The 45,234-nt window shown below is 43.0% G+C and carries 37 protein-coding genes and 1 tRNA gene; 17 read left to right on the top strand and 21 right to left on the bottom strand.

Translation table 11 applies throughout. The annotated features are described in order from the left end of the window. Nucleotides 1-240: 240 nt before the first annotated feature. Complete coding sequence (locus tag V7K62_RS05975; RefSeq protein WP_334862721.1) at nucleotides 241-1,782, top strand: ArnT family glycosyltransferase; 1,542 nt, start codon at nucleotides 241-243, stop codon at nucleotides 1,780-1,782. A 445-nt stretch (nucleotides 1,783-2,227) separates the two neighbouring features. Here V7K62_RS05975 and V7K62_RS05980 read toward each other — a convergent pair whose 3' ends face one another. Further along, nucleotides 2,228-4,159, bottom strand: coding sequence for a DMT family transporter (locus V7K62_RS05980; RefSeq protein ID WP_334862658.1), 1,932 nt, complete (start codon nucleotides 4,157-4,159; stop codon nucleotides 2,228-2,230). A gap of 44 nt (nucleotides 4,160-4,203) precedes the next feature. Then, nucleotides 4,204-5,511 carry a mannosyltransferase family protein gene (locus V7K62_RS05985; RefSeq protein ID WP_334862660.1) on the bottom strand — a complete coding sequence of 436 codons (1,308 nt, stop codon included), beginning with the start codon at nucleotides 5,509-5,511 and terminating at the stop codon, nucleotides 4,204-4,206. 665 nt (nucleotides 5,512-6,176) lie between these two features. Between V7K62_RS05985 and V7K62_RS05990 the strand changes: the two genes are divergently transcribed. Together V7K62_RS05990 and V7K62_RS05995 are read left to right on the top strand one after the other, a co-directional pair. After that, complete coding sequence (locus V7K62_RS05990; protein ID WP_334862662.1) at nucleotides 6,177-7,373, top strand: 1-deoxy-D-xylulose-5-phosphate reductoisomerase; 1,197 nt, start codon at nucleotides 6,177-6,179, stop codon at nucleotides 7,371-7,373. 352 nt (nucleotides 7,374-7,725) lie between these two features. Then, nucleotides 7,726-7,923, top strand: a complete 198-nt coding sequence (locus V7K62_RS05995; RefSeq protein WP_334862664.1) for a hypothetical protein — start codon at nucleotides 7,726-7,728, stop codon at nucleotides 7,921-7,923. Between the two features lie 117 nt (nucleotides 7,924-8,040). Here V7K62_RS05995 and V7K62_RS06000 read toward each other — a convergent pair whose 3' ends face one another. Next, on the bottom strand, nucleotides 8,041-8,541 hold the full coding sequence (locus V7K62_RS06000; protein WP_334862666.1) for an acyl-CoA thioesterase: 501 nt from the start codon (nucleotides 8,539-8,541) through the stop codon (nucleotides 8,041-8,043). A 117-nt stretch (nucleotides 8,542-8,658) separates the two neighbouring features. Between V7K62_RS06000 and V7K62_RS06005 the strand changes: the two genes are divergently transcribed. Continuing rightward, nucleotides 8,659-10,728 carry a CHAT domain-containing protein gene (locus V7K62_RS06005; RefSeq protein ID WP_334862668.1) on the top strand — a complete coding sequence of 690 codons (2,070 nt, stop codon included), beginning with the start codon at nucleotides 8,659-8,661 and terminating at the stop codon, nucleotides 10,726-10,728. A gap of 461 nt (nucleotides 10,729-11,189) precedes the next feature. Here the strand turns inward: V7K62_RS06005 and V7K62_RS06010 are convergent, their stop codons facing one another. The 5 genes from V7K62_RS06010 to V7K62_RS06030 form a co-directional block, all read right to left on the bottom strand. Next, entirely contained in the window at nucleotides 11,190-11,534 is a 345-nt protein-coding gene (locus V7K62_RS06010; RefSeq protein WP_334862670.1) for a DUF1815 family protein, read from the bottom strand. Between the two features lie 1,029 nt (nucleotides 11,535-12,563). Next, nucleotides 12,564-12,791 carry a DUF2839 domain-containing protein gene (locus tag V7K62_RS06015; protein ID WP_334862672.1) on the bottom strand — a complete coding sequence of 76 codons (228 nt, stop codon included), beginning with the start codon at nucleotides 12,789-12,791 and terminating at the stop codon, nucleotides 12,564-12,566. A 62-nt stretch (nucleotides 12,792-12,853) separates the two neighbouring features. Further along, a complete protein-coding gene (locus V7K62_RS06020; protein WP_334862674.1) occupies nucleotides 12,854-14,422 on the bottom strand; it encodes a group II intron reverse transcriptase/maturase in 1,569 nt (522 codons plus the stop codon). Between the two features lie 586 nt (nucleotides 14,423-15,008). Next, nucleotides 15,009-15,152: a hypothetical protein gene (locus V7K62_RS06025; RefSeq protein ID WP_334862676.1), complete on the bottom strand. Its 144-nt coding sequence runs from the start codon at nucleotides 15,150-15,152 to the stop codon at nucleotides 15,009-15,011. Between the two features lie 12 nt (nucleotides 15,153-15,164). Beyond that, on the bottom strand, nucleotides 15,165-16,724 hold the full coding sequence (locus V7K62_RS06030) for an ATP-dependent DNA helicase (RefSeq protein ID WP_334862679.1): 1,560 nt from the start codon (nucleotides 16,722-16,724) through the stop codon (nucleotides 15,165-15,167). Nucleotides 16,725-16,870: 146 nt separating this feature from the next. Here V7K62_RS06030 and V7K62_RS06035 point away from each other — a divergent pair, with 146 nt between their 5' ends. Then, on the top strand, nucleotides 16,871-17,833 hold the full coding sequence (locus V7K62_RS06035) for a M48 family metallopeptidase (protein ID WP_334862682.1): 963 nt from the start codon (nucleotides 16,871-16,873) through the stop codon (nucleotides 17,831-17,833). Nucleotides 17,834-17,921: 88 nt separating this feature from the next. Here the strand turns inward: V7K62_RS06035 and V7K62_RS06040 are convergent, their stop codons facing one another. After that, nucleotides 17,922-18,782, bottom strand: coding sequence for a CPBP family intramembrane glutamic endopeptidase (locus tag V7K62_RS06040; RefSeq protein ID WP_334862684.1), 861 nt, complete (start codon nucleotides 18,780-18,782; stop codon nucleotides 17,922-17,924). Between the two features lie 164 nt (nucleotides 18,783-18,946). Next, on the bottom strand, nucleotides 18,947-19,384 hold the full coding sequence (locus tag V7K62_RS06045) for an AbrB family transcriptional regulator (RefSeq protein WP_273766880.1): 438 nt from the start codon (nucleotides 19,382-19,384) through the stop codon (nucleotides 18,947-18,949). Nucleotides 19,385-20,856: 1,472 nt separating this feature from the next. On the opposite strand from V7K62_RS06045, the gene V7K62_RS06050 reads away from it, so the two are divergent. After that, entirely contained in the window at nucleotides 20,857-21,870 is a 1,014-nt protein-coding gene (locus V7K62_RS06050) for a succinate dehydrogenase/fumarate reductase iron-sulfur subunit (protein WP_334862723.1), read from the top strand. A gap of 74 nt (nucleotides 21,871-21,944) precedes the next feature. Here V7K62_RS06050 and V7K62_RS06055 read toward each other — a convergent pair whose 3' ends face one another. From V7K62_RS06055 to psbX, 4 genes are all read right to left on the bottom strand, one after another. After that, nucleotides 21,945-22,469 carry a TolB family protein gene (locus V7K62_RS06055; RefSeq protein WP_292719125.1) on the bottom strand — a complete coding sequence of 175 codons (525 nt, stop codon included), beginning with the start codon at nucleotides 22,467-22,469 and terminating at the stop codon, nucleotides 21,945-21,947. Between the two features lie 145 nt (nucleotides 22,470-22,614). Then, nucleotides 22,615-23,175: a TolB family protein gene (locus V7K62_RS06060; protein WP_334862686.1), complete on the bottom strand. Its 561-nt coding sequence runs from the start codon at nucleotides 23,173-23,175 to the stop codon at nucleotides 22,615-22,617. Between the two features lie 47 nt (nucleotides 23,176-23,222). Then, on the bottom strand, nucleotides 23,223-24,143 hold the full coding sequence (locus V7K62_RS06065; RefSeq protein ID WP_334862688.1) for a Ycf66 family protein: 921 nt from the start codon (nucleotides 24,141-24,143) through the stop codon (nucleotides 23,223-23,225). A 245-nt stretch (nucleotides 24,144-24,388) separates the two neighbouring features. Next, the gene (psbX, locus tag V7K62_RS06070; protein ID WP_012412183.1) at nucleotides 24,389-24,508 is read right to left on the bottom strand and encodes a photosystem II reaction center X protein; all 120 of its coding nucleotides are present in this window, start codon (nucleotides 24,506-24,508) and stop codon (nucleotides 24,389-24,391) included. A gap of 385 nt (nucleotides 24,509-24,893) precedes the next feature. Here psbX and V7K62_RS06075 point away from each other — a divergent pair, with 385 nt between their 5' ends. Further along, entirely contained in the window at nucleotides 24,894-25,187 is a 294-nt protein-coding gene (locus tag V7K62_RS06075) for a YggT family protein (protein ID WP_069074044.1), read from the top strand. A 106-nt stretch (nucleotides 25,188-25,293) separates the two neighbouring features. Here the strand turns inward: V7K62_RS06075 and accC are convergent, their stop codons facing one another. Further along, entirely contained in the window at nucleotides 25,294-26,637 is a 1,344-nt protein-coding gene (accC, locus tag V7K62_RS06080; protein ID WP_334862691.1) for an acetyl-CoA carboxylase biotin carboxylase subunit, read from the bottom strand. A 434-nt stretch (nucleotides 26,638-27,071) separates the two neighbouring features. On the opposite strand from accC, the gene V7K62_RS06085 reads away from it, so the two are divergent. The 6 genes from V7K62_RS06085 to V7K62_RS06110 all read left to right on the top strand — a co-directional run bounded on the left by V7K62_RS06085 (nucleotide 27,072) and on the right by V7K62_RS06110 (nucleotide 32,520). Then, nucleotides 27,072-27,152: transfer RNA gene (locus V7K62_RS06085), tRNA-Leu, on the top strand. A gap of 241 nt (nucleotides 27,153-27,393) precedes the next feature. Continuing rightward, nucleotides 27,394-28,023, top strand: coding sequence for a chorismate lyase (locus tag V7K62_RS06090; RefSeq protein ID WP_334862693.1), 630 nt, complete (start codon nucleotides 27,394-27,396; stop codon nucleotides 28,021-28,023). A 645-nt stretch (nucleotides 28,024-28,668) separates the two neighbouring features. Continuing rightward, on the top strand, nucleotides 28,669-30,417 hold the full coding sequence (locus V7K62_RS06095; protein WP_334862695.1) for a DUF3352 domain-containing protein: 1,749 nt from the start codon (nucleotides 28,669-28,671) through the stop codon (nucleotides 30,415-30,417). Between the two features lie 217 nt (nucleotides 30,418-30,634). Then, on the top strand, nucleotides 30,635-31,696 hold the full coding sequence (ccsB, locus tag V7K62_RS06100) for a c-type cytochrome biogenesis protein CcsB (RefSeq protein ID WP_334862697.1): 1,062 nt from the start codon (nucleotides 30,635-30,637) through the stop codon (nucleotides 31,694-31,696). A gap of 222 nt (nucleotides 31,697-31,918) precedes the next feature. Beyond that, the gene (locus tag V7K62_RS06105; protein ID WP_094343439.1) at nucleotides 31,919-32,227 is read left to right on the top strand and encodes a KGK domain-containing protein; all 309 of its coding nucleotides are present in this window, start codon (nucleotides 31,919-31,921) and stop codon (nucleotides 32,225-32,227) included. Between the two features lie 149 nt (nucleotides 32,228-32,376). After that, nucleotides 32,377-32,520: a hypothetical protein gene (locus V7K62_RS06110; protein WP_334862725.1), complete on the top strand. Its 144-nt coding sequence runs from the start codon at nucleotides 32,377-32,379 to the stop codon at nucleotides 32,518-32,520. Nucleotides 32,521-32,865: 345 nt separating this feature from the next. On the opposite strand, the gene V7K62_RS06115 is transcribed toward V7K62_RS06110, so the two are convergent. From V7K62_RS06115 to V7K62_RS06125, 3 genes are all read right to left on the bottom strand, one after another. Continuing rightward, the gene (locus tag V7K62_RS06115) at nucleotides 32,866-33,177 is read right to left on the bottom strand and encodes a hypothetical protein (RefSeq protein ID WP_334862699.1); all 312 of its coding nucleotides are present in this window, start codon (nucleotides 33,175-33,177) and stop codon (nucleotides 32,866-32,868) included. A 136-nt stretch (nucleotides 33,178-33,313) separates the two neighbouring features. Further along, entirely contained in the window at nucleotides 33,314-37,270 is a 3,957-nt protein-coding gene (locus V7K62_RS06120; protein WP_334862701.1) for a tetratricopeptide repeat protein, read from the bottom strand. Then, nucleotides 37,271-37,597, bottom strand: a complete 327-nt coding sequence (locus V7K62_RS06125; RefSeq protein ID WP_334862703.1) for a hypothetical protein — start codon at nucleotides 37,595-37,597, stop codon at nucleotides 37,271-37,273. It abuts the gene before it with no gap. A gap of 179 nt (nucleotides 37,598-37,776) precedes the next feature. Here V7K62_RS06125 and V7K62_RS06130 point away from each other — a divergent pair, with 179 nt between their 5' ends. Beyond that, nucleotides 37,777-38,361, top strand: coding sequence for an Npun_F5749 family FMN-dependent PPOX-type flavoprotein (locus V7K62_RS06130; RefSeq protein ID WP_334862705.1), 585 nt, complete (start codon nucleotides 37,777-37,779; stop codon nucleotides 38,359-38,361). A gap of 45 nt (nucleotides 38,362-38,406) precedes the next feature. Here V7K62_RS06130 and cysE read toward each other — a convergent pair whose 3' ends face one another. The 3 genes from cysE to V7K62_RS06145 form a co-directional block, all read right to left on the bottom strand. Next, a complete protein-coding gene (gene cysE, locus V7K62_RS06135) occupies nucleotides 38,407-39,171 on the bottom strand; it encodes a serine O-acetyltransferase (protein WP_334862707.1) in 765 nt (254 codons plus the stop codon). 146 nt (nucleotides 39,172-39,317) lie between these two features. Continuing rightward, a complete protein-coding gene (locus tag V7K62_RS06140) occupies nucleotides 39,318-39,809 on the bottom strand; it encodes a hypothetical protein (protein WP_334862710.1) in 492 nt (163 codons plus the stop codon). 318 nt (nucleotides 39,810-40,127) lie between these two features. Continuing rightward, nucleotides 40,128-41,789 carry a DUF3352 domain-containing protein gene (locus tag V7K62_RS06145; RefSeq protein ID WP_334862712.1) on the bottom strand — a complete coding sequence of 554 codons (1,662 nt, stop codon included), beginning with the start codon at nucleotides 41,787-41,789 and terminating at the stop codon, nucleotides 40,128-40,130. A 159-nt stretch (nucleotides 41,790-41,948) separates the two neighbouring features. Here V7K62_RS06145 and V7K62_RS06150 point away from each other — a divergent pair, with 159 nt between their 5' ends. The 3 genes from V7K62_RS06150 (at nucleotide 41,949) to V7K62_RS06160 (ending at nucleotide 44,719) form a co-directional block, all read left to right on the top strand. Further along, on the top strand, nucleotides 41,949-42,281 hold the full coding sequence (locus V7K62_RS06150; protein ID WP_334862715.1) for a rhodanese-like domain-containing protein: 333 nt from the start codon (nucleotides 41,949-41,951) through the stop codon (nucleotides 42,279-42,281). 466 nt (nucleotides 42,282-42,747) lie between these two features. After that, entirely contained in the window at nucleotides 42,748-43,920 is a 1,173-nt protein-coding gene (locus V7K62_RS06155) for an HrcA family transcriptional regulator (RefSeq protein WP_334862717.1), read from the top strand. Between the two features lie 121 nt (nucleotides 43,921-44,041). After that, a complete protein-coding gene (locus tag V7K62_RS06160) occupies nucleotides 44,042-44,719 on the top strand; it encodes a DUF2834 domain-containing protein (protein ID WP_334862719.1) in 678 nt (225 codons plus the stop codon). Nucleotides 44,720-45,234 lie beyond the last annotated feature (515 nt).

A 45,234-nucleotide genomic window follows, 5' to 3' on the forward strand; every position in this document is an offset into this window, starting at 1 on the left:
GGGGCAACCTCTCTCAAAGTCCCCCAATTTATCGGGGGATTTAGGGGGATCTAAAATGTTTTGATACCGACAAGAGGACTTTTCAAACAACCTCTCAGCCCGATGTCGCGTATTTCAGCAAAGGCTGCTCAACACTTCACTGTAGTATAAGACTGGTTTAACAAGCTGCTATGATGCCATATAAAACAAGCTTTAGTGGGGATATCCTGGAGGTTTGAGATGATTATCCCGATTTTAGATATGCGTCTATTCCGAGAAAAAGAATGGTTATTTAGCTTACTGATAATATCTCTATTTATATGGCTGATATTTTTGGGAAACTCCCCTTTACGCGATTGGGATGAAGGTACTGTGGCACAGGTTGCCCGTGAAATTTGGCGTGCCCCACTTGGTTCAATGCATTGGCTTTACCCCACCTTGGGAGGAGAACCTTATTATAATAAGCCACCTCTGATGCACTTGTTAATTGCTTGGACTTATTCGATCGGAGGCGTAAATGAGTGGACAACGCGTCTACCGGGTGCAGTCTTAACTGCCTTGGGAGTGCCTTTGCTTTACTTGGTGGGATGTTTGCTTTTTAACCAAAGTTTACCATCTCTGTTTGGGGCTTTAGTTTACCTGACAATGTTGCCTGTGGTGCGTCACGGAAGGCTAGCAATGCTAGATGGTACAACTATTACCTTTTTCTTGCTGCTCTTGTTTTGTTTGCTAAAAGCACGTCAGAATCGTCTGTATGCTCTCGGTGTGGGATTTTGTCTAGGGTTAATCACTCTCACGAAAGGGATGATAGTTTTGCTGCTAGGAGCGATCGCTTGTTTATTCCTGATTGCAGATCGGCAGTTTGCTTTGTTAACAAGCCCCTATTTATTAGTGGGAATATTTTTAGGAAATGCACCAGCGATCGCTTGGTTTGTTGCTCAATGGCAACATTATGGCGAAAGGTTTTTCCAAGTTCATTTTCAAGCACAAACCTTTGATCGCCTTGCACAATCTGTTGAAGGTCATAGTGGGCCTCCCTGGTACTATTTAATTGAGTTAATTAAGTATAGTTTTCCTTGGCTATTATTTTTGCCGGAAGGTCTTTATCTAGCTTGGAAAAAACGTCAGACTTCCTGGGGTCATCTAATTATGATCGGCATAATTGTTTACTTAGGAACTATCTCTTTAATGAGAACTAAACTCCCGTGGTATGTTATGCCTATATATCCATTTTTAGCTTTGGCAATTGGTGCTAAACTTAGTGATATTTGGCAGTACGGTCATTTTAAGGTGCGAAGTTTTACAATATTTCTGGCTATTATTGCTATTGCTGGTTTAGGAGGTTGTGTTTACTTTATTCTTGCAAAGAAAGAGCCTATTTTAATAGTCATGAGCATTGCTTTGGCAATAAGTATGAGCATCGCAGCATGGCTAATTAAACAGCGCGATCGCAACTTTATTCCAGTGTTGTTTTCTGGAATGTACTTAGTTTTAGGACTGTTGATGAGTTCGCAATCATGGATTTGGGAATTAAATGAAGCTTTTCCAGTTAAACCAGTAGCAGAATTAATTCGGGCAAATGTTTCACCAGGAACACAAATTTATACTTCTTTTGCTTATGAGCGTCCCAGTTTAGACTTTTACTGCGATTGCAAGGTAACTGCTGCAACTTTACCAACTTTACAACAAATGTTATTTAATAAATCTTATTTGCTGTTAGACAATGCGGCTTTACAGCAAATCAATTTAACTGGTAGTAAAATTATCGGATCAGCTAAAGGATTGACGCTGATTTCACCATAAATTAAATATGTATAATATCTTACTTTTTTCATTTTAATTAATTCATCATGTCTGGTCGGAAGTTTTCGTCATAAATTGTATCAGTCAAGTTGGCCGTGTCCAAATTACTAAATCAAGAGTAATGGAAGCAAGTACATCTAAGAGGTTGTTTGAAAAGTGGTGACTGAGGTATCCAAAACTTTAGATCCTCCTAAATCCTCCGATAAATTGGAGGACTTTGAGAACGTTATTCCCCCCTTTTTAAGGGGGGCTAGGGGGGATCTAGATACAAGCGTAGACTTTTCAAACATCCTCTAAGGGATTGACTCAAGAAGCTGCTACTGTGTCGATGCTGGTAAATCCTATCGATAATTCCGTGCATCCACCGATACCTACGGTGGCTTGCCCGCAGGGGTACGCCAACGCAATTTCTGGTGCTTGATTCTTGTAGCTACCGATCATGGTGCTACGATGCTTCGTTCGTTACCTGAACAGTGGATTGACTAGATTGGGCTAGATAGATACCTGCTAAAACTACGGCAAAAGTCAGCCAGTCAAACAAACCTACCTGTTCTGAAAAAATGAACCAAGCGAAAATAGAAGCCAGGACTGGTTCGAGGAGAAGCGTGACGGCGACGACGCTTGAAGAGATTCTGCTGAGGCTATAAGCCAAAAGTCCCTGACCTAACACTTGGCAAAAAAGAGCTTGGAAAATTATGAAAAACCAACCCGTCCAAGAATATGGAAACAGCCTATCTTCGAGGAATGGAAGGACGGGTAGTAGAAACATTGTTGTCACTCCACAGCGCCACAGCATGATAGTTGCGGTGCTAAATCTAGTTCGGAGTCGTTCAATCAGCAGCATACACGTAGCCATGAAAACCGCAGTTAGCAATGCTAATGCATCACCCAGTATTTGGTCAGTTGCAAATTGCACCTTATTGAGTTCAAATGCGATCGCACCTCCCAAGGCTATGACCAGACCAATCACGAATCTGTTGTCGAAACGCCGACCGAATAACAAATACCCAGCTAAAGCAACAAATAAGGAGTTCAAATTAGACAGTAAAGCCACATTAGCAACACTAGTTTGACTCAGCGCCCAAGCCCACAAGAGAAGGTAGGTTCCAGCAGAGGTTCCCATTGCCAACAATAGCCACACTTCTTGACTTGTAAAAGGCTTTTGTTCTATCGATTGGTTATCGGACTGTTGATAACGCAAAGCCTCAAGTCCATTCCACAGACCAAAGACAACTGTAGCAATCCAACTGCGATGAAATACTACAGCATTTGCACCAATTTCTTGTTGACACAATTTGGTCAGAGATGGTGCTAAAGATATGGGAATTAGGGCAAATAATAATGAGATAGTTCCTAATAAAGCTGGTGTTTCGGAGAATTGTTGCTTTAGTAACGACAGTTTGGTCGTCATATTTTTAACGAAAGTGTTAACTATACTTTTGACTGATTCCTGGAACGGGTAATTAACAGCAGCTTGGCTAGATACGGCTAAGTATAAACCGATTAAAACTACAGCGAAACCTACCCAATTTGATAAAGTTAATTTTTCCGAAAATATTACCAGAGCGAAAATGCCGCTAAATACTGGCTCTAACAGATGCACCAAGGAGACAACCACAGAGGAAAACTTGGCAAGGCTATAGGTTAAAAGCCCATGACCAAATACTTGGCAGATCAGGGCTAAGGAAATGACCCAAAGCCACCCATTGACTGTAGAGGGGAAAAGCTGATCTTGAGTGAACAAAAGTATGGGGAAGATCGCTAGAGGAGCGATCGCACAGATCCACAACTGGATTGTAGCCGGAGAAAATTTGGTTCGTAATTTTTCTACAATCAGCAGGTATGCACTCAAAAAAATCGCCGAAACGATCGCAGCAAAGCTTCCTTGAACTTCGTCTGTGGCGATTTGCAATTCCTCAAATTCAATGGCGATCGCTCCTCCAAGTGCGATCACCATCCCAATCAGGAATTGGTTCTCAAAACCCTTACGAAATAACAGCCACACTCCTAAGCTAGTAAATATGGGGGCAAGATTATGCAACACACTAGAGATCGCAACGCTAGTTTGAGTCAGCGACCAAGCCAATAAGACTAAAGTTGCAGCCCAAAAAATACCAGCACCAAGCAATAGCCACAGATCCTGACTGGTGTAAGGCTGCTGTTCTACAGGTTTGTCTGAGGAAAGTCGCTGCCGTATCGCCTTGTGTCCATGCCAGACCAAGAAGACCACATTAGCAAGCCAAAAGCGATTAAATACAGTGGCACTGGGGCTGAGTTCAATTTCGCTCAATTTCATAAAAATAGAGCCAAAAGATATGGCACCTACACCTAGAAATAATGAAGCGATCGCTATCTTCGTTTGATTAAATACACTCATTAGGAAATTTAAATGCAACTTCTCATATATATGGATCAAACCCTCTAGCCAACCCAGCGCTCTTGGGCAAATCCTACAGCTATTTTGGCTAGTAGTGTCACAAAAGCACCCAATATTAAATATCCTTGACGAGGATGGCGAGATAGCAGCACACCAATGGCTATATTCAAGGGCACAATACCGTAGGCAAGACGGCTCAAGGAGATAGTACCTCCAGAGGCTAGTAGTAAACCAATACCACAAAAGCCATAGATAACTGTAACTGGGGTCAGTTGCCTGTGTAAGCGCCACAACACATAGCCACCACCCAAAACCATGAACAAGTTGAGCAAGTTATTGATCCACTGTTCGCTTGCCAGAATTAACAAAAATAAGACTAAAGCATAAAAGCCATAAAATAATTTTACAGAATTAAAACGTTGACGGAAACACCATAAAAGATAGCTAATGGCAACAATCACGCCAAAAAATAAGAGATACCAGGGGTCTTCAATCCCACCAGAGGGGTTTTGAACCCAACCATATTGCCAATTTTTTCTACCAACTGCAATTTGCATGAACATATTTAACCAACCCTGCCAATCAAATCCTAGAGTTGGTCGCCATCCCCGTTGTGCTTCGATAAAAGCTAAAGGGTCACCAAAATAAATCGCACAATACAAACTGAATAGAAGTATGCCAATAGCAGTAGTAAAACCAGCGATATAGGCAATGGGTGGTCGGCGTTCTTTCCACGCTGCGATCGCCAATGCTGGAATTAATGCCATACCTGTAGGACGTGTTGCTGTCGCCATCGCGCCCCAAAGGGCAGTCCAGCCATACTGCTTTTGATCAAACGCCCGCAAAGTCGCCGTACTCAAAAACAAATACAGTCCCTCTGTGTAAATCACCCCCGTAAACATCGAAGATGGATACAAAGAAAGCACAGCAGTCACCCAGTGTGCTGCATTGATGCCATAATGCTCTTTGATCCAAAAGTACAAACAGTAAAGCGCTGCAAAAAATGCCAAGTTGTTGACTAACGTGCCTGCTAATTCAAACGGTAAGCCCAACTTCATCAAAACCCAGATGCTTAGGGGAAACAGGGGAAAGAAGGCCAGATTATGTTGTTTGCCGTCATTCACAAATTCATAGCCAGAAGTTGCGATCGCACGGTAATGCATACTATCCCATGCATCAAAAACCCCCCAGCCAAAAGGGGGCAAAAATTCTTCTGTTGCTAACGGTAGCTTTGGCGCAACCAGCAACATAGCAGTCCAGATTAATATTCGGCTGGCAAGCCATATTGCTGCTGGAAACAGGAAATCATTTTTCCATAAAACTTTTTTTATAACTATCTGAACTTTGACCATAAGGTTGAGTGCTTCAACAAACTCCTTTATGCATCCTTTTACATATAGCTACAACACAGCAATTTATGAGTAACATTTTCCATATTAAATCCTCCACCAACATAATTAACAAACTGGACAGAATAGGAAATAATTGAAATTATTTCCTATTTGGTTACTTTTGACAATTCTCTCGGAATTTATCTTTTAAAATATAATATTTATAAATACAATTTTTGTCTAGTTACAGCAGTTACCAGATGTGTAAGGTACAGAAAGAAAAAATTATCCACTCAGGAGCGCACAGCTAGCTGTAGTCCCATATCCGTGTACATCATTCAAATGAAAATCGCTATATATGAATAATGAACAACTTTAGTACTTTAAGTAGAAGGGCTTGATTAAATTAAAGCTTGTAGTAAGCGGCTTTAGTGCTTGAGAATCTTACATAGAGCGATAAATCGCTCACTACGAACAAAAGTTTTATCTTACATTTAATTACGTCTACGTACTTGTAGCTAACAGTCTATCGAGTTGAAATTAACGGATTGGAACTGGTGCAGAGACGCGGGCACGGGGAAACTTCTTTGCTTTCTTAGGATCAATGTATCGATTATAGTGATTGCTGTGATTAAAGAGTCCCAAGCAATTTATAGTGAGAGTTGTCTGTAAATCCTTAAGCAATTGTGAAAGCGATTACTCTCGTTGGTTCTACTGGTTCTATTGGTACTCAAACTTTAGATATTGTCACTCAGTACCCAGATCAGTTTCGGATTGTGGGATTGGCAGCTGGGAGCAATGTTGAAATGTTGGCTGCTCAAATTCGGCAGTTTCGACCGAAAATAGCAGCCATTTCCTCAGAAGAGAAATTACCAGCCCTCAAAGAAGCTATCAGTGACCTCGATCCCCAACCGATTCTACTGGCAGGTGACGCCGGAGTGATAGAAGTCGCCCGTTACGGCGATGCCCAAACCGTTGTTACTGGTATCGTTGGTTGTGCTGGTTTGCTACCCACGATCGCAGCTATTGAAGCTGGTAAAGATATTGCCTTAGCAAACAAAGAAACTCTGATTGCTGGGGCGCCTGTGGTTCTACCCCTAGTCGAAAAACACGGTGTAAAATTACTCCCAGCCGATTCCGAACATTCCGCAATCTTTCAATGCCTCCAAGGTGTGCCAAAAGAAGGCTTGCGGAAAATCTTGCTTACTGCATCTGGTGGGGCTTTCCGGGACTGGGATGTAGAAAAGTTAGCAGATGTAACCGTTGCTGACGCCCTGAAGCATCCGAATTGGTCGATGGGGCGGAAAATCACAGTAGACTCTGCTACTTTGATGAATAAAGGACTGGAAGTAATTGAGGCTCACTTTCTGTTTGGGTTGGATTATGACAATATCGAAATTGTCATTCATCCCCAAAGCATTATTCACTCGCTGATTGAACTGCAAGATACTTCAGTTTTAGCCCAACTCGGTTGGCCGGATATGCGCTTACCCTTACTGTATGCTCTATCTTGGCCCGATCGCATCTACACCAACTGGGAACGACTAGATTTAGTCAAGGCTGGAAATTTAACCTTCCGTGAACCAGATCACCAGAAGTATCCTTGTATGCAGTTGGCTTATGCTGTAGGGAAAGCTGGTGGTTCGATGCCAGCGGTGTTGAATGCCGCCAATGAGCAAGCTGTGGCTTTATTTTTAGATGAAAAAATTCGGTTTTTAGATATTCCCCGGTGTATCGAATCGGTGTGCGATCGCCATCAAAATGATAACCGGGCTAATCCCTCTTTAGATGACATTTTGGCAGCAGATAAATGGGCAAGACAAGAAGTTTTAACAGCGACTGAAAAGTTAGAAACTCACTCGCGGATAATTTCTCTGCGATAAAAACCTTCAGTTCCGATTGGACTGGGGATTAGAAATTGATGCCTAGTCCCCAATCTTTAATCACCGGCTTCCGGATCAGCTATCATTTTTATGTATATCTATAATTTATCTCCAAATAAAAATTAAAAACCTTTACAAATACTTTGCAAAAAAAACGGCATATCACATCAATAGTTATCTCATTTTTAGGTAAAATATCCCCAGGCTAATTATCACAAAAATCTCCATTCTAGCGGATATTAAAAATTGGGTTCAGCATCTTTTATACCAGTGATTATTACCAAAATAAAAGCTTACCCTTTCTGAATAAACCCACTCTCAGACAAGGGCGATTATTAAGGAATTAATATATATGATTGTGACGTTGATTGTAGCTTGGATAGTCTTCATCATATTATGGAAATTGCTGAAAGCAACCCTGAGCAGTGCATTAACTCTTGCGGCAATCCTTGTTTTATTAAATATTAGTTTTGGCATTACTCCCCAAGATATTTGGCATTACGTAACGCAGTTTGCTCAAAATCTGTCGCAAATCCAAAGTGGCAAGTAAAAATCTATACTTCACTTTTAATTAGTAAAAGTGAAGTATATAAAGATGAAATGACAAAATTTTTAACTTTGACATAACTGGCATCAAAGTTTCTCTGGTGTTGACAATTTTTCTTGGTCATTTATTATTGAATGCTGAAATTTTAGCCAGTGCATCCTTAACACTCGCCGGCAACTGACGCATAATCTTGCCTCTTTCGCGATCTAAAGCGACTAAAGTCACCTTGGCAGTGACGTATAATTGTTGTCCATCAGTTGAGACAATGGCATAATCCCAATTGATTCGCACACCAGTCACCTCAGCCATGCGCGTTTTTACCACCACTGCCATACCCAATTGAATTGAACGGTGATAGCGCACTGACAGTTCCACAACTGGTAAATCGCAGCCTATAGCGACTAAATCAGCAAATTCAATTCCTATAGATCGCAAGCATTCAATCCGCGCTTCTTCCATCCAAGCTAGATAAGAACCGTGCCAGACAAGACCAGCATAGTCAGTGTGGTGGGGTTGCACTCTCACAGGATATTCAAACCAATTCCCAAATTCATGACTTGATGGATTGTCAAGGGCGCTGGTTGGTGGTAATTTTGGTTGGCTGGGTTTTTCTTCTGACATCTTCAATTTTCTCAGTACCTATAAATTTTTCAAATTATTGAATAGCATAAAAATTAATTGCGTTACCGGAATTCTTGATTTAATATTTACACTTCCGAGTATAGGGAGTGTTTTGTTATGCAGCCTCATCTCCGGTATGTTAGTGTTGTTACTTTGACTTTACTTAGTTTACTAGGTTTTGGGATGGCATACCCAGACAATAACCAGGTAAGGACAAATGCAAAGTTGAGGTATGACTCTGGAGAAAAAGCTCAAGCTTTACCCAAGAATAATCAGATATTAGAAATTGAAAACCTCAACGAAGAAGCTATCAAAGAATCTCAGCAAGGTCAATTGACAGAAGCGTTGCAGAGATTACAAAAAGCACTAACTATCAGCAGAGAACTTGGAGAGCGCTCTTGGGAAGCGGTAACATTTAACAACATCGGCAGAATCTACCAAAGTCAAAAAAAGTATCCTGAAGCACTTCAATTTTATCAGCAAGCCCTATTAATTAACAAAGAACTTGGGGATCTCGTTCGACTTGGCAAAACCTACAGTAATATAGGTTACTTATTCGATATTCAGAACCAACCAGAGCTAGCAATTTTTTTCTACAAGCATTGCTTGATTAATCGTGAGAAAGCTCGCTTGAATCCATTAGCACTGAGTGCGTCACAACCAGATGCTTACAGCATAACTGTTAGCCAGACATATCGCCTGTTGGGTGAACGATTGCTCAAACAGGAACGTGTTGCTGAAGCACAAAGGACGATAGATTTACTCAAAGTTGAAGAACTAGAGGAATATCTCCAGAGTGTGCCAGGTAATCAACATACTGTCAAAGGTATTAATATAGCGGCAACAGAAAAACCAATTAAACAAAAGTTAGAGCAAACCCTGGATAATGGTGTTGTACTAGGTAAAGAACTAACAACACTACGGAAAATTTCCCCCGAACAGCGATCGCTCGAACAGAAACAACGTATCGAGCAATTAGTCCTAGAGCAACAGCAACTCCTGGATAAATTTAACGAATTTATCAATAGTCCTTCAGTGAAAACACAGATAGAGCAAATTAGCCGTACAGCTAGGCGGCAAAATTTGGATTTGGAGAGTCTCAACGAACTTCGGCATAATCTGGCGCGATTACCTCAAAAATCGGCACTACTCTACCCACTAATTTTAAAAGATAGTTTGGAATTGGTATTGGTAACTCCTGAATCCCCACCAATTCATCGCACTGTTGTTGTCAAACGTGAAAACCTCTATCAGACAATTGGTGCTTTCCGCCAAGCTTTAATCAATCCCAGTCGAAATATCAAAGCACCTGCACGCCAATTGTATGACTGGCTAATTAAACCCATAGAAAAAAACCTGAAGCTTTCAGGTACACAAACTCTGATTTACGCTCCAGATGACCAGTTACGCTATATTCCTTTAACTGCTTTATATGATGGCAAACAATGGCTAGTGCAGCGCTTCAATGTGAATCACATTACATCTGCCAGCCTGATTAACTTAAACACCCCACAAAAATCTACTTTGCGGGTTTTAGCAGGTGCTTTTACTAAAGGTAATTATCAAATCAAAGTTGGTAATCGCCAAGTTGCTTTTGCTGGCTTACCCTTTGCAATGCTGGAGGTGGACAGTTTAGCAGCTGCGGTTCCTGAAACTACGAAGCTTTTAGACGATGCTTTTACTCCCAGAGTCGCTGTACCCCAAATGGATGATTATACAATTGTCCATTTAGCGACTCATGCAGCCTTTGTGGTGGGTAAACCAGAAGATTCGTTTATTTTATTCGGGAATGGCGATCGCGTTAATTTTAGAAATGTCGCCACTTGGTCACTCCCACATGTAGATTTGGTAGTGTTGAGCGCCTGTGAAACCGGCTTGGGAGGCAAGTTAGGTAACGGTGAGGAAATTTTGGGTTTTGGCTATCAGATACAACAAACCGGCGCTAGAGCCGCGATCGCCTCTTTGTGGTCTGTAGATGATGGTGGTACACAAGCACTCATGAGTGCTTTTTATGGTCTCCTCTCTACCGAGAAGTTGACCAAAACTGAAGCTTTACGCCAAGCTCAAGTCTCATTAATTACTGGAGATTGGAAGTCGCTAAGTCACAATGCACCTGTAGCAGCAGTTAGTGACTTTAGTCATCCGTATTATTGGGCACCCTTTATTTTAATTGGTAATGGACTTTAGGTGTATCGTATTTGACATGATAATTGCTGCTACTGTCCAGATTCACCATCTGACTTTAGTAACGCGCAACAACGGTGATTTTAACCCCTGCGGTATTCCATTACTGAATCCTTTTACATAGCCCTAACGAAAACTGCGTTAGCGGAGCTTAACGTACCCCTACTCTTAAGCAAGCTACGCGCAGCGTCTCGTAGAGAAGTTATCGCATTTTGATGAAATTGTGGCAAAAGAGGAGCGCTCAACTACCCAACTTCTGACCTTGGTGTGTTTTAACACCTTCCAGCTAAAGGCTGAAAATCCGGCTAGGTTTTGGCAGATACAAAAAAATATGCGATAGCCCAGTCGAGGCCAATCACTTAATGGTAATGGAGAAATAGGTAAGAGCGATCGCTAACGAAGCCACTATTACCGATTACCAGTTACCGATAATCAATTTCTAACTTGCCATTGACCCTGAAACCTTAATACTTCTTGGCAAGAGTTTTAGAGCCTGTATCACTTTGCATAGATTGCTTGACAAGATTAGCAAGTTCGTCTAACTGGCTAATTGCCTCTGCACCTTCTAGCTTCATTAATTCACGGTCATCCCGCATTTCTGTCCAAGTAATCCCGTAATCGGACACTAAAAATCGAATTAGATGGTTATCACCTAAACTAACCATAAACGACGCACTATTCATTTGGTCGCCACAGGTGTAGCAGGACGCAGGATACCCACGCCGCTCTAATACAATCGCCAAGGCTTGCAGGTTCATTACCAAGTCTTGGACGAATTGCCGATGTTGATGTGCTAGTCTCAGAAACACTTTTGTCCTCCAGACACCACAGTAATTTGAGTTTCTTTTATATTTTCTTTAGATTTTCTCATCCATTGGTATTGTAAACTATTCACTACAATTACCAGACGGAATGATATTGAGTCGTTAATTGACTACCTTGTTTAGGGTAGTGGATCAGAGTTTTGAGGGCCGTATCAAACTATTCAGTTTGCAAATACAAAATCTCGGACAGAATTGCTAAATTTAACTATATCTTTATACACTTCTGTCAGGGTAGATTCTTGCAAGAAGCGATCCGCTTTAAGAGTAACTTAAATCTAGCACTAGTCAACTACAGAAAAGCTACATCTTTGGTTTTTATTGGCTATGTGCAGCCAAATACACTGTTATTAGAGGCCATAACGTAGTTTTGCATCGTTATAGTGTGTCTTGCTTAGATGTTTGCTCTGTTCTCTTTCTAACGTAGATTTTGGTATAGACAAATGATTAGTTATACCAAATTCGTTCCTCCTACTATATATAGTTGAGCAGATGACAGTGCAAATTTAAGATCCAGTACTAAAATCAGGTTAATTATAGTCCTTTATACAAACTTCACGTAATTACTATAAAAATCGGAGTGTAGACTTGAGAATGGATCAACTCAACACTGACAATACCTAAACTCGGTAGAACAATGTTGCCATTTAGGCAATATTTTCAGCTATTTTAGGATTATCCTGAAAAAGTTATACCAAGCAAAGCCCGATAATTTGGTAAAGATTATTATCATAGTTTAGTTTTGCCAAATTTAATACATATATAATATATTTCAATTATCTATTCAAAGTAAGTAATTATTTTTTATTACTCACTCAGTTAACTAATTCATAATTCGTAATAAGGCTCTCTACAAAACGCTACGCGTAGCTTGTTTCCCCGTAAGAGTACGAATACTCGCCAATGTCATTCGTAATTATTGGCGAAACACTCGCGCGTAATCATCTTTTTTGGTGGTCTTGAATTAGTTGGAGATTTAGACTCCAACTAATTCAATTACGAATTACGAATTACAAATTAAGAGACTACTTGCCACCAACCGAAAGCTGGACCGATAAAACGGATTGTTGCCCATCCTACAACCATAAGACCAATGCCTATCCAAGCACCACGAGTAGTCCAAGTGACAAATTGTTCGCCTTGAGTTTTTGTGATTGGAACCCAAGGCAAGATGCGAGTATCTTGACCATAAGTTTCCCCTAGTGTGGTTTTGGTAGAGTCGATGGGAGATATTATCCTCCGCACCTCTCTGTTAGAACCGTGCGTAAAACTTTCGCTTTACACGGCTCCCGATATTCTTAGGGTTTTTACCCTTTGCTCATGTGGGTATAATCATCGCAGGATTCGTGAATAGCAACTAGATTTTTAACTTTCCAGTTGTTCTGGTTCCCGTCGATGTGGTGGAGGTGTACTCGTTCATCACTTATACACTTCATACCGCAATGACCACATGTATGGTTTTGGCGTTTTAATGCCTTAGAGGTTTCTCCGTCATACAACTTACTATTGCGTTCGCTCCAGTAAGCCATATCTCCATCGTAGGGTGATTTATTTCCCTTAACGTTGGTGTGTTTGTTTTCGGAGTAAGGAACCGATGGGAACGCTTTGTCTATCAATTTCTTAGTAGAGTAACGGTCTTGTTTGGTTTCCTTGTTAAATACCTTATAAGCTCTGTAACTGGTGTGCCAAAGTGAGAACTTTGACCCGTTCATCTTGCAGAACTTGTGGTAGTTTCTCCATCCTCTAACTATTGGTGCTAGCTTAAGGGCTTTTACCTTAGAACCATAATTCGAGTTGTTAACAATGGTTTTTACCTTCTGACGGAAATTTTTTAAATTCTCCACTGAGGGAGTGCATCTAAATTTACCGTTACTTTGCACGCTTATGTGCCAGCCAAGGAAGTCAAAACCATCTGTCGCGGCGGTGAGCTTTGTCTTTTTGTCACTGAGCTTCATTCCTCTCTCAGCTAAAAATTGGGATATCTTTTCAAGTATTTCCTTTGCATCGTCTTCAGGTCGAAGTATGATTACTATATCGTCCGCGTATCGGATTGATGGTTCTGTAATATCCTTCTCTGAGGTGTTAACTGTGACTCTTTGACCACTGTTAACATGGTATTTATGGATACTTTCGATCCCATTTAGAGCGATGTTAGCTAAAAGTGGACTCACCACTCCACCTTGGGGTGTACCTTGTTCTGGAAATTCTGGGTTTATTCCTGCTTTGAGGCAACGGAATATTCCTGATTTGATGCCCTTGGGGGCTATAAGGCTTTCCATGATTGTGGTATGGCTTATCCTATCGAAGCACTTTTCAATATCGAGTTCTATCACTCTTTTATTGATTCCATCGGCATTGGAACTTAGGTTTAAGAACAAGTTTTTCTGGGCATCATGTGCCGAACGTCCCGGTCTAAACCCATAGCTCAAGGCATGAAATGTTGCTTCGTGTGCAGGTTCTAAAGCATATTTGGCTAGCTTCTGCCATGCTCTATCTGCGATAGTGGGAATTTTAAGCATCCTGGTACTTCCATCCTTTTTAGGAATGGGAATACTCCTTAATTTCTGGTGAACCCAGTTATTACTGGACACTTTCAGCTGGTCACTTAACTCAAATCGCTCTTCAAAATTGAGGGACTTTTTGCCGTCGATTCCGGCTGTTTTCTTACCTGCGTTTAGCTGCGTTACTTGACGAATCGCCAAAAATCTAGCTGCTTTGGATTTCAAAATAAGCTTCTGAAGTGACAAAGCTCTGGGCTTGTCTCCGACTCGAATAGCTTTGAACACTCGACATTGTAGGCGAAATAAATCTTTCCGAAATTTCTTCCAGGGTAGATTTTTCCAAGATTCACTAGTCTGGTGACTGTGCCTAATCATGCTCTAACTCCGTTGAGTGTTTTCTGAATACCTTGCAGTAATTACACCGCATCCTACCCGAATCCAAGGAATTCCGTATCTCATCTTACCTACCTGGGATTCGACTGTCCCAAGACCTTTGATTCGTTTTTATTCGTTCCCTCAGAAGATTGATTGTTCCGTTAGGTGTAGCCAATTTAACCATCAGAAACCCTAGATTCATGCTGTTATTCGACGTATTTCAGCGGGTTTTAGCTCTGATAAAGTCGAGGTTTTTGGGTTATGCCTCGCTTGCAAATAGGTTACTTTTCTAGGCTCAGTTTCACCATAGGAACCCCCTGTTAGCACCAGTGTCAATCCATAACGATTGTCTGATTGTGCCCTGTTCCCAGCTTCACTCTACAAGAATTGAGCTTGTTCGGTGTGGGCAGATAAGGAGTCACGCTTGAATCTAGCGGGTAGGGCTGACACCTACATCAGTCTGAGAGTTCAGTGTCTAGTTATCTAGATTTCACTGGCAAGTATATGTACGTGCTGGATACCGTGATTCTACTTGCAACGAATCGCACACGACGCTTTGCTTCACCCATAATCAGCAACTCAAATTCTATTTAGGTTCTAAATTTATTTTGCCAGAAATCATGGCTACAGAGAGGCAATGAATCGAATCATCTTCTATAAGCTGATAATAGTGCTTGCTTTGAGGCGATCGCACTTTGGTTGACAAAATAAATAAATGTAAATTGGGCATTGGGAAATGACCTTAAGCTGAATTTTCCTCATCGGTATTAGAAAACAGACTGGGATCGAGATAGTTAATGCGTGCCAGAGGACTTAAGGCAGCGAGAATTTGAGCGCCGTAGCTGCGATTAACTACACGACTATCAAGTAAAGCTACGATCCCTTGACTTTCTCGTACTGGAGCGATCGCGCGTTGTAATTCATTCAAGGCAGCTGGCAACAAGTATAAACGGAACCAATCTTGATGCGATCGCTTATAAAGAGCTACCCTACCAGCTACCAGGGGATTTTCCAAAGATGGTAGGGGCAAAGTAGCAATAATTAACAGATGGGGTGCTGGCAAGACTCGTTGATGTTCTCGCCAAAATTCCCAACCGCTAATCAAAATACCATTTTCATCTAAACAAGTTTTTTCTACTTGCACCCGCGAACCAAACTCTGAGGCTAGAATTGTCGCAACTTGAGCCTTGAGTGGGACATCGCCCACCAAGACAACCGTTAATCCTGGCGCTGTCGCACTTAGACAAACCAGTGTACGGACTTTGTGAATAAATGCCGCTTGAAATTCTGGCGTGTTAGGTAGGGGCAACTTATAGGGTACATAAAGTTGAATTGCTTCCGCTTGACTCTCCGCAGAGAACTTCAGGCAAGTTAAATCGTCCAAACCCAGGCGCTGGCGAAAAAGGGGAGCCTCAGTTTCCGGTTCGATAGCGCTGCCAATTAAAACTACTGGTTGTCGCTGCCAAATTGGTGAGAGTATTTCCCCTAATTCCATTGGGGCGTAGTGCAAAGAAAATAAACCTTGTCGATGAGCAATAGTCGCCCAGAAGAGAGTCGGGGAAGCAGGGGGGGAAAGATTTTCATCGAGGGTTTGAAATTGTTGCCAGAATTGTTTCCAAGGTTCTGGCAGTGCTTGTACTGACTCTAAAGCCAAATACAGACGGCTTAAAATTTCTATTTCTGGCTGGGAAATTAGATAGCACTGATATGGATTCGCCGGGTGCTGAAAAAGTTCGTGTGTTAGTTGTATCCGTGCTTCGCGAATTGCCTCAGCTTGGTTTGGGCAAGCTAGCATGAGTTGATCCCAATCATCGGGTTGAATATCTTGGGTAAGTTGATGACGCACCCAATCTTCGAGATCGTCTACCCCATCAATAATTGTGGGGATGCCTTGGGGAAACCTTGAGCCACCAGCCAATTGTCCTTTTAACCAAGCTTCTGGGGAAGTCAAGAGTAGCCCTTGGAACTGGGCATCAGGCCAAGCATCACCTGTTCTAATCGATTTATTGGTTGGTAGCCACTGCTGTAGACGGGGAATTTCCACCCGCAGCAGAAGTTGCTGCACTGCTTCTTGAGCAACAATAATTACAGGGCCATGCCACATCAGGGCTGATGCTACAAAACTAGTACGATACCGCCCTTGATAGCCACAAACCGCCCCGACTTGAATTAGGGCGCTACGTCCCAGGCGCAAGGCGCGTGCTACCAACCGTGCCATCGTCAAATGATGGGGCCAGGAAGGGAACCCGGCTTGCGATCGCAAAAAGTTATGTAGTGACAAATGAACTTCTGCCTCAATCACACGCTTTTAATTCCATACAAAGTTACTTTTACTTCCAATTGCCCCATTTCTATTATCTTGTCATTCGTCATTTGTCCTTTGTCCTTTGCCATTGATCCAAAACTAATGACCAATGACTAATGACCAATCACCCAATACCCTAAATTATGCCAACTTACACAGGAATTTCCAGCGAAGCCTTCAGGCATCCACTAGATCGCCAAGCCGAGCAAGCTTTACGAAATTTACCAGGATTTGATTTAATCGCTCGTAAATTTGTGGAATTTATCTACGAACGCCCTCAATTAGTCTATCTAATGGGTAACACCATCCAAGTCGGGCCGCGTCAATATTCCACTATTTACCAGATGTTTCGGGAATGCGTCCGAGATTTGGACATTTACCCAGAACCGACACTCTTTGTCTCGCAAAATCCCCAAGCAAATAGCTATGCGCTGGGGCAAGAGAATCCTTACATAGTCATAAATACAGGGATACTAGACTTACTAGACGAAGCCGAGATTCGGGCGGTGCTAGCCCATGAACTGGGGCATATTAAATGTGGTCATACTATTTTAATTCAAATGGCGATGTGGGCGATGAGTGCTGCTTCTGCCTTGGGAGAATTGACCTTCGGCATCGGTAATATTGTCACACAAGGGTTGATTTACGCCTTTTTTGAGTGGCGGCGCAAAGCCGAGTTATCGTCAGATCGCGCTGCCCTACTAGTGATGGATGACTTGAATCCGGTGATGTCAACGATGATGAAACTCTCTGGCGGTAGTAACAAATATGCCAATGAATGTAGTTTACAAGAATTTATCAAGCAGTCAGAAAATTATCAGGCACTGGATGAAGATGGACTGAATCAGATATATAAGTTCTTGCTCTACAATGGCGGTCAGGGTATGATGTTGAGCCATCCTTTCCCTGTTGAACGCTTACATTACTTACGGGCGTGGGCAGTATCCGAAGAATACCAGCAAATTCGCCGGGGAAATTATCAGCGATCGCCTGCTTCTGGATCGGTAAATGTTTCAGCAGAATCTTCCGAAAATCAAACAGAAACTTTACGCCGTCAAATTGAAGAATTACAACGAGAAATTGACAGAATCAGAAGGAATGAGTAGTTTTTAGTACTAAGGGTGGATTTAGATCCCCGACTTCTCAAAGAAGTCGGGGATCTGGGTAGCAACTTTTTACAGGAAATTAAAATACTTAAGAGTTGAACCAGATAATTACTCCAGTTCCCAGTACACAAATAATTCCCGCCAAGCCAGCTAGCGGTTTTTTATTTTTACCTGTGAACCAGTCAGATACTTTACCTGTGTAAGTAATTAGTTCTGCTGTATCTATGGTAGCGATCGCCCATACCCATCCCGCGTGCAATCCCCAAGCTAAACCCAAATTACCACTTGCGGCAAAGCGTGCTAACACCAGCACCATTCCCATCAGCCATAATCCCGGAAGTTGGGGTGCCGTTTCGCTTTGCTCCCAAACCAGGTGTAACAAGGCAAAAATCAAGCTAGAAATTGCTGCTGCTACCCAAACTGGGTAATCCTCTGCTAATTCTGTGAACAAGAAACCGCGAAAAACTAACTCTTCTATCCCACCGACTAACAACGCTATCAAGAAAATCGGTAGCAAGATGGGTAATAATAACTTGAAATTTGTCTTTTCAAAAGAACACCAACCTAACCGGAATTGCCCACTAAACACAATAGCTAGACTCAGCACTCCCAAACCAAAACCTAGTGCTAAAGAACCAATAGTTGAAAGATTGCCAACAAAGCCGTAATCTGAAAAAGATTTATTAGTCAACCAAACAACTCCCCAGAGAATCAGAGGAGCTAATAGGTAAAGTGACACCAATAACGGCATTTTTTGCTCTGGCTGCAAAGGTTTAAAGGGTTGCCAATTAAGCAATATTGCTGATACTGTTGCTACTGGCAACCAGCAAACTATCCAGCAAACAAAAAATGCCATCACTATAACTAGTGCTGGTGCATTTTCTATAAACGCCAGTAAGACGTTGACCGAAGGCTCAAAGAAAGTTATCAAAATAAACAAAAAAAACACGATAGACTTCTTGCATTATAGATTTCTTGCTGATTAATCAAGACTCTACTAAATTTGGTGACTTCTGCAAGGGGTCTAATCGTATTTTTTACCTGACTACCAGTTTGCAATCGTGGTAAGGACAAGTTATCATCACCTGAAACTTATCCCTACCATCAGCAAATTTACTCTTCGTCTTCCAAATCTTCGTCTGATTCGTCAGAATCTACATCTTGTGAGGTTAGTTTTTTATCGGTTTCACCTAGTTGAATCAGGTGAATATGTTTGTATCCCAGCCTAATTTCAAACTCATCTCCAGGCTTTAAGCCCATTGCTTTGGTATATGTAGCACCAATCACAATCTGACCATTTTGATGGACACTAACCCGATATGTCGGTTCGCGACCACGGCCATCTTTAGGTGCTTCTGGACTTAGAGGAATTCCCCTCGCAGATAGCAAAGCGTCATAAAAATCGGTGAGATTGACACGAACCTGGTTATTTTTAGTAACAGTGTAATAGCCGCACTGTTTAGCTCTTTCTCGGCGTGGTAATGTGGAAAGTTCTTTTACTTTAGCAAGTAGTGCTTTTCCGGTTAATGGCGCGGTTGCAGTTTCAGTCATTATGCTCAAATTTTCCTTACTCTCTCCAAACTGATAAACGATGTACTCTCATGCCAGCATTTGATTTTTTAGCATTTGCATAGAGCTACTGAAGACCCTAGTGTAACGGGTGAATTCCTGCCGATAGGAGCCAAAAGCACTTCTATATATGGTTGTCCACAACCAACTAGAGGCCATAGTTGCCACAGACATTAATTTTGGTGATGTTACGGCACTTTTAAGCATTATTCACCATCAGAAAGAAAACTATTTTCTCCTTTGGCGCTACTGTAGCGGTGTAACTTTCAGCCACCTTTACAAATGGGGTAGGTTCTACTGCAAATAAGTCGTAGACCCAAAAAATTGCAGGTTTTTCACTTTCAGTGCTTGCCTTTCTTGCCAATGAGCAAGTAGAGTTTTCTCCACTCCTCCTCTCAAGCTTAGGACAGCATAGTATTTCAATAGAGTCCTACGGGCATACACCCTTTTGTCCTGCGAGTAGAGACGCGAATTTTCTTGTCTCTACATTACGAATCAACAAAGCAGTAGTAACCGCGCTGATACGGCTATTGATTCTGGTTTTGCTACTTCGTAATTTTATATTAAATACTAGCATGGACTAATAATAGCAAAATAGTTGTTTAATTTTGAATTAAAGTTGCTGGTAAATTTTTATTTAAATTCCTGGACTTGAAAGTTGAAAAAAGCAGTGACGATTTTCCTAACCCTTTATTGCAAGCGCGAACATTGCCATCTAGCTTTTATAAAAATTTATATAATTGAGACGAGCAGTTTTGACCAATGAGTTCAATCCAATATTTTCTTGATTGAGAGCAAGCCAAAAAGCGAAAAGTCTCGCACCTCCGGGTTTCGCGGTGCTATAACTTTTGTTTAAAAGTGGTGAGGATTTTTCCTCGATTTATTATCTTAAGGTCAAAAACGGTCAAAGGATTTTGCACGTCTGTCTATGGGAAGAACAAATCTCTTAACATCTCCCTAGTGCTTGATTGCCACTACTATATATTAAACATAGGCTTTCACACTTCTATATAATCAAAAAATTTCGTCAAGTGGTAGCAAAGGCGGAATTTTATAGTCAGGACTGCTTGACTCAAGTTGACATCAAGACGTGTTGCTAACCTGACATGCATTTCATTTGGATATGATCGCTAGGTCAAAGATCAACCTAAGTTCCTTTTTAAGCAAAGCCTCTTTCCTTTACATTCCCAAACAGGTAAATTCAATGCAAAGCTGCGATTACATTTTTGGCGTTTTAACTCAGAATTTGACAAAAATCTTACCTACAGCGCTAGTACAAGTAAAATTTTAATGGTTATCCTTAAACTAGAATCAGTTGCCCTTTAATCGTCAGCCTATTAACACCAGGATTTTAATTAAGGGGAAAAAAAGTATAGCTCACTTTTCGCAACTACCTGCCTTGACTCATGATTGTTGAGGCTGGTAAAGCAATTTTAAAATTTTGGTTAGTGGTTATGGAAGTTATTTTTAAGGTCATTCGACAGCAACAAAATTCCTCCCCTGTTGTGCAAACCTACCTTGTGGAGGCAGAACCAGGTAATACAATCTTGGATTGCCTCAATCATATTAAGTGGGAGCAAGATGGAACTTTGGCGTTTCGCAAAAATTGCCGCAATACCATTTGTGGTAGTTGTGCTATGCGAATTAATGGGCGTTCGGCTTTAGCTTGTAAGGAAAATGTTGGCAGTGAACTTGCCAGATTACAACAAATAGCATCATCCCAAAGTAAAGTAAATGCTATTCCTGAAATCACGATCGCTCCTCTTGGCAATATGCCCGTGATTAAAGATTTGGTTGTAGATATGAGCAGCTTCTGGAATAATCTAGAAGCAGTTGCCCCTTATGTGAGTACGGCAGCACGACAAGTACCAGAAAGAGAGTTTTTGCAAACACCACAAGAGCGATCGCGCCTCGATCAAACTGGTAACTGTATTATGTGCGGTGCTTGTTACTCTGAATGCAACGCCCGTGAAGTTAATCCAGACTTTGTAGGCCCCCATGCCCTTGCCAAAGCTTATCGGATGATAGCAGACTCCCGCGATAGTGATACCGAAAATCGTTTAGAAAGCTACAACGAAGGTACTAAAGGCGTGTGGGGTTGCACCCGTTGTTTGTACTGCGATTCAGTTTGTCCAATGGAAGTTGCACCATTAGAACAAATCACCAAAGTTAAACAAGAAATTCTCACCCAGAAACAAGCCAGCGATAGTCGCTCGATTCGTCACCGGAAAGTATTGGTAGATTTAGTTAAAGAAGGTGGTTGGATTGATGAACGTCAATTTGGTTTACAAGTAGTCGGTAATTATTTTCGGGATTTAAAAGGATTACTCAGTCTTGCACCCCTCGGTTTGCGGATGATCCTCCGAGGTAAGTTTCCCCTATCATTTGAAGCTTCAGAGGGGACGGAACAAGTGCGATCGCTCATTGAATCTGTGCAACAAGAAGAGGAACTGGGGACTAGGTATTAGGGATTGGGTATTAGGGATTGGGTATTAGGGATTGAGATTAAAAGAATTCTTTCCCAGTCCCCAGTCCCCATTTTTCAACGCGGCTCTTGAGGTATATTCAACGGCTGCCCATAACGGTCATATACTAAAACATCCCACTGCCCGTTGTTACTAGATTCAAAAGCAATCCTACTACCATCAGCGCTAATTGTCGGGTTGCGGACTTCCGCTTGCAGGTTATTAGTCAAATTCCGTGATTGGCGTGTTTCCCGATCGTAGAGAAAAATAGCCGATCGCCCCTGACGGCTAGCAGCAAACACAACATAACGACCATCTTGTGAAACGCTAGGATGATTTGCGATCGCATCAAAGGAGTTTAAACCTGGCAAATCAACCAAATCACGAGTTACCGTATCAAACATATAAACATCTTGGCTACCACGTCGGTCAGTAATAAAAACAATGTATCTCCCAGAAATTTGGGGGTTTAATTCCGACGCTAAACTATTAAGACTCCGACCCCCCGGATCAAAGGGATAACTCAAAAGGCGAGGGTAGCCAAAACATCCAGTCAATAAACTTAAACAGAAAAATACAGGTATAAAAAAAACACGTTTCATATAATTAGTCATTAGTCAATAGTCTCACAACTCTTAACTCTGCCAATTTTAGATTTTAGATTTCTCCTTTAATCCAAAATCCCAGTTCTGCTGGAAGCACACCAAAGGTGCGACCCAAAATCTAAAATTGAATGACTCCTAACTCCTACGGAGGTGAACCTACGGTTGCACCGTTGGGAATATCTAACTCAATATTTGGCCCCCGGTCTAGGACTTCAATATCCCACTGACCACGAGTGGCGGTTTCAAAGACAACATAACGTCCATCTGGGCTAATATTTGGTTTTCTGACCCAGCCGCGATAGATTGGTGTGACGATTTGTGACTGTTGCGTAGCGCGATCGTAAAGCGCCACCACTGGTCTACCTTGGTCACTAGTAAGATAAGAAATATAACGCCCGGTATAGCTCAAACTAGGACTTTCGGCAATTGTCTCTTGTCGATTTATCCCCGGTGTGCTAACAAACAGTTGCCTCTCCAAATCGTACACTAGTAGCTGCTGATTACCATTCCGATTAGATACAAACGCTAAAAAGCGCCCATTTCCACTCAAAGCAGGTTGCTCCTCGGTGTAGCGACTGTTAAGGGAAGTAGGCCCTATGGGAATATCGTTAGAACCACAAGATACAAGCAAACTTGTTAAACCAAAAACCAGGCTCCAATGAATTGGTCTTTGGAGCCAAAATGTAGGCGTAAATTTTTCCACCTCAACTGTTTTCCGTCGCCTCTAAACCTACTTGCACGCCAACTATTTTAAACATCGTCATCAAAATCGGTCGAATTATCTGGCCCCTCATTTGATTTTTCAATTGGGTTGTATGGCACATAATCTGTTGGGATCGCATCATCATCTTCGCGCGGTCTTCGAGGAGTTGAGTCAGTGGGTGGACGACGCCTTCTCGGTCTGGGAGCGACATCATCTTCACGACTTTCGGGAGGCTGAGACCCGTTATTACTGCGGCGAGAAGGTTTTCTGACTTCCCCACCCGAACTTTCCCAATCATCAACTTGCCTAGATGAAGAACCCCAATTCTCTTCTTCAAAGCTTTCAGAAGGGCGATTTACAGGACGCCCAGAAGTACGCCGACGCGTTTTATCAACTGGAGTCTGTCTTTCGCTACTGCTGCTGTTACGGCGTTCTGTACGACGGGGAGGTTGCTCCTGGTAGTAGTCATCACGAGTAGAAATCTCATCCCTACTACCGCGAATCCGGGGACGCGAGGGGCGTTCTTCCTCGTCTTCATAAGGCAGTGGATCTAAGTCTGCCTCCATCTGAGCTCCATATTTATTGCGATTGCGGTTCATAGAATAATTTCCGCTTACCTCTCGCTCATCATCGACAATCGGAGTGTTGCGCTTTGCTTGCTGGGTAGCTATACTCCGCAGACGAATACTTTCAACTGCAAAAAATACAGTTGTGCCAACTAAAAGTAGTTGACCAAATTGTAAAATCGGGTCTAGCCGCCATCCTTGAAAGACAAGAATGAAGCCGCAAAGCAAGCCGACTGCTGCAAAAAAGATATCTTGATCCCGTGACAATTCTGGGCGCACAGTGCGGAGAAAATACAGTGCTGCCCCAGCCACAGCCAGGAAAATTCCTAGAATACTGGCTGAGTTTGCCCCAAAATTTACCTGAGCCAGAAAACTGGCTGAGTTCAGCCCAAAATTTATCATTGCTGTTTTCCCAATATCAAATCTATGTTAGCGAGTCACAATTAAAATCACTACTCTAATTAGTCACGATATATTGAAGCTCCAAAGCCTCTGGCAAAGAAGCTCTGAAGCTATTCACCGAAAAGTAAAAACACCTATGTGTGTCAGCGAAAACTGCTTCTAGCGGCAAACACTGCTGCTTTTGGTGCAATTATAAATAGCTGACAGACAATCGGTTGTGAGAGTCAAACTGACTCTCATAAGCATTATGAACGCTGAATTTTATCTTTCTGGCTAATGAAAATTAGACCAACTGTAACGGGTATCACAACAATTGCAGTACCCCATAGCAGACTCCAAAGAAAATTTGCTAAAGAAGGCGTCATACTTCTCAACCTTTTTTTACACAGTTCATCCTAATTTTAATAGTGTATTACTTTCTTGAGAAGCCTCTAAGTCTGAACTGCCAAACTCAACAACTGATTTCACCATCTGTTGAGTTAACCGCGTGAGCGAGTTCGCTTTTCTATTTCAGAAAGAAGTGACAGCATTTGGTTAAAATGATGGTGAGAGTGCTTTACAAAGCTTAAAATTTTCTAGCGATCGCGCAGCGTTAGCGAGTCCGCGTTCGCGCAGCGTCTCGGAGAGAGCGTCTGGGGTTTCCCCCATGAGCGATTGCCATTAGCGTATAGCGTCTCCGACAAGAGAAGGGCTTGCCGTTGCCTAAGTTTTTTCTTCCTTCACAGATCAGATAGATAGTAGCTGAAATAGATGACTGGTGTTGACCTGACTGCTTGGATTCTTGGCCCTGTATTAGGGGTGATGACATTCTTATTTATATTTCGCATCATTCTCACTTGGTATCCGCAAGTGGATCTGAATCGTTTGCCCTTTAACTTAATAGCTTGGCCCACTGAACCATTTTTAATCCCGTTGCGAAAGCTAGTGCAACCTATAGGCGGGGTAGACATTACACCTATTATTTGGGTTGGCATCTTCAGCCTGCTGCGAGAAATCCTACTAGGTCAACAAGGATTGCTAACTATGCTATCTCGTGTGAATTAGGGATGGGGCATGGAGGATTGGGCATTGGTTAGATTCCATCTGCCTCATCTTCCCCCAATCCCCATTACCCCTTATCCCCAGAGGGGGCCCCACCTGACCCAATCCCCTAACCGTTCATTTCCTGCACAAAATTTGTATAGACATTACCCTGCAAAAACTGTGGAGTTTCCATAATTTTTTGATGAAACCCGATAGTGGTAGGTAGTCCAGTGATGGCACATTCCCGCAGTGCGCGTTTCATTCGGTTAATAGCAGTAGGTCGGTCTGGTGCCCAAACAATTAACTTGCCGATCAAGGAATCGTAGTAGGGTGGGATTTGGTAATCTGTGTAAACGTGGGAATCTATCCGAACACCAGGCCCTCCGGGGGGAAGATAGCCACTGATCCGTCCAGGAGAAGGGCGAAAGTCATGATCCGGGTCTTCAGCGTTGATCCGGCATTCAATCGAATGACCCCGCAATACTACTTGCTCTTGGGTAAGCTTAAGTCTTTCCCCTTGGGCAATGCGGATTTGTTCGGCAACTAAGTCTATCCCAGTAATCATCTCTGTTACAGGATGTTCTACTTGAATCCGGGTGTTCATTTCCATAAAGTAGAATTTACCCGATCTATCCAAGAGAAACTCAATAGTACCCGCCCCACTGTAATTAATGAATTGGGCAGCTTTGACAGCAGCTTGTCCCATTTTCTCACGTAGGTCTTGGTCGAGAGCCGGACTTGGTGCTTCTTCCAGTAGCTTTTGATTCCGGCGCTGAATTGAGCAATCGCGTTCACCCAAGTGGATGACATTACCATAGTTATCCGCCAAAATTTGAAATTCGATGTGGCGGGGACGTTCAATAAATTTTTCTATGTAAACGCCAGAATTCCCAAAAGCTGCTCCTGCTTCCCCTTGGGCAGCCAGGAAAAGTTTGACAAATTCATCTTCAGAACGAACTAGGCGCATACCCCGTCCACCGCCACCTGCTGTGGCTTTGATCATCACTGGATAGCCGATATCCTTGGCAAATCCTAATCCTTCTTGCTCGGATTCTACCAATCCCTCACTACCTGGTACTGTTGGTACTCCAGCTTTTTGCATGGTTTCTTTGGCAGTGGATTTATCCCCCATCTGCCTGATAGCTTCTGGAGTTGGGCCGATAAAAGCAATATGATGGTCGGCACAGATTTCCGCAAACCGGGCATTTTCTGCCAAAAAACCATAGCCTGGATGAATCGCAGTAGCATTGCGCGTCAGTGCAGCAGCAATAATATTGGGAATATTCAAATAACTTTTACTGCTAGCAGGTTCGCCAATGCAAACCGCTTCATCAGCAAGTTGGACGTGGAGAGCATTACGGTCAACGGTGGAGTGAACCGCAACTGTGGCAATCCCCATTTCTTCACAGGCGCGGAGAATGCGAAGGGCGATTTCTCCCCGATTGGCAATTAATATTTTGTCAAACTTCATTTTTTAGTTTCGATATCATTACCAGTAGATTGACATTTTCTCTGATCCAACTTGAAACAACGCTTCCGCATTATTTCAAATTATCACAGGAGATTCGCCACCCTGATTCTAAGCAAACTTGCATATTGCAAGCTTGCTGCCTCTACGGGTCTTACTACACTAACAACATTGCTGCTGTAAGTCTTGACTAGACTACCAAGCTGGGCTTTTGCGTAAGCGTAGCCCGTGGTAGACATCGCCTACGGGGGGCGGGTACGCCATCGCACCTCGCCGAACACAGTAGCTCTACCCTTTTCAATATCACTTGTACATCTGCTAAATTTCTGTCAGTCTGATACCGCCTTGAGAAAATTTATATTTTTGAGCAACTGAATTTAGATATCACCTTACTATAATTATTCTCTTATGCTATAGTCTATATTTAGAGAAACCATGCGGATGTGGCGGAATTGGTATACGCGCACGCTTGAGGTGCGTGTGGCTTTGCCTTGCGAGTTCGAGTCTCGCCATCCGCATTTTTGCTTGTCTAATCATAGGGTCAATAGTCACGGGTGAAAAAACCTTAGACTGTTGACCCTTAAATATTAAGTTTGTAGTGTACTCCTTTGGGGATCTTGCTACGCCTTGGTCTCGTAGAGAGGACTTTAGTCCTTTTCTGAAGCACTGAAGTGCCTACTACATACTAGGCAAAGTTGCCTTATCAAAGTACTAGTTTTTTATGCTTTTATAGAGATACGTGAAGTTTTGTAAAAAGCATTGACTATTACTTTTACGCCGACAAACAACCTAACATTGCCACCAGCTTGGCATCGCCTCACTCCGATTTGGCAAGGAGGGGAGGAAATAATTCAACAAAGTTTACCTCACACTCAGCTGGCACCAGCTTGGCAGCTAATGCTCTTAGGTGACGGCTCTCCAACACGTCACTTAGAATTGCTCACAGGTGAGCCGATAGAAGTAGATGTTATTGATATGTCATTGATTGGCATCGACTTGGATAGTGCTCCTGAGTTAATTCAAGCTGTTCCAGAACCGCGACTACGGCGACAAGTGTGGCTGCGGACTGCTTCTGGTCAACGATTAGCCTATGCTACCTCGTGGTGGGAAGCCAGTCATGTAGATGAGTATTTGCAAAACCGCTCATTACCAATTTGGGCGAGTTTAGCTCGTCTTCGCACAGAGTTGTATCGGGATGTCCGGGGAATTTACTATGGTGACTCATCGGCACTAGAGTCAGGTTTTGATGTAACTGGGTCTTTTTGGGGTCGCCACTACTTGTTTTGGCATCATGGACAGCCATTGACATTAATTTATGAAGTTTTTTCGCCTTATTTAACTAAATATTTGGGGCCTATGCAGTTGAGTACTGTTAATGCTGAGGCATAGGATTGTTTAAAAGTTTTTCATCCTTTGCAGTGCGCCCAGAGGATGAGAATTTTGCACCAATCTCAATAACACTATTGTTGTCGGGTAGGCAATGTCTACATTATTTAATTAATTTTTGATTTTTCAAAAAATTACCAGTTGCTCCTCAGCAGAAATAATATCTATTCTGTATCATTTTGATGAAAATTCCCAAAAATGATAATTCAACAATATATCTGACTTGGAAGATTGGTAATCCATACAAAATCTCGGATACTGAATTTATCTTGGTTAGATAAAGTAAATACTACAGATGGAAGCTCTGTAAACAGAAGATATTTTGGGTTGGTGATGACTTGCACCTTTGTCAAGTTAGTTATATCCTCGAAGTGCTTGAAATGACGGATGTGAACTTTCGGCGGCTTGCCGTTAAAGGCAACCGTCTAAAGGAAGTGTCCTGCGAAATTCAACAAAGCGTGTTAGAAAAGGTAACTAACCATGAAAACACTGATTTTGGAACATTTAGGAAGGTTGATTAGGGAAATATCATCAATGTTTAGGATAAAGAAATTTATGCAGTTAACTGCCCTAAATAACGAGAAATTTTTTGGTTAACTTAACCAATCAAGCAAGTAATGAGTTTGCAAGTATGAGGTATAGGTTTCAATGGCACTACCTCTTGTGTCTGTTCCCATGAAGAAAAATAAGAAACCGTCTCTGGTGCTGACGCTCTCGGCTGCTGGGTTATTGATTGGTGCGGGGAGTGCCGCATACTGGTTGTTAGCCAAGAGAGAACTATCTTCTAGCGATTTGCTAGTAGGTGCAAATATTATTCCTGGTGATGCCCTGTTTGCGGTTTCTTTAACAACAGATCCCCAGCAGTGGCAGAAATTGCGGGAGTTTGGGACAAAAGAAACTCAAGCAGAACTGGATAAAAATTTAGTCCAGTTACGCGATCGCTTTCTGACTAATAATGGTTACGACTTTCAGAAAGATATCGCTCCTTGGGTAGGCAATGACGTTACGATCGCAATTCTTGCCCCAGCAACAGGGAATAAACCTGCACCCAAACCAGTTACCACCAATGAAAATGCTGCTAGCGATCAGCAGTCGATGGTAATGGTATTGCCAGTAAAAAACCCAGAAATCGCCAAAAACATCTTGGCGCAACCCAAAACTCTTAAACAAGGCAAATGGATTGACCGAACTTATCAAGGGATCGCCATCAAACAAAGTCAGGGACAAGTAGGGGAGAACTTCTCAGCAGCATTACTAGATGGGCGTTTTTTAGTCATAACTGATAGTCCCAAAGCCACAGAACGAGCGATCGACGCCTACAAAAATAAAACATCTCTAGCGACAACAGGGGGCTTTGCTGAGAATGTTCCGAAAATTGCTAACTACCAACCCTTTGCCCAGTTTTATGTAAATGTGCCAACCGCAGCCAAAATAGCCGCAGCTTCTCCAAATCGCCCTTTACCTGCTCAAGTTTTGGCTCAACTGCAAAATAACCAAGGTTTAGCGGGGACAATGACCTTAGAGTCAGAAGGAATCCGCTTCAAGGGCGTTTCTTGGCTAAACCCTAATAGTCAAAGAGTGCTGGCGGTGGAAAACAAAGCTGGGAAAATGCAAAGCCGCGTACCATCTGAAACCTTGATGATGCTTTCGGGGGGTAACTTACAGCGGTTGTGGGGAGACTATGTTTTAACATCTCAGGGAAATCCCCTGTCACCGATCGCACCAGAACAGATTAGAGGTGGTATAAAATCGCTTACTAATCTCGATTTAGATAAGGATTTACTTAGTTGGATGAAAGGTGAATTTTCTCTATCAGTGATTCCGACTACCCCAAAAGCAGGTTCACCAGATGATTTTCGTGCAGGTTTGCTGTTTATGGTACAGACAAACAATCGCCAATCAGCTGAAGCATCCTTAAAACAGCTCGATGATGTGATGAGAAATCAATACCAGTTCCAAGTCCAGCCGGGGAAAGTCGCAGATCAACCCGTTGTTAACTGGGTTTCACCTTATGGTACGTTAACTGCTACCCACGGCTGGTTAGATGGAGATGTCGCCTTTTTAGTAGTGGGCGCTCCGATCGCGGACAAAATTATTCCCAAACCTAACAACACACTAGCTAGCACGATCCCTTTCCAACAAACAGTTCCTACAGAACCTAATCCGACAAATGGTCAATTTTTCCTGGATGTGGAACGAACTGTGAAAAATTTCCCTTTACCAACTCTCATTCCCAATCAACAAACTTTGCTAGATGCAACGCGCTCAATAGGGATGACATCTGCTGTCAGCGACAGTCGTAGTAACCGCTACGACATTTTTATCGCACTCAAAAAAGTTAGGAACACGACTACCTTACCTAGTCCAGAAAGCAGTAAGAGCAACTCTATTAGATAGAGAAGTGGGGAGTAATAATTTTAGATTTTAGATTTTAGATTTTGGATTTTAGATTGAAATTTAATCCTAGATCGTCAATCCAAAATCCAAAATTGAATTGCCAATGCCCCATTCCCTACTCCCTATTTCCCATTTACCCTGTCCCATGACCCTTTAACCATATAGGATCAGAACAGTCAGAATCGATATTTTAAATTATTCACGGAGAGAACACTTTATGAATCTGGTTGTACTCCAGAACTGGCTGGACAATGCGTCCTTTGCCATATTATTCCTGACAATGCTGGTGTATTGGGGAGGAGCGGCTTTTCCGAATCTGCCTTATCTAGCCGCTTTGGGGACAGCTGGGATGGCGATCGCAAATTTGGGCATAGCTACTCTACTAGGGGCACGATGGATCGAAGCTGGTTATTTTCCCTTAAGTAATCTCTATGAATCTCTGTTTTTCTTAACTTGGGGAATTACCGCCGTCCATCTGATTGCTGAAAATAGTAGCCGTAGCCGCTTAGTAGGAGTTGCGACAGCTCCGGTGGCAATGGCGATCGCAGCTTTTGCTACTATGACTCTACCATCCCAGATGCAAGCGTCAGAACCCCTAGTACCTGCTTTGAAGTCAAATTGGCTGATGATGCATGTCAGCGTCATGATGTTGAGTTATTCTGCTTTGATGGTGGGTTCGTTATTAGCGATCGCTTTTTTAATAGTCACTCGCGGTCAAAATATTCAACTACAAGGTAGTTCTGTTGGTACTGGTGGCTATCGCAGCAACGGCTACCGCTTACACAAAGCCGCTGAACTAATTTCTCAATCACCAGCCCCTGCTGTCGAAAATAACGGCTTTGCCCGTTTTGAAACTAGTAGCAACGGCAACGGTAACGGTAACACTGCTGTTTTGAATTTAGTAACTACCCCTGAATCTCAAGCCGTAGCATCTGCTGAACCTCTTTCACCGCAGCGCCTTAGCCTGGCCGAAACCCTCGACAATATCAGCTATCGCATCATCGGATTAGGATTTCCCCTGCTGACAATTGGCATTATTGCCGGTGGCGTTTGGGCTAATGAAGCGTGGGGTTCCTACTGGAGTTGGGATCCGAAAGAAACTTGGGCGTTAATCACCTGGTTAGTCTTCGCCGCCTACCTTCACGCCAGAATTACTCGCGGTTGGCAAGGGCGCAGTCCCGCAATTTTAGCCTCCACCGGGTTGCTTGTCGTTTGGGTTTGCTATCTCGGTGTGAATCTTTTGGGTAAAGGTTTGCATTCTTACGGTTGGTTTTTCTAAGAACCGTTTAAATAAAACTACCCCACCCGCGCAACCGCGCACCCTCCCCTTAGCAAGGGGAGGGTTGGGGAGGGGTAACGCGAGAATTATAGGCTAATTTACCGGACATCAAAGTATTACTAAATTTTTATTTGAGCAGCACTAAATCTATAAAATCATCATTTTATTTCGGATGAACTGTTATATCTCTGGAAAATATAGATTTATTGACAGGAGATTTTTATGGAAGATGGATTCGAGAGACTAAACCATGATGAAGTTGTGTCTATAGAACCGGACACTTTTAATAAGTTAAATATTGCTAAAACCTTTAAAGTCCGTGATTTGATTACAGCAATTAAGGAATATATTGGAGCGGAAGAAACAGACGAAGTAAATTTGTATACTCAAGGATTAAATTGTGAAGTTTTACAATTTAGTACTTTGGGATGGAAAAAAGGAAAAGTTCGACTTGCTTTAGAATTTTGTCCTGATGAATCTGAGTCACCACTTGATGAAATTTTTCAAAAGCTCAAACAAGTGGAAAACTAATACCCAATGAGCAAAATATCCCCGACTTATTAAAGAAGTCGGGGATCTGATACTCTCGATGTTTGCAAATAAAATTAGGATGTGCTGAATTGCTATCAAAATTCATTAATGAAATGATGTACTAATAACTGAGGAACGGGAAATCAATCATGCTAAATTACGATCCATTAGCTTGTTTGCCCTCATCTGAGGAACTGCCTGATTCTGACGATACCCCTGTGGATAATGAATTACAAGATTTAATTCCCGGTTTACTTAAAGCGCTTCTGGCGATCGCTTGGTGTAGATCCTGATTTAATCTAAGAGGATGTTTGAAAAGTGGTTGGCTATGATTTTAGGCACTTCTAGATCCCCCCTAACCCACGCCAGTCGCTCATGGGGGAAACCCCCAAGACCGCGCTGGCTCCCCTTAAAAAAGGGGGGCAACCTCTCTCAAAGTCCCCCTTCTTTAAGGGGAGCCACTGCGCCCTTGCGGTTTCCCGACTTGAAGCACGTGGCGTGGATTTAGGGGGATCTCAAAGTATTTGCTACCAAGAAGAGGACTTGTTCATTCATCCTCTTAGACTGCAAAAACAAATGAGTCCAAACATTTAAATATTTTTATCGTTAGACATTGCTCGGTGTAGATCCTGATTCTCTCACCTGAATTGCTGTAAAGGTTCATCAACGATGCTCCGAGGTTCATCAACGATGCTCCGAGGTTCATCAACGATGCTCTGAGGTTCATCAACGATGCTCTGAGGTTCATCAACGATGCTCTGAGGTTCATCAACGATGCTCTGAGGTTCATCAACGATGCTCCGAGGTTCATCAACGATGCTCCGAGGTTCATCAACGAAGCTCTGAGGTTCATTAATGGAGTTCAAAGACTCATTCACGAAGCTCCGAGGTTCATCAACGAAGCTCTGAGGTTCACGAACGAAGCTCAAAGGTTCATTAATGGAGTTCAAAGACTCATTCGCGAGTATCAAAGACTCGTCCACGAGTATCAAAGACTCATTACAGCAATTTTCATTTATTTAAAAAACACTCTCGCGTTCTTCTTTGCGCCTTTGCGTGAGACAAAAATCTTTCAGTAAGTACGAATTACGAATTACGCATTACCCTATCAAGACTTGCACTCACACTTTCAGCATCCGGTGAGTTTAATCGCTGCAAAATCTCTAAAGCTGGTTGCAAATAGGATATCGCTTTAGTGTATTCACCCTGCTGTTCCGCCAAATCTCCTAACAACCACAGAGTCATTGCTTTACCTCGGACATTACCAATGCGTTCATTTATTTCCAAAGACTGATTGTAGAGTGCGATCGCTTGCTCCACTTCTCCTTTGTCGGCGTATATACCTGCGAGTTGGTGCAACGTCGCAGCTTTGGTTTTGACATCACCAATGCGTTCAGTTATTTCCAAAGACTGATTGTAGAGTGCGATCGCTTGATCTACTTCCCCTTTGTTGGCGTAGATATATCCCAGATTGTACAACATCGTCGCTTTGCCTTGGACATCTCCAATGCGTTCATATATTTCCAAAGACTGATGGTAGAGTGCGATCGCTTGATCTACTTCCCCTTTGTTGGCGTATATATCTGCCAGTTCGTGCAACGTCACCGCTTTGGTTTGGACATTTCCAATGCGTTCTGTTATTTCCAAAGACTGATTGTAGAGTGTGATCGCGTGTTCAACTTCCCCTTTATTGGTGTAGATACGTCCCAGTTCGTGCAACGTCGCCGCTTTGCCTTTGACATTACTAATGCGTTCAAATATTTTCAAAGACTGGTTGAATAGTGCGATCGCTTCATCAACTCCCCCTTTGTTGGCGTAAATCATTCCCAGAGAGTGCAATGTAGCCGCTTTGCCTTGGACATTACCAATGCCTTCTTCTATTTTCAAAGACTGATTGTAGAGTGCGATCGCTTCATCAACTTCCCCTTTGTCGGCGTAGAGATTTCCCAGACAGTGCAACGTCGCTGCTTTGCCTTGGATATTACCAATGCGTTCAAATATTTGCAAAGACTGATTGTAGAGTGCGATCGCTTGCTCCACTTCCCCTTTATTGGCGTAGATACCTGCCAGTTGGTGCAACGTTGCCGCTTTGGTTTGGAAATTTCCAATGCGTTCAAATATTTGCAAAGACTGATTGTAGAGTGCAATCGCTTGATCAACTTCCCCTTTGTTGGTGTAGATACCTGCCAGCTGGTGCAACGTCGCTGCTTTGGTTTGGACATTTCCAATGCGTTCAGTTATTTCTAAAGACTGATTGTAGAGTGCGATCGCTTGATCCACTTCTGCTTTGTTGGCGTAGAGAATAGCCAGTTGGTGCAACGTCGCTGCTTTGCTTTGGACATCACCAATGCGTTCAGTTATTTCCAAAGACTGATTGTAGAGTGCGATCGCTTCATCCACTTCCCCTTTGTTGGCGTAGATACGTCCCAGGTTATGAATAATTGCTGCTTTTTCTGTTTCGTCTGTTTCCAAACAAGATTCAAGCGCTTGCTGATAATATTGCTGTGCTTGTTCAACTTCACCGAGTTCTGCCTGAGAGCGAGCTATTTCATGTAAAACGCGGTAGTCTTGAGTCAGTTCTAAGGTAGATTTGCACAGTTGTACTGCTTCCCGAAAACGGTTTTGATTTTTCCAGTTATCTGCCAGAGAAAAGGTCATCTTCGCAGCAATGTCTTCATCCTTCCCCAACAACCCCAAGCGATGAATTTCTAACTCTTGTGCTTCCGTAGCACCTTCCGCCTCTTCCCACCACAGACGATACAAAATTTGTGCAGCTTGTTTATACAACCCTTCCTCATCAATTCCTGTTCCCCTCCCTGCTTGCGGGGAGGGGTTAGGGGTGGGGTTCTCTAGCAACGGTGACAAAATCCGGGGAACCCGATACAACCTCTCTCCATTGTTGGTGAGGGTAACTTCCAACAAACCCAAAATTTCAGCGCGTTGAATATGACTTTCCCAACTTGAGATATCCTCACAAATCGGGGAAATAGCAGCTAGAACAACAGGTAACTCATACACCAACAACTTACCCAGCATTTTCCGCAAACCTGGAGTTTGCTGCTTCAGCAATTCCTCAGCCAAGATATTCTCACGAAATTCCTTTTCCTTCTCCTCCATCTTTTGCAAAATCATCTCAACTCCCCTCTTATCCCCCTCCTCGCTTGCGGGGAGGGGTGCCGTAGGCGGGGTGGGGTTCTGGGAATTTTGCAAAATCTTATCTAACCATTCCAACAGCCGAGGATTTCCATCTGCTGCTTTTTTGGCGAGTTTCTGCAATTCTGCATCAATCACCAAACTGCCATTAAACGAATTGAGACGATTAAACTTTTTAATTAAATCTGCCCCACCCAAAGCCCCCAGAGGTTCGCGGTAGAGACGATGATTCAGTTCCGACAATTGGAAGTTGTAGCGACAGGTAATAATTACCTTGTGGGGAAGTTTAGAATTTTGAATCGCCTTCAGCAACGCCAGCAGAACATCTACAACTTGTGGTTGCAAGACATAAACCCCATTTCGTAATTCCAAATTGGCCTCAAAGTCATCCAGCACAAAAGCAAAGCGCTGTTCTTGGGTATTCAGTCCTTCTTGGAAAAAGTTCGTGAGGCGCTGCATCAACGGTAACTTGCCATTGAGAATTTCATGCCCCCGTTCTGAAGTACATTGTTCAGCAAGGGTTTTGAGCAGTTTGTCCTCATCCAGTTGCCGAAAATTCACCAGCCTGTCATAGCCAACCATCCTTTCCAGAAGTCGCGCCGTCACAGTACTCTTACCCACACCCCCCAGTCCGTGAATTAGTACCCCTAATGAAGTGCGAATAGCTTTGAGACAACGTTGCAAAGTCCGCCGTCTGCCAACAAACTCAGAGGGTTTCGCCACCCGCACCTGTTGGGTATCGGGATCTAAAAACTGTTCATAAGCAGGTTCCGGCGCTGAGGGTGGCAAATCTCCCAACACTTCCACGAACGCACCGGGACATTCTCCCTGGACATATAACCGCAACAAATGCCAGTCCCGCACTTTCTGTTTAAACAACTGCTGGTAAGTGCTAGCGAGTGCTTCAGCTAATTGATATCCGGCTGCCAATTTCCCATAGAGGTGTGCGGCGGCGGCTGTAGCTGTCCGATCTTCCACAGGCCGCCCCCAACTTAAAACCGCCCTCGCCCCTTGTGCAATTAGTGCCTCAGCCATAGAAGGGACAGCCCCTTTATCTGGTGCTTGTCCAGTCCGACACCCAGACAAAAACACCAATTTGGGAAATCTAAACCGAAAGACTTCCGCAAGTTCTGCCGCCGTGGTTTCGTAACGTTCCCCAATTTCCGTCTCAGTAACAAAATAAGGCGTATTCGCCTCCAAATCTTCCCCCCTCCTCGCTTGCGGGGAGGGGTTGGGGGTGGGGTTCTTTCCCGCTTCACCAGGAGTAATTGAGGCGTGTCCTGTGAGGTGAAACACATCAAAGTCATCAAAATAGCGACTCCACACCTTACCCAACTCGCTAACGCAACCGCTTTCTTCCACCCGCAAATCGACAGCAAAATCTCGCGTATCAGCTAGAATTCTCGCCTCTTCCTGTTCAAAATCTAACTTTGGTTCCACGTCTTCCGGGTCGGTTGCCATAAACAATACTCGCAATTGTCGTGCTTCCACAGCAAACCCTTCTGTTTCTTTCTCAATCCAGCGCAGAGGTAACACCACCGGATTAACCCGCTTGACTAAAAAATCCTTACCATCATGCAACACTTCCCAAGGTAGATGTGCCAATTTTTGATCGGTATCAATGGCAATTACCAACACTTTAGTGGGACAGTTAGCAATTCCCCGACTCAACCACCGTCCATCCCCATCCAACCAAAAAAATAACTGCTGCCCGATTCCTGGTAAATTGGGCAGCAGTTTATAGTAATCTCGTTCGCGTTGGTTGAGTAAATCATCGATTTCTGCCAGTGTCAGGCGACGTGATTCATAGTGATTATTTTGAGGTAGCCAATACCTGAGTTCAACACTTTCCTGCGTACTTTCCCGAAGTTGAATGCGGATAGTTTGCACTTATTTGCTGATAGATTTGAGGATTTCCGTGATTTCCTCTATAGTAGCTTCTTCAAGTAAAATCCTGTTTCCAGTAACAGGGTCAAGAATTATCACATCAAATTGCTTCCCTGGATGAGATTTATGCCATTCTTGATACCACTTGCGGATTTGTTCAGCTAAAGCCACAGCACCCCCGACAATGCCGACAATAGTAGCGATCGCCGCTAGAGTTCCCTCTCTTTGCGTCGGAACTTCGTAGCTTCCCGATATTCCAGGAATTTCTAGCAAAGCCTCGGCTGCTGCTGGTGCGCTTTCACCCTCAATACCGACTTGAATTCCTGCCATAAAATCACCTACGAATTTATCCAAGATTCTGTATATTATGCGTTGTATTGGGGATAAGGTTCACACAGAGAGGATTGCAAAATTATTTACTTACTGTTGTACCAATTGTCTAAAATAAGGCAACAGACGCAAACCTGGAAATCCAGATTTAATCTGACTTTCACGAATTACGAATTAATATGTCTCTTGCTCCTTGGCGAGGTGCGATCGCTCATGCACTCCAGCGCAACCGCAGCCTTGTTTATGCCCGTTACCTGCAACTAGCAACGCTACAGACAAACGGCCGCCCCGCCAATCGTACCCTAGTCTTTCGCGGTTTCCTGGAAGATACAAACCAGCTAAAATTTATCACCGATAACCGTAGCGCCAAAGCCGATCAGATACAGCAACAACCTTGGGCAGAAGTTTGCTGGTACTTCCCCAATACACGAGAACAATTCCGTATCACTGGCTGTTTAACCCTGGTAAGCGGTGATGATTTTCACCAGGGTTTACAGCCAGCGCGGATCGCGATGTGGCAAGAATTAAGTGATGCGGCGCGTTTACAGTTTGCTTGGCCCTATCCTGGTAAACCCAGAATCCAAGAAGCAGGAGCTTTTGAGCCACCACCACCCGATTCTGTTGAGCCAGTGCCTAATTTTTGTCTACTGCTACTCGATCCAGTTCAAGTAGACCATTTAGAATTACGCGGCGAACCACAAAATCGATCGCTTTACTGCCGTAATGAGCAGCAAGAGTGGTCTAGCGAAACGATTAATCCGTGATTTAGTCAAGAGTCAAAAGATTGACCCTTAACCCTTAACGTTTAACTAAATACCAGCACCATCTAGAAATTCCTGGATAGTCTTATCTTTGAGGTTGCACCAGCGAGTATCATGGGTTAGCTCATCCTCTTTCGCTGCTAAACAACCCACTAAAACAGGAGTTTTTTCTGAAGAATTATTGCGCCCAAGAATTTGTATTTGTTCTTCCAACGCCTCAATCCGGTCTACTAAAGCACGAATTACTTGAGCTTCTGAATCTGGTAAGTTATTGTGTTCAAGAGGTGAAACCCGAACTCCAGAACGATACATAATCCGTCCAGGCACACCTACCACAGTACAGTCTGAAGGCACATCTCTGAGAACAACAGAACCAGCACCAATACGGACATTATTGCCAATTTGGATATTGCCGAGTACCTTCGCTCCAGCTCCGACTACGACATTTTCCCCCACAGTGGGATGGCGCTTGCCACATTCTTTACCAGTACCTCCAAGGGTGACGCCTTGATAAATTAGGGCATAGTCTCCCACGATCGCAGTTTCACCAATTACTACACCCATCCCGTGGTCAATAAACACACTTTGCCCAATTACTGCACCAGGGTGGATTTCAATTCCAGTCAAAAACCGAGCCAAGTGAGAAATCAGGCGGGGAACAAAGGGAAGACCAACAGTATACAGCCAGTGAGCCAGCCTATGGAATAACAGGGCTTGCAAACCAGGGTAACAAAATAAAACTTCCAACCAGTTACGGGCAGCTGGGTCACGTTCAAATATGATACGAAAGTCAGCACGCAGTATAGATAGCACGAGATAGCACCCTCGCAAAGCACAACAAGCTACTATCCCATAGTATCCTCTCTGGTGTTACACCTAAAAATTGGGGATTGGGCATGGTTATTCTCCTTGTCCCCTTGTCTACTTCATCTCCCCCACTCCCTACTCCCTACTCCTGATCACTGCTGCTCCACTTTCAGAGTATAATCACGCTTGATTCCAGGATTAAATGTACCCACCCAAATCCGATAGGTGCCCCTTTTCCAGTCGCGATCGCTAACGCTAGCATCTTTACTTTTGCCAGTGTCATCGCCGCAACGAATCATAGTACTATCTGGCCCTTGGATAAGTAAAGTGGTGTCGTTGTTGTTGCTATCGACTTGTATTGTTAGCTGGGAAAAGTCCTTTTCCAAAACCATAATATGATCTGGATTGGGATCGGCAAAACCAATACAGGCTTTTTGATCGCGATCGCGGTTACTTATGGCAGACAATGAGTAAGAACCGCCTGTAAACCCCTGCACTGTTCCTTGTGCTGGATCAAAGTTTGTTGATAAATTGAAAGTGCCAAAGTTTGCTGTCTCTGCTATTGCAGGGGTAGCTGTGATGGCGGTAAGTATAGCCAGCAGCCAACGGCCGCGAAACTGAAGTCGAGGGCGACAGTATTTCATAGTAGCCCTCCAACAGGCTTTTAAATTAGTAATGATATATACATATTCTACTTAAAAAAATCCAGTGAAATTTCAGTTGGATGTGCCACATTCAAATGTGCCACAGTTGATATTTTGCAAAGCACGCAGCTAATTGCTAGGTTGTGTCTTGATCTAGACAGCAGCGTTAAATCGCGCCCGTTGTCTAGTGGGGCATTTTAGTAATTAAGCCATTAATTAGTAAATATTACATAAGTTCTACGTAAATATCATTGGGCAAGAAAGTACAGAAGGTAAAAAATTTTTTTACCTTCTGTACTTTGAGCTTTTATGAAAATCTCACGAATTATCGAGTTTGAAGAAGACGCCACCTTTAAGCGATCGCGTGTCAGTTGCATAACTACTAACTGTGAGCGATCGCAGGTTGTTAAAAAATGGTTTACCTAAGACTTCCACTAGTTTGAGAATCGGTACTTGACGCTCTAACAAATTCTGGCTCTTTGTCCAGTCAAGATATATATAGCCTTGATTTGGTAGGGGAATTGCCGCGATACTATCTTGGAAATTGGGATTGTCAATTATGGAATTATCCTTGGTTGTGAGAATTTCATCCATCGTCTCTAAATCAGACGTGAAAATTTCGTAATTTCCGAAAGTTGTATGCAATCCCTGCACTTTTGTTTCAATGCTGAAAGATGCTCCTTCTTTGACATCACTTTTTTTTGTAGCTGTGGTTAACTCTGTCCAAGCGGAGATTTTTTGCTGATCTATAGTCAGGGTATTGATACTGAGTCCATTGGATGATGCGATCGCATCCAAACGAGCAACGCCTTTTTCTACACTCTCGGATTTTTCCACCACAAAAATCCAATGTGGGGTTATTTGCTCTTTCTCAGGTAACAATGCAATGGCATACTCTCCTTGTACCCAGCTAAAAATATCCTCTGTTAAGTTTATACCCCAGCGTTTTTGAACATCCGCCAAAGGTTTTGCTAACCGAGAAACCACATCTTCCCCAGAACCATAAATGGTTGCTGTTGCTTGTCTCCAGAGTTTAGTTAAATCACTGTCACCCAAATTACTCAAATTTGAGCCGGAAATCGCTAAACCTGCTGATGCTGGAATATACTGCAATGCTCCCACAGGTTTAGATAGCGGTGCAGATGGAGGGACAATTTCTGATGAAGTCAGAAAGGTGGTTTCCGCCAGTAATCCTTTGGGGTTTAACGCCAAGGATATGATTTGGCTGTTATAAAGTTGTTCTGGTAACTCTAACCCTTGCCATTTTGCCACGATGGGAAGATTCAAGAACGCTAAAGCTAAACCTCCTTTGAGCCGTTCTTTGGTAGCTTTTTGGTATTCGGGAGAGCTACTCAAATTCAGATCGGGCGCTTGGACGTTATTGATAGCATCTCGCAGTACTTTCGGATCGTTGGCAAATAACACAAAGCCTTCACCAACAACAGCACCAGCAAGCGAGTCTTGTTCTGGTTGAGAATTGTCGTAAATCAGCTTTACGCCTTTGTATTGTTCAACAGCTAAGTTTGATCCAGCTAACGCTCGTTTGGAAAACAACAACTCAACAAACTCGCGGCTTTTTTCCGGTTGCTTGGTTGCTAGTGCCAATAGATACCCTGGCTGCTGTCCGTTTTCTAAGTCCCGATCAATATCTAAGGTGGTGATAGCTAATGTAATTTCGTCTCCTAACCAGGGTTGAATGTCTTGCTTGTAATCTATGCCACTCTTGGCGAATAAACTGGTTTTGAGTTTAGATAGTGCCTCTTCCTGCTCCAAAACCTGCAAACGATCGGGATTGGCTAGTAATGAAACCATTGCAGGAGAAAGTTTCGACACGAATATGGCTGCACCAGGCTGGGAAGTGGAAGCAATGAGGTTAGCCGGACTTTTAGCGAAAAACCAGTAAAAGCTGGCGATCGCAATTACTAGCAGTGCGATCGCAGAAGCTACGATAAAACCGATAAATGAACGTTGCCTATTCACATTAAACCTATTAAAAAAGACGGTTTACAGCCATTTAAGCAGAAAGCCTAGCAGAATTAATCAACCCTCTTAAGAATGGATGCTGATGTCAAGGCAGAGATTTTCTGTCACCATAAATAGTATTAGGACTGTTTACGAAAACCTCATGACAGGGAACTCATGAACCAAATTAGTGTAGAAGAACTGGCGCAACGTCTTTCTTCTAGTGATGCAAGTATTCAGCTAGTAGATGTGCGTGAACCAGAAGAATTGGCGATCGCTAGCATTGAGGGCTTCGTCAACCTACCTTTAAGTCAATTTGCCGAATGGGGAGATCAAGTACCTAACCTCTTCAATCCCCAAGCTGAAACCCTTGTACTATGCCACCACGGTATTCGCTCTGCCCAGATGTGCCAGTGGTTGATTGCTCAAGGTTTTACAAATGTGCAAAATATTTCGGGTGGTATTGATGCTTATTCCGTCTTAGTAGACCATTCAATTCCCCAGTATTAGCTTGTGTTTAGGTGCATTACTTCAGATGGAACTTACTCTTCCATCTGACTTTTGCTATGCTAAAAGCAGAAGTACATCACTTAGAGGCTTGCCAGAAAGCTTGAAATTTGGGCATCAAGTACATCTGCACAAAAACTTTCGACTGGTCTAAATTACAGTTCAACATTAGCCCATGCCAAAAAATACGTATCTAATAATACTGTTGCGATTGCAAGTTTGTGCAAAAATACGGTTAACAAGAAGCTAATGAGGGTAGATTAGAGCTAACAGCTTTTGCAAAAAAGTTGAGCTACTATTTCAACCTACTCTTAAAAAATGCTGTGTATATATGAACTTTAAAAATACTTATCATAATAAAGTTATATAATTTGCTATCTTAATCAATTATTAATATTTTTGTTTTCGATTAAATCCAGAAATTTTTTCCGAGTTTGATTAAAATTTGCCTTCAGCAAAACATACCATAATGGAAGTTCAGTTAACAAATCGACAACAGCATATACTTTGGGCAACGGTACGTCACTACATTGCTACGGCAGAGCCTGTTGGTTCAAAGGCTTTAGTCGAGGAGTACGACCTCGGTGTAAGCTCGGCGACAATTCGTAATGTCATGGGCGTTTTAGAAAAATCTGGATTGCTCTACCAACCACACGCTTCTGCTGGACGTGTACCTTCAGATTCAGGTTATCGCATTTATGTTGACCAGCTAATTACACCTTCTCTGCGTTCGCGCAGCGTGTCGCAGACAGACGCTCTTGCTAACTTGCTTCCACATCCCTTGCGCGTCCCGCAGGGAAGTGGTACCGAAACATTAGGGCGAGAAGTAGAGATGGCACTGCAAAAGCGTCTCCAGTGGGAAGATCGCAGTTTAGAAACCCTACTGCAAGGAGCCGCACAAATTTTAGCAACCTTAAGTGGTTGCATTAGCTTGATCACTATGCCGCAAACGACTACAGCGCTATTGCGACATCTGCAATTAGTGCAAATTGAAGCCGGACGGATCATGCTGATTGTGGTGACTGATGGTTATGAGACACATTCTAAATTGATGGATTTGTCGCCAATACCAGAAGAAACACAACGGGATTCCGAGGTAATCGATCGCGAGTTGCAGATTGTTTCTAACTTTTTGAATAGTCACCTGCGGGGGCGAAGTCTGTTGGAATTAGCCGATCTCAACTGGAGCGAACTAGATCAGGAGTTCCAACGCTACGGGGAATTTTTGAAAAACTCAGTTGCCGAATTGACTCGTCGCACTCTTGCGCCGACTGCAACACAAATTATGGTTCGGGGTGTGTCAGAAGTTTTGCGCCAGCCAGAATTTTCCCAGTTACAGCAAGTACAAACGATTATTCACCTGTTGGAAGAAGAACAAGACCAACTGTGGCGATTAATATTTGAGGAACCAGAACCGGAGGATGGTGGTAAACCAAAGGTAACGGTTCGGATTGGCGCAGAAAATCCATTAGAACCGATACGCACCTGTACCTTGATTTCTTCCAACTATTGCCGAGGTTCGATACCCGTAGGAAGTGTGGGAGTTTTGGGGCCAACGCGTCTAGATTATGAAAGTGCGATCGCAGTAGTCGCATCTGCTGCTGATTACCTCTCAGAAGCTATCAGTTATTTCAATCCTTAAATGGTATCAGGTGATATTTAGGGATAAGCCGCTACGGGTGTAGGCAATCAACAATATAATAGCAAGCGGATAGCCCAATTTTGAGCGGCAAAATCAATAATTAATACTACCTAAATCTTTCATGGTTAGAAAAATTGCCTTTGGCTTGCTGTGGCTGGGATTCATTGTCTATGCTTTTTTCCTCGCGCCTCCTGAGCAACCCGGTACATTCGAGTTAATTAAAAACCTTTCTATTGGGCAGTGGCAAGGCGTTAACCCGTTAGTAATAGCATTATTCAACCTCATGGGCATCTGGCCTCTTATTTACAGTGCAGTAGTCTTTATTGATGGCAGAGGACAAAAAATACCTGCTTGGCTGTTTGCTACTGCTTCTTTCGCAGTTGGTGTTTTTAGCTTATTGCCGTACTTAGCCCTACGAGAACCAAATAATCAGTTTCTCGGTAAAAAGAATACCTTGCTTAAGCTGCTAGATTCTCGTGTGACTGGTTTTGTGTTAACGATACCCACAGTTATTCTAGTTGCCTACGGTTTAAAAGGAGGAGATTGGAGCAGTTTTGTGCAAGAGTGGCAAACTAACCGCTTCATCCATGTGATGAGTTTCGATTTTTGCCTACTCTGCCTATTATTTCCCGCATTGCTGGGGGATGATATGGCGCGTCGCGGTTGGAAAAATTCGCAGTTTTTCTGGTTAATAGCCTTGATACCGCTATTCGGCCCATTGATTTATTTATCTGTGCGTCCACCTTTACAAGAAGAAGTGGGTGTAGAGTCCATATCCAAGCAGCCAGTGGTGAATTGAAGTAAGACTTACGCAAGAAACCTCTTAAACTCCTATTCCTTTGCGTCCTCTGTGGTTCGATTTTCCGTTACCTGTGCGTAAGTCCTGTGAAAAATAAAGTGCGTTTTTCACAAGAGAGACGTGAAATGGGACTGAGCTTCTCTACGAGACGCTATCGCGAACGTCACGCGGCGCGGCACTAACGCGTCTCTACAATGATTCTGGATGACGCATAATTAATTTCTGAAAATGTCTAATCCAAAATCGTACTACCCAAAATCCCCTTTTTCAGTGAATTGGGGATTTTCTGTTGTGGGTGCGTAAATCCCAAGAGAAAATTTTTTCTGAAAGTACTTTACAAAACGCAATAAATTATTTAAGATGTGTAACAGGTAGTTAAACCTACCTAATTCATCCGCAAATAACAGCACTTATAAAACAATGACAGCAACCTTACAACGTCGCGAAAGCGCCAACGTATGGGATCGATTCTGCGAATGGATCACCAGCACCAATAACCGCATCTACATCGGTTG

Source organism: Nostoc sp. (assembly GCF_036917935.1).
Taxonomy (GTDB): domain Bacteria; phylum Cyanobacteriota; class Cyanobacteriia; order Cyanobacteriales; family Nostocaceae; genus Nostoc.

Excerpts from the sequence above, each read along its gene's own strand:
- V7K62_RS06000 (WP_334862666.1), bottom strand. The coding sequence starts at position 8,541 with ATGTCAGAAGAAAAACCCAGCCAACCAAAATTACCACCAACCAGCGCC.
- V7K62_RS06075 (WP_069074044.1), top strand. The coding sequence starts at position 24,894 with ATGACTGGTGTTGACCTGACTGCTTGGATTCTTGGCCCTGTATTAGGG.
- V7K62_RS06050 (WP_334862723.1), top strand. The coding sequence starts at position 20,857 with ATGGAAGTTATTTTTAAGGTCATTCGACAGCAACAAAATTCCTCCCCT.
- V7K62_RS06105 (WP_094343439.1), top strand. The coding sequence starts at position 31,919 with ATGGAAGATGGATTCGAGAGACTAAACCATGATGAAGTTGTGTCTATA.
- V7K62_RS06045 (WP_273766880.1), bottom strand. The coding sequence starts at position 19,384 with ATGACTGAAACTGCAACCGCGCCATTAACCGGAAAAGCACTACTTGCT.
- V7K62_RS06150 (WP_334862715.1), top strand. The coding sequence starts at position 41,949 with ATGAACCAAATTAGTGTAGAAGAACTGGCGCAACGTCTTTCTTCTAGT.
- V7K62_RS06140 (WP_334862710.1), bottom strand. The coding sequence starts at position 39,809 with ATGAAATACTGTCGCCCTCGACTTCAGTTTCGCGGCCGTTGGCTGCTG.
- V7K62_RS06055 (WP_292719125.1), bottom strand. The coding sequence starts at position 22,469 with ATGAAACGTGTTTTTTTTATACCTGTATTTTTCTGTTTAAGTTTATTG.
- V7K62_RS06130 (WP_334862705.1), top strand. The coding sequence starts at position 37,777 with ATGTCTCTTGCTCCTTGGCGAGGTGCGATCGCTCATGCACTCCAGCGC.
- V7K62_RS06020 (WP_334862674.1), bottom strand. The coding sequence starts at position 14,422 with ATGATTAGGCACAGTCACCAGACTAGTGAATCTTGGAAAAATCTACCC.
- accC (WP_334862691.1), bottom strand. The coding sequence starts at position 26,637 with ATGAAGTTTGACAAAATATTAATTGCCAATCGGGGAGAAATCGCCCTT.
- V7K62_RS05985 (WP_334862660.1), bottom strand. The coding sequence starts at position 5,511 with ATGGTCAAAGTTCAGATAGTTATAAAAAAAGTTTTATGGAAAAATGAT.
- V7K62_RS06065 (WP_334862688.1), bottom strand. The coding sequence starts at position 24,143 with ATGATAAATTTTGGGCTGAACTCAGCCAGTTTTCTGGCTCAGGTAAAT.
- V7K62_RS05975 (WP_334862721.1), top strand. The coding sequence starts at position 241 with ATGCGTCTATTCCGAGAAAAAGAATGGTTATTTAGCTTACTGATAATA.
- V7K62_RS05980 (WP_334862658.1), bottom strand. The coding sequence starts at position 4,159 with ATGAGTGTATTTAATCAAACGAAGATAGCGATCGCTTCATTATTTCTA.
- V7K62_RS06035 (WP_334862682.1), top strand. The coding sequence starts at position 16,871 with ATGCCAACTTACACAGGAATTTCCAGCGAAGCCTTCAGGCATCCACTA.
- V7K62_RS06005 (WP_334862668.1), top strand. The coding sequence starts at position 8,659 with ATGCAGCCTCATCTCCGGTATGTTAGTGTTGTTACTTTGACTTTACTT.
- V7K62_RS06160 (WP_334862719.1), top strand. The coding sequence starts at position 44,042 with ATGGTTAGAAAAATTGCCTTTGGCTTGCTGTGGCTGGGATTCATTGTC.
- ccsB (WP_334862697.1), top strand. The coding sequence starts at position 30,635 with ATGAATCTGGTTGTACTCCAGAACTGGCTGGACAATGCGTCCTTTGCC.
- V7K62_RS06125 (WP_334862703.1), bottom strand. The coding sequence starts at position 37,597 with ATGGCAGGAATTCAAGTCGGTATTGAGGGTGAAAGCGCACCAGCAGCA.
- V7K62_RS06155 (WP_334862717.1), top strand. The coding sequence starts at position 42,748 with ATGGAAGTTCAGTTAACAAATCGACAACAGCATATACTTTGGGCAACG.
- V7K62_RS05995 (WP_334862664.1), top strand. The coding sequence starts at position 7,726 with ATGATTGTGACGTTGATTGTAGCTTGGATAGTCTTCATCATATTATGG.
- V7K62_RS06025 (WP_334862676.1), bottom strand. The coding sequence starts at position 15,152 with ATGCCCAATTTACATTTATTTATTTTGTCAACCAAAGTGCGATCGCCT.
- V7K62_RS06110 (WP_334862725.1), top strand. The coding sequence starts at position 32,377 with ATGCTAAATTACGATCCATTAGCTTGTTTGCCCTCATCTGAGGAACTG.
- psbX (WP_012412183.1), bottom strand. The coding sequence starts at position 24,508 with ATGACGCCTTCTTTAGCAAATTTTCTTTGGAGTCTGCTATGGGGTACT.
- V7K62_RS06095 (WP_334862695.1), top strand. The coding sequence starts at position 28,669 with ATGGCACTACCTCTTGTGTCTGTTCCCATGAAGAAAAATAAGAAACCG.